Below are 57,671 nucleotides of genomic sequence, written 5' to 3'. Positions count from 1 at the left end.
GCTCATGACGATCCTTGTTGGCAGCAAGCCCTTCCTTGCAGTCATTAAGGTGGAAAAAACGGATGTTGTCCAATCCGATAAGTTCCTCAAAACGGGCAAAAACCTCGGCACAACTTTCAGCAGTGCGCAGATCGTACCCTGCAGCAAATGCGTGACAGGTATCGAAACAGACCCCCATGCGTTCTGTATAGCCCGAATCTTCCAGAATAGTTGCAAGTTCACCGAAACGGCTGCCCAGATTTGTCCCCTGCCCTGCGGTATTCTCAATCAGGATCCGGACTTCCTCGGTTTCTGATTCGGCAATGGCCTGATCAAGATTTGCGACATACCTTTCCAGAGCTTCAACTTTTCCGGACCCCAGATGCGAACCGGGATGGGTGACAATATACTCAATCCCGAGAGATTCGGTTCTTCTCAATTCCTGCGCGAAAGCCTTAATTGACTTCGCCACCCCTTCCGGCTTGGGAGAAGCCAGATTGATCAGATAGGAATCGTGAACACTGACCGGATAATTGCCCCACTCTTCTCTGAGTCTTTTAAAATTTTCCACTACTTTTTCTTCCAGCGGTTTAACTTTCCACTGCCGCTGGTTGCGGGTAAAAATCTGCAGGGCAGTTCCGCCGATACTCATAATTCTCTCGACAGCCTTGTCCACACCTCCGGTAATGGGCATATGGGCACCGATATACATATATTCACTTAATCCTTATTCGCTTTAAACTTTCCTTAATTCTTCGCTGCAGGCCAGACGCATCAATTCCCGGGCCAGCAGTTTGGCATCGATCATATTTTCAGATTCTTCTGAAACTAGACGGCGGTCAATTACTTTAAGGCTTCCATTTTTAATAGTACCGATATTCATATCAAAAGTGTAGCGACCGTAATCGGAATCAATAAGCAGTGCATCGAGAACACTTTCCTTGCTTATCAGAGCTCCATTGTCCATGCGAAGAACTTCTATCAGCCTTTCCACCTGGGTTTCCAGATCATGTCCCAGCAGCTCGGGATCAGTCCCCATGTTCGGGATGAAAAGCTTCGGACATGGATTATTGGAAATTGCATCACCTATCCCCTGAGGATAAACGGACGCCAGAATACTGGAATAAAAACTTCCCATGGGATAAACAATGAGATCGGCCTGCTGGACAAGCATTATTGCAAGTGAGGAAGCATGGACGGATCTCGGCCATGGATCATCTACTCCGGAGCATATCCACATTCCATCTACAGGCGAAGCAACAGGATCGCCCTCCTTGCCGGTGAAAAGATGCTGCCCGGCGATAATTTCTCCGTTCTGAAGTCTGACAGCCAAATGCCCGTTATCCACAGTTGATGCCCTGACAGTCCCTCCCGCTCTTATAAGACGTGAAAACTGGGCTATAGGAGGCGCGAGAACCCTCTGATGGGCCATAAATCCTGATGCGAGAATTATGTTTCCAAGGCTTGCTCCGCAAGGATCAAATCCTTCGTCAATCATATCCAGAAAAATGGAAAAACGCTCAGACAATATCCTGGTTACCACATGGGAAAGGCCATCCATGAGTTCATGTGAACCGTTGGCAAGATGGGCGAGTTCCGCCATAAGATTTGAACGGTCTCCTCCTGAGGGCAGGCGGGCATCAAGAAGCTTTACTATGTTGCTCCGCTCAGGACTGGAGGTATCCGCAAGGGCAATGAGGCGGTTCCTTACATCCCCCACCGCAGGCATATCAAAATAGTCACGCAGGTGAGCGGAGCTTCCCCCGGAATCAAAGGTCGTTATAATATACGCACACTCAGGGTTAAGCGAGGCAAGTCTGGCTGCCAACCCGTTCAGGGCGGTTCCACCGCTGAAAAAAACAATACGCGGATGCTTTACGCCCATACTATGCTCCCATTAATCCTGAACATTTATAAATTCAACTGACCTGCACTGATATCAGCAAACCTGCACCTGAATATACCCTGCGAAACAATATGCCTATTCACAACTGACCTTGCACCGGATGATACTTTGTATTATTTTTTCCACCGATTCGATCAATACTATTTAAAAATTGTTACAGAGCATAACTCAATCACCCTGATATGAAAAACATTTTTCTCAACATACATGGATTCGGTTCATCCGGCACAAACTCCAAGGCCGAAGCCTTGAAAAGCGTATTTCCCGAGCATGAACTGATCAGCCCGGACCTTCCTCCTGACCCGCAGCAGAGTCTTGCAATAATCGAAGAATTGGTACTGGAAAACAGGGAACGACCTCTGATTTTACAGGGTTCATCCATGGGCGGTCTTTATTCGCTGATCATGCATATCCGCCATAAAGTTCCTGCCCTGCTCATAAATCCGGCACTCACTCCCGGAGATCTTATCGCTGCAAGAGTAGGGGAACCCTATGAGTTTTCGAACGGAGAACGGATTATCATCAGCAGTGAAGATGCTGACAGGTTCTATGAAGTCCAGAAAGAGCTGGAAAAAGGAATCAGGGATGGCAAAGTTGAAAAGGGACGCACCATGGCATTAATTGGCGAACAGGATGAACTGCTCGATCAGGAGAGAATGAAAAGCATCCTGTGCAGTGCGGGTACAGAAATAATATCCTATGAAACAGACCACAGATTTACCGGTTACGATGAAGTTCTGAAAAATGATTCACAGGTAAGAGAGTTCCTGCTTCTCTTGAAAAAATGATTATACTCAGGACCTTTTCTTCTGCCCCAACGGCATAAGTTCATTCATCTCGCTTATGTAGCCGTTCTCAAGATTATTGACCTCCTGAATATAAGTTTTAAAGGTCAAATCCATTGAAGGGTCTGTGAACTTATGCAGGCTGTACGATGGTGTGGAGAAAAAACCACGTCTGGCTTTATGCTCTCCCCCCATTCCGGGATCATAGGTCCGGATTCCATTGGCAATAGCCCATTCAATGGGAGTGTAGTAGCAAAGCTCAAAATGAAGGAAGCGGACTTCCTCGAAACAGCCCCAGTACCTTCCCCACAGGTTATCACCGGAAAAGACATACATGGACAAAGCCAGCGGCTCAGGATCATCCCCACGGTATGCTGCTATAAAAAGCAGATTCTCACGCATATATGAGGTGAGCCCGTCAAAAAAAGCACGGTTGAGATACTTGCAGCTCCAGACGCCAAATTTATCATTCGTGGACTCATAACAGGTATACATTTTTTTGAACAAATCATCCGGTATCTCATACCCGGTAAATGTTTCAACTCTTATATTCTCCCTTCTCAGAGCCCTTCTTTCACGACGCACAGTTTTGCGTCTGTTGCTGTTCAGCGTTCCCAGCCAGTGATCAAAGTCGCGATATTCACTGTTGGTCCACACATATCCCTGATGTTTCCATACAGCATACCCATAGGCCTCCATTTCTGAAACCCACTCACTGTCGGCAAAGTTGAAAGCGCTGCTGCCGAGACCGTTAACAGAGCAGAACCGGTCCAGAGTGTTGCAGATCAGCCCGGTGACTTTACCTTTTGGAACGTCAGAATCAATTAGAAACCTGTACCCTGTAGCAGGGGTAAAAGGACTCATACCGACAACCTTGGGATAATAGGATATCCCCCCCTTCTGAGCGACCTCGAACCAGACCCGGTCAAAAATAAATTCACCTTCACTCTGATCTCGGACATAGAGAGGCGCCGCACCGACAAGGCGGCCTTCATTACGCACCAGAAGATGAGCAGGCAGCCATCCGGTATCAGGAGACGCACTTCCGCTTTCCTCCACCAGCCTAAGCCAGTCCCATTCAAGAAAAGGGAAACTGGCTGGCCGAGCCAACCTGTTCCATTCATCCCGCCCGACTTCAGTAATGGCGGGGGCCCATGAAATTTCAAATCCGTCCAGAATATCCGTCATTAAAAAACCTTACCCGGCAAACTTAAACACCCACTTCTTCAGCAAATGGTTTTGATACAGAAAAATAATCAGCGACCCACTCCATAAACACACCGGCTGTGTTGGAATATTCCTCACTGCTCCAGACCATGCAGATATCCATGCCGGGGAAATCATCCTGCAGGGGAACCAGAGCTATTCCTTTTCTGGATGTCCGGCTGTTTTCAGGAAGAAAAGTAACCCCCATGCCGGAAGCAATCAGAGCGGAAGCACCGGAAAGCCCGGACACCTCCTGACTTACAACCGGGAACAGACCTCGGGAACGAAAAGCATTCATAATGGCGTCATGAAGGTCAGGCTGTCCACTGCGAGGAAACATTATCAGATGCTCTCTGGCAATTTCCTCCAAGGATACATTATCCTTCGCTGTAAGGATATGATCTTCAGGAACAGCCAGAACATGATTCTTTGAAAAAAGTTTTACCGATGAAAGCCCATCCATAGCATGGCGGTAAATGGTTGAGAAACCGACATCAAGTTCACCGCTTCTTATTCTTTCAAGCTGGGTTGAAGTTCCGAACTGGCTGAACTGCATCCCCACACCGGGATAGCGATGGCTGAAAGACCGCACCGCTTCCGGAAGCAGGCTGTCCATAGCTGTTTCAGTGAACCCGGCCTTGATCTTTCCATACTCGCCCCTTGCCATACGTCCTACGGTGGAAGCGGCCTCCTCGGCCTGCTCAAGTATGGATACAGCCTGCCCGTAAAAGAACCTGCCTTCGCTGGTAAGTCTGACTTTACGGCTGTTCCTTTCCAGCAGCCGCGCCCCGACCTCTTCCTCAAGAGCCTTGATCTGTTGAGAAAAAGGGGGTTGGGCAATATGAACTCTCCGTGCGGCCCTGCCGAAATGCAACTCCTCAGCCACGGCAATAAAATATCTCAATTGTCTTAATTCCATGTTTTCAACCCGCCTTATACGGCTCCCTTCCTTTTATTCAACAATAAATCCCGCCTTATTACAATATCATTATGGCTGAACACCCCGGTACAGACCGGGAGCAGATAAAAGAAGTTTGCTTTTTTCCCTGACATGAGCCAGTTTTGCATTTCATATTTTATAAAGGAGATTTCAATGAACGATCTGGATAACCTTCTAAATAATATTCAGGAACAATGTGATGATGCGGCCCTTGATATGTTCGGTCCGGCAACTACCGCCAGATGGAAAAATCCCTGCTTTGCCGAAATCATGCAGCACCCCGACGCTGAAGGTGAAATGCATGGTGTATGCGGTGATATCATTAAAATTTTTCTCAGGATTACGGACGGGATCATCAGTAAAGCCTCTTTCTACACAAGCGGCTGCGGAGCAAGTATTGTCAGCGGAGACATGGCCTGTGAGCTTGCCCTGAACAAAACAGTTGATCAGGCATCTGAAATCGGAGGAGAAGATATACTAAAAGCTCTGGGTGGCTTGCCGGATGATAAAACCCATTGCGCACACCTTGCCTCATCTTCACTTCAGGAAGCCCTCGGAAACTGGCTTGAAAAAAACAGATAGTCACAATCGGGGCACTGTATATCAGGGCCCCGCACATGTTGCCTACAGGCAGTATTGCAAAATGGATTTGATCAGGGTTATTTTCTTGATCGGCTTGGCAAGATAATCAGTGCATCCGGCTTTAATACATTTTTCCCGGTCTTCCGCATAAGTGTTGGCTGTCAATGCCAGTATAGGAGTGGCTGGGTACCCTCTGTCTCTTTCATAGCTTCTGATTTCTCTGGCCGCCTCAAAGCCGTCCATTACAGGCATCTGGATATCCATAATCACCAGGTCAAACTTGTGTGTTCTGTAAGCTTCAACCGCCTCAATACCATCCTTTACATAGCTTATTCTGAACGGGGTATCCTTGAGGAAGAAATCAATAAGCATTCTGTTGCTGTCAGAATCTTCCGCTACAAGCAACCGCAACGGCAACAACTCGGCTGTCAGGACATCTGGCCGGATATCAGCATCATAGTTTGTATATATTTCAAGCATAGCCTGTCTCAGCCCGCCTCTTGTCGCAGGCCAGGGTACACTTCCTTTCACACCGAAAAGTGAATTTACTTCGGGTCTGTTGCTGCTGTCTCCGGGGGAGGACGAAAGGGTGCACAAATTAACTTTATCAAGTTTCATGCGCTCGCGGATAGTGTCTATCTCGCAGAGTCCATCCTCATCGCCCAGTTTATCGGACACAAAAACCAGCTCGGCATCATAAACCTGAGTCTCATCCTGAACACACAGAAATGATGAACTACCGGCATGTGCACAGTAGGCCCCCCAATTGGTGAGGCAATCACAGATGAAATTTCGCACTGTTGGACTGTCTTCAATTACGAGTAATTTTCTGCCTTCCACTGCAGCCCTTACCGAAGCGTCTTCAAGTGAGTACCCTTCACCCTTTCCAACGAGAATCTCAACCCTGAATTCAGCTCCCCCTGAAGGGAGGTTCCGGACTGAAATTTCCCCGTTCATGAGTTCCACAAGATTGCGTGTAATGGAAAGTCCAAGTCCCGTCCCACCATATTTACGGGTGGTAGAGGAATCAGCCTGTACGAAGTTTTCAAAAATCACATCAACTTTATCTTCAGAAATACCTATGCCTGTATCCCGGACAACCATAACCAGACTGACCTTGCCCTCAGGGCGGGGAATACTCGAAACATTGAGCAGGACCATCCCGGACTCAGTAAACTTAATGGCATTACTCAACAGATTGACAATTATCTGCTTGATTCTTGTAGGATCTCCGACATAACCGCCAGCCATCTCAGGATGCACCTGGCAGGAAAATGCCAACCCCTTTTTCCAGGCCGCCACGGACATAACTCCGGCCACCTCATCAACAAGCCTATCTATATCAAAAGAGGTACTTTCGAGGGTGAGTTTGCCGGACTCAATTTTTGAAAGATCAAGAATATCATTAATGAGATGAAGCAGAGCCTTTCCAGAATCCCTGAAAATAGTGACATAACTTTTCTGTTCAGATGTCAGCTTTGTTTCCGAAAGCATATCTGCCATGCCAAGGACCGAATTCATCGGAGTCCTTATCTCATGACTCATCTGAGCCAGAAACTCACTCTTTGTCCGGTTTGCAATCTCGGCGCGTGCCATTGCATCCTCAAGTTTCTTGAGAGTTACCGACATGCGTGCTGAGTTACGCTCCTGCACTTCTTTGGCTTTAAGAAGCTCAGAGGCATACCTCTGGAGATTTTCCTCATCCCTTTTACGGTCTGTGACATCGCGCACGACACTCAAAAGGGCATCGCTGCCCTTGTACTCAATCTTCCGGGAGCGGACTTCACAGTGAATTATTTTTCCCTCGATCGTGCTTAATGAACACTCAAAGCTTTCCAGAGTGTCTCCCGCAAACATTGAGTTAAGTATTCCGCGGAGAGTCTGCCTTTCATGAGGCATCACCAACTCATAGAAGGTCTTATTAAGAAACTGCTCCCTTTCGTATCCCAGACAGGAACTGACAGTGGAGTTTACCTCAAGAAAAGTGCCGTTGATATCAGTAATGCAGACAAGATCACCAACATTATCGAAAAAGAACTGATACTGCTCAAGCCCCTTGGATTTCTTCAGGCTTTCAAGCATTGATGAAAGAGAATTCTGCAAGGCATTGATTTCGTAAATACGACTTCCTTTGTTTACAATGCTCCCGCCCACTCCATTGGAAATATCTTCAGCTGAATCCATTATCGTTCTGAGTGGTCTGGTGAGCTTGTCACTGATAAAAAAAGCCACGATCACACTAAGCCCGATAACTGCGACAAACAGGGGCATTAACAACCAGAAAGTCCGATACAGCGAATTATTCAACCGCTGGTCGGAAACAAAATAAGATAAACCGGGGACCAGAGAACTTTTAAAGAGGACACCTTCTGTATTTTTTCCCAATACAGCCACCCTCATCTTATCTCCCACAGATTTTCCCTGAATGAGCCGCACCTTACTCCCTTCAAGGAGATCAAAGAACTTTCCTTCATCAAAAAGAATCATTCTGCTGCCGAGAGTATTACGGACCACCTGCCTCAGTCGTGTATTCGCTAGATTCACGACGCACGCCGCACTCCCCACAATTTCTGACCTGCTTCTGATCGGAATGGAGTAAATTGTTTTGATTTTACCACCTTCAGACGAGCAAAGTGAACAATTATAAGGAGCTTCATTCAAAGCATGACGGACCAGATCCTCGTTATAGGCTTTAGAGGAAGAAGAAAAGATCTTATCATCGTCCCTTCGCTGGATAAAATAGTCCACACCGGCAATAAGCTGGTCATACCCAGCCAGTTTTTCCGACAAAGGGTAGTCCACTCCAAGCATCATGGTGACCCTGATGGAGTTATCCCGGCCCAGTTCCTCAAGCCTTGCCATTGCCTGATGCAGAAAACTGTAGACCTCCAGACTGTATTCCTCCCCTTCAGCGCGCACCCGGTCATAGAATTCTGTTTTCAGACTTTCTATATAGCTGTAGGAGAACACACCGCCAAGAGCCAGCGCGGTAAAGATTACCATACCGCATATGCTTGCGGCTACGACGGTTGAAAGCCTGTACGAAAAATTCATAGTCATATCAGTATCAGTAACCTGATGGAAAGGGTTTACCTGTAAACCACATCAGCGGCCATCAACATGTCCTCTGGAATTTCAAGACCAAGTACCCTTGCCCGGTTCAGGTTGAATACAAGCGCATACCTTTTCGCATCCTCAAGCGGGATATCCCCGGCAGAGCCCCCTTTCAGTATCTTTACGACCATCATCCCGGCCTGCCGTCCCATTGAAATAAAATCCACTCCGGCCCCTCCCAGCATCCCCAATCTGGCAAATGAGTAGTTCAGAGGAATGCCAGGAGTCCTGCTGTTCTTAACGGTCCAGCCAATGACATCCTCGGTTCCATGGATATTACCTTGTTTGTCTTTAAGCTGCGTTGCTGCCGGATAAACAGCACCTATATCCGGGTTTTGATCAGCAGCCCGTATGATATCCATATATTCTTCCCAAGAATCTGTAACCTTGATATCAACATCAATCCCGGCCTTACTTTCAGCCAGCTCTGACTCGAACTGCTTGCGTATGGCCCTTCCAGTTGGGGAATTATCTGAAACAAAGAGCACCTTGTTCAGTCCCGGCACTATCATTTTCTGCACCCGGAAAGCATCCTCGACCAGTAATTTCTCATAAACCCCGGTAATGTTGTGCCCCGGTTTCTCTTTGGATTCCATCCAGTGTTTTAGACGGTTGTAGTCCTCCGGCTGGCCGTTCATGCCGGAATACACAACTCCGATATCTGTATCCAGCAATGAAAGTCCGACAGTCCTGAATGCGTTATCATCCAGAACAACAACCACATCAGGCTTGACCCTGTCTATTTCCGTAAGAGCCTTTCGGCCTTCCAGCTCAACCTGCTTCCTAGTTGTATTCTTTTTTTTGGTGTCCATGGCATAGGTATGCAGCGCAAGATTACCCCCCACCTTGAAACCATTTTCAGCAAGAACTTCTTCAACTCCTTTATGCTGGGGAAAACCACATATATTATTCCTACTGTAGCTATGTACAATAAATACTTTTTTCACGGATTCTTCATGAGAATCCGCACTGGCAGATCCTCCAGAAACAACCAGTAAAAAAAACAGAAGCACAAGCAAATTTTTCTTCATGGCCTCTCCAATGCACAAGGATTAAAAAAGAACACCTTACACCTTTTAACGCATTTTTATTTCTACATAACACGTTTTGGAAAGATCAAAAACCAGACTGATGCAACTGCAAAATTATTTCATCTATCACCTTTCTGCTGAATAACGAAACTCTGCAGAAACCGGTAAGTGATCTGATGAATCTATAGATCGGACAATTTTACACTTATCCAAATGCAGCTGGCTGGAATAAAATATAAAATCATATCTATGATTGCGCTCGGGAAAGGTAAAATATTTATGCAGATCTTCAATTGTAGCACCTTTGTTGGACAGCACTTCCTTTATTCCCGGAATTTGATCCCAAAGAATATTCATAAAAGGAGTCTTGGCCATATCCTGTTCCGGAACAGGCGTTCCTCTGATATAGGCCTGAAAATTGAAATCTCCACCAATAATGAACGGTCGATCGGGACTCTTCCTTTTTATCCAATCACAAAGAAACTCAGCCTGCGCTATGCGGGCCTCCCTGCTCCAGACACACAAATGGATATTATATACATCTATGACCCTTGTACCGACCTTGACCGAGACTCTTTGCATGCATGATTTCCACAACAATGGATAATAAAAAACATTCAGAAGGTAGCTATCAAAATTGGGTTTTGCCTTGGTAAGTGTAAATTCATTTGAGACAATAGGATATCGTGAAATTACAACTGTCGCCTTGGTTATTTTCTTTTCCTTACGCAAAGGAAAATACAAATCCCAATCAAGAACAGGAGCGGCAAACCTGTAGCCCAGCCGGTCCATCAGGTAATCCAACTGATTGTTATACCATGACCGTTTTGAATTTATATCCACTTCCTGCAGCAGCAGTATATCGGCATCCTGCTCCCTGACCATTGATATTATTTTGTCCAGATTCGCTTTGAAAAACAACTCTGGGTGTTCATCAGCAAGTGTATGCTGCATCGGTCCGGCGGCAAATCCCATATTGTAAGTTAAAACTTTAAGCTTTTCCGATGACGATTCAGCCTCTCTATCCACTCCTTGTGCCTCAAGTACATTCCCCTGTCTGACTTCACTGATTTCATAGTCCTGTTCACTGAACCATTTGAAAAAAAACCAGAGTACAGCTACAGTCATCAGTAGAAATAAAAAAGGTGTAAAAATCTTCAAAAAAGTATACATGACTTTCATATCACCCTCTCAAGTGAGTATTCAATCCTTATAAATAATCAGCCTTCCAAGCCAGTGTGCAATGACTAAATTCCTAAATTTAATACTTATATTAATGCTTATTTTGTTATCGACAGGTATTTTAGATGTCAGCAGGGCCCAAGCTGACTCCCGGATGCCCAAGCAGATAAAAATTCTTTTCGGCTACAGATTTCCTCCTTTTTATACTGTGACAACACGAAGAAACCCCTCTGCCAGCCTGACAGGTATATTTATTGATATCCTTGAAAAATTCCAAAAAAGCCACCCCCAATATTCTTTTGAATACAAATGCCTGCCCAGGGCAAGGATATCCAAAGTCATGCGCGAAGGCGGTGCAGATGCCTTTGCCCTAACATCACCGATATTTACAAACCATGAAATCAAATCCAGATTTATCGCATCCGCTCCTCTATGGGAGATGGGTGACCACCTTCTTGTCCGTAAAGACTCCACTATAAACTCAACAGACTTAAACCTTATCATAGGCAAGACGATTGCCGTTCTTCACGGAAATGGGTACGGCCCGCTGGACTATTTTTTTGATAAAGGACTAATTAAAAAGCATGCAGTGTACAGCACCACACAGGTTCTGGAACTTGTTTTGAAAGGGAGGGTAGACGCTGCCGTATGCAACAAAACAACTTTGCCCGCTCTTTTGGAGCGGGCAAAACTTAACATGAATGAATTCAGGATGATTGAGTCTCCACTGTACACTTTCAACCTGCACATGATGGTCAAAAGAACACAATCTGACTTCCTAAATGACTTTAACAAATTTCTGTCACAAGAAGAGCTACCTGAGATAACTCCAGACTACTGGTCTGAGGGAAAATAAAGTGGACAATTTTTCCCCTCAATCCTTACCAATCTGACTTCAACCGGCTTGTTCATTTTTCTGGGAACAAAACATCTGTAGACTTGAACCCCTGAATTTACCAGAAGAAAACCACTCATAAGCACAAGCCCGAAAGCCACGAACTTCCTCATTCACTATCCTCCGTAAGGATTATTTTTCACTTCCGGAAGATAGAGCAAAAAACGGGCCTGACAACGAAAAATCAGGGACACTTTAGGCGCATAACTTCGGTCTGGGTATTCTTGGCCCGCTTCAGTCTGCCACCACATGTGTATTCAACATAAAGATACTTCCCTCGTCCCGGATAGGGATCTCCACAAATGTTGCTTCCAACAATTATTCTGCAAAGCCCTTTCCCGTTGCAGCGCTTGACAAGCTCAGGCGCCGCATCACAAAAATATTGTTTATATCCAAGCTCATTTCCAAGTTCAAAACTCACGTTTCCGTATTTTGCACTTCGAATACGTATAGAATCCTCGGGGAAAACCTTCTCTTCAGGGGAAGGTTCAGAATCCTTATACTCTATGGATTCAATTTCTTCCTTTGAAACAGGAACTTCCAGAACCTGGCCGTTTTTCAATTTGATCTGCATTTCAGCATAAGCCGGAGCAGCTGATATGACCAATGAAACAATCACCAAAAGCGGAATCAATTTCGCGTTAGTAAAAATCATGTTACTCTCCTGAAAAAATAGTAGCTTAAGCATAATGCAAATACTCATTTATATCCAGTGAAAGGGAGTTCTGAATCCATGTACAAAATTTTATTGGCTGCCTTTAGTATCCTGCTGTTATCCAATTCATTGCTAGCACAGGATGAACAATATCTGCTGGATCTGAAACGGCCCAGATACAGAACCACAGAACAGCCCACAGTTACTACCGATCCTGCTCCCGACAGCAGATCTTCCTCCCATACAAAAAAAATAACTCAAAACAGCAGACTGTGCGGAGAATTCAAAGGCAAAGTGACAGTACATTACAAAGGACGTATGGTCAGCGCTGAAGCCGCTTTGACAGTAGCGGTTAATGAGCCTGAAGAAAAAAGTCATTATGATTACTACATCATTCCGGTAAACGGGACTTTTGCAGAACAAAGCTGGAAACTGGATGATTCGCTGGTACAACGCACAGTCACGGTTTCCGGCAACACTCTCTACGTTACAGATATAATTGAATATGACGAAGGCGGGGGAAATTCACAAATAAGGACGCTGGTTTTCTCTGCTGACTACTCGGCTCTCACATTCCTTAAAACTGAATTCGACGATGCCCCAAGAAACCCGGCTACAGGTCAGATAATCGGAAGATTTGAAAAGATGGAATAAAGGGTCCCTAAAAAGGTTTCCCCCCGGCCCTGATCAGGGAGAGGCCGGGGGGACAGCTGGGAAGAGGCTGGTACATTTTTCATCGCGAGATGAAGAAGTGTTGTTAGATATAAACTATCCCACTCCAGCCGAACGATCATTACGGTGGAGTGACAATTAGTTGATGATAATGTGTTTTTGAAAGCTGATTCCAAACTCACACCGATATCCTTGAAAATGTATTTATTTTGCCCCATACTCTCATCAAGAATAAAAAGTAATCAAAACGGAGAACAAATCTATATGTACATTCTTAAAAAAGGTCAGGAGAATAAATTTCAGGACTTGATTCCCCTTGGAGATACTGACTGGCCCGAGGAAGTTAAAAAAGAAATATGCGAATTTTTTGAGAATGCCGGAGTCGATGATCCCATGACCCAGAAGCTGGTCGAACCCGGACTGCAGGGATTCAGATTCAAGGACAAAAAAGGCGAAGTGGATTGGGATGACGTGATAGCCTATTTCAAATACGAAGCGCTGAGCGTGCTGATTATGCATGACGATAAATTCAAGGAGAAAGCTGAAAAGCTCTACACTGAATTTTTTGCCAACCACAAATTCAAAGTATGGAACCGGGATTAGTAACTAGTTTTTTAAACATAATCTCCGGAGAATATTCAATTTTCTCCGGAGATTGTTAAAATTGAAAACCGATTACTCGTCCGGCAGGGAGAAATTAACCCCGAGTCCTTCAAGAAAAACACTCAAAGCCGCCTCAGTCCCGTCCCATCCCGCAGCGCACTCAGGGCTCAGACTTATAGTCAGAGTTTCAATTACTCCTCTCTCTAATGCTTTTGCCAGAGAATCCCCCCACCCCAAAATGAATTCATCAGTAAAGAGACGTCCCATATTTCCGCATGCCATGCGGCTGAAAAAATAATCAAGATCCAGATTAAAAATCCATTTACCCGTCAATCCATCAATAGCGGCAGGAAATTCCCACGGCTCATAGGAAGAGTAGCTTATGGAAGCCGGAGCCGCACCTTTACCGTGGGTGGCAAAAGACCAGTCCTTTATACGCTGGCGGTATTTTTCAATAAAAAGTCCCAGATAATTATCCCAGCGGAAAAGAGGAGTTACCGCAAAGAAATCATTATCATAACCACAAGCCAGATACTCCTGTATATCCATGCATTCAAACTGCTCGTGAGGAAAATGAGAATAATCCTGCTGGGATAAAAGAGCATCAAAATGCCGGTCCACATGAAAAAGGCTGAGCTCTTTGTTAGTCTTTAAAGCATCAATCCAGCACCAGAGCGCTGCCCTGTGATTGTCCATTATGAAAATATTATCCTGTTGCCACAGAAAATTAAGTTTGATCGCAGTGGAATGATTCCGTCCCTGAAAATCGATCAGCCATTCTCCCATCACATACCTCCGGAGACTCTTGTGGAGTTAATCTCTTTTTGGGCAGACAGTTAGCAATCTATCGGTATCAGGTCCAGCACCATGAAAGGAAACCGCCCGGACGGGCGGCTTACCTTCAGGTGGGTGATGAGAGATAGTTGAGTGTGAATAGATGAGATGATACTGTTTTCAACCCGGCTACAGGGGAACGAGCCGGGAGAAATTCTAGAAATATATAAAGAGAAAGGAGGCTGCCAACCTAGTTCAGATTGTTTATATCAAGCGGAGATCCACACTCCGGACAGACCCTGATGGTCTTGCCGAAAGTTGACCCCATCACCCAGAAACGGGTAAACCAGTCCGAGGACTTTTTGCTGTGATACTGCACCATGACCCGGTTGCCGCACTTGCAAAATCTTTCCTGCATGATTGCCTCCTGTTCACTCTGCTTTATCTGAAGTAAAACGGGCTTCACCTTCCCGCTGCTTTCCTGCCATGTGACGAGTATAATTCACCACAACAAAACCACTTCGTCAAGCAAAAATAAACACAATACGCAAAAAAAGTTAACCTAACATTGCCACACATCTTAAATTACACACAAAAAAAGGTTCTCCCTTTTCAAGGAGAACCTTTACCCGAAAGTATACTCTTACAAAGCCATACAGAGCTTAAAACCAATTAATCGCATAAAAAGCACAGACTTAATATTTCTGGATATAAATGAAGTTCATACTATTATACAAATACCACTTTCCTGTAAGTGCTATGGACTTCATGAATAGATTACTGTGAAGTTAAAAAACGCCAAGCTTAATATCAGTAAACAAAACCGGACGATTTAAGTCACAATGTTGCGCTAATGATACTCACGCGATACCCAGACAACCTGTCCCAGTACCCTTACATTATCCAATTCATCTCCACCGAGATGTATAGGAGAGTAGTCTTTATTGTCACTATGCAGCACCATCTGCCCCGGACGTTTTTCAACCCTTTTAACCATTACGGTATCCTCCACTCCAACAGCATAAATACCACCGGCGAGGATATTTTGACGAGATTGGTCCAGCAGGACAACATCGCCTTCTTTTAATTCCGGTTCCATACTGTTCCCGTAGACTTCCATGAGAACCATATCACCGGGATTACCCTTGCTCTGAATCCAGTCCTTACGAAAAGCGTAATACCCCTCAACCTGCCCACCGGTCTCGAAAGACCCGCCACCGGCGGAAAGACGGGCCGCAACTTTGGGAATTCTGGAAAAATCTCCGGCAAATTCTTCGGCACTGACCTCGGGACGTGGTGAGCCAATTCCCGATTCAAGCCATGTAGAGTCCAGATTATAGCGCACCGACAACTCCAGAATCCAACGCGGCGGAACTGCACCTTTTTTCTTTACCAGAGAAACGGCAGCCCTGCCGACCCCGAGTTCTCTGGCCAATTGGGCCTGGGTTGAAATATCAGTCTCTTCCTTGAGCCGCCCAAAAAAAGATTCGAAATCCTTACTCTGCATCACGTCCTCTACTTAACAAAAATTTAACAACATAGTTCACTTACACTTAACTAAATCCATTTGATATCGCAACCATTTTGTAATCAGAGAGTGCTTTTAAAATGGCTATGTTTGTAGTAACGTATATCAATAGTTAAGAGATTTCACGCTGGAGCTTTCAATGAGTAATGATATTGCGGTTAAAAATCTGGCAGCCGAGTACGCAGAGTACTTTGACTTCGATTTCGGAGATGCGGGTGTTCAACTGACACTACTTGACGATGCCCCAGCTGAACTCAAGCAGATGATACAGGAGCTTTGCGGCAGAATCAGCCCAGAAACATTGGTTCAGGTTTATGAAGCCCTGAACTCAATAGCTGAAGCTGAAGACATCTATCAATGTGAAATAGATGAAAAAGTCTGCGCTCTCACCCTGTTCTGCAAAATAGCCAGGTTCATTGAAAAAGTAGCAGTCAGCTAAACAAACTTTTTATAATCCTCGCCACCTTCAACAAGAGAAAGGTCAGCATCCAGTAATTCCAGACTTACTGATTCAAGCCTCACGGTTATCCTCTGACCAAGACGGAAAGCCTTTCCGGTTCGCTCCCCTACAATCAACTGCCTGTCAGACCAGAAAGTGTAATAGTCGTCATCAAGCCTTGAAAGACGAAGCATTCCTTCAGCCATGACTTCCTGAAACTCTACCCAGATTCCAAAATCCGCCATTGAGGAAATAACACCGGTAAAATCCTCTCCGACCTTATCCTTCAGGAAAATAATTGTCAGGCGTTTGAGTATTTCGCGCTCGGCTTCCATGGCGACACGTTCTTTGCCACTGATGGAGCTGCCGATCCTGCCCAGCTGTTTCTGTCCCGGAATAGCCTGATGCTGATCACCCAGAGCAACCTTAAGCATACGGTGAACCACAAGGTCGGCGTAGCGCCTGATCGGCGAAGTGAAATGGCAGTAACATTTTGATGCAAGTCCGAAGTGCCCCTCATTTTCAGGTTCATACTTCGCCTGCTTCATCGAGCGGATCATCATCCTGCTGACCAGAAACTCCTGATCAGTGCCTTCTGATTCATTCAGAACTTCCTGCAGGGATTGAGGCGTCACTGTTTCTGGGATCTGTTTACTCACTCCCATTTTCCGCAGTACCTTGAAAAGTGCAGTAAGCTTATCCGGGTCCGGTCCGGGATGGACTCTGTAGAGGCACCCCATATTTTTCTCGGTAAGAAATTCTGCTACAGCCTCGTTGGCGGCAATCATGAACTCTTCAATAATCTGGTGAGCAAAATTGCGGCATCGGGGCCTGATATCTACAGTCTTTCCCTGCAGGTTGAACATTATTTCCGGTTCGGGAAGATCAAATTCAAGGCTTCCACGCCCTTTGCGGCGTTTATTTATTTTCAGGGCCAGTTCCTCCGCCAGCTTGAGCATCGGAACCAGATCACCCAGCTTCTCCCGCTCTTCATCCTCGTTAAGAAGAATCCCTTTATGGACCTGTTCATAGGTAAGTCGGGCATGGCTTTTGATTACCGCAGCGGAAAAGGAAGACTTCTGAGGCTCCCCGGCAGAATCGAATTCTATTGTCGCGGTCATTGCCAGACGCGGGACATCAGGATTAAGGCTGCAAAGGCCGTTACTGAGTTCCTCGGGAAACATAGGCTCCACGGACTTGGGAAAATAATACGAATTACCCCGTTGCAAAGCCTCCCGGTCAAGCGGGGATTCCATGGCAACATAATGACTGACATCCGCAATGGCCACCCTCAACCGATAGCCGTCACCATTTCGCTCAACATGGACAGCATCATCAAAATCCTTGGCAGTCTCGCCGTCGATAGTAACAAACGGAATTTCCCGCATGTCCTCGCGATCCGCGAAATCTTCCTCATCTGGCACATCAGGCAGGGCCTCGGCCTGTGCAACCACTTTGGCGGGAAAAGCAGTGGGGATTCCGTGATTGGCCTTTACAACAGCTTCCTGAACCAGAGCATCATCTTCCACTCCAAGGTATTTGAGGATACGTCCTTCCCAAAGATTCGGATTTATCTGCTCTCCGGGAGCCACCAGCAGGATATCTCCGCGCTCAATACGGGTGAAATCAAACTCTGTATCAATGGATTCTGCCGGATAAACTTCCTTTCCATTGTCATCCAGCACCGGATCAGCTTCAACTCCCATGTTAGGCTCAACCACAATTCCAAGATCAAGACGCGGGTCTGTAGGGTGGCAAAGCAGAGCACTGCCACCCATGGGTCTGACAACCCTTACCGGAAAGACCTGCCTGCCGCGTTCAAGCACGCTCACGACCCGGCCTTCCTGTCTTTTATTGCCACGGCTTTCACTGGTTATGGCAACAGTGACCCGGTCGCCATGCCATGCGTCCCGAAGGTTTTTGTGAAAAATGAAGATATCCTTGAGGTTTTTGTCATCAGGCAGCAAAAAGGCAGCTCCGGAGCGCTGAACCTGAAGCTTACCGGTTACCATGTTCATCTTGGAAAGCAGTCCGTATGAACTTCCTATTTTAATAATTTTTCCTTCACGAACCAGACCGCGCAGCAGATCTTTGACAAACTTGCGGTGACGCTTGGTCAGCCCAAGACGTTTTGCAACTTCAGCGGAAGAAAGAGGTTTCTTGCTGGCTTTAAAAATATTCATTGCCTCGTAAGGCTTTATCATACCGGGATTCTTACTGTGTTTCTTTTTTCCCACTTTTTAATTCCTGTTCGAATGTGATTTAAGTCGTTTTATGTATTATGACATCTGAGGCCGCATCAGGCGGTCTAATCAGCCCTCGCACTTTCTTTCAAAAGACTTATAAGATTTTTTATATCCCGAAATATAAGGCTCTGGCGATGTCGATCTTATCTATTCACTATTGTTACAACTCATCCCAAGTTATTTAAAAATGCCTGTTTCAACAATTCTTCATTCCACCACTTGTCAAACGGCAGGGCTTCCCTATCATCAAAAAATATTGCTTCGGTAAATTCCACTTCCAGATCAATAACATAAAAATCTTCACAACCAAGCCCGTTCAGCTTTACAGCATCTTTCGGGGTACAGATAATTCTTTCGGCCCCCAATACAACCGCCCTGCTGCGAATTTTATCAATATCATGCCCGGTGTAAGCATGATGATCCTTGAAAATCATAAAGTCTTCGGGCTCACGCCCCATATATTCCGTTGCATCGGCTAAAAGCATATCCGGCTTTCCGATTCCAGAAAAAAGAAGATATCCACCTCTTCCGAACCCCTTTCTGTCGCTCCCACCGAGCAACCTCAATCCCTTTGCTTCAAGAGAAAACTGAAATACCGGCCTGCCGAAAGCAACCAGCTTCTCTTTTATCAGTCCGCTCATGGATCTGAAAGCGTTTGGAGTGCTCTTCACAAAAAAGACATCGGCACGATTCAAAGCATCAACGCCCTCACGCCATGAACCACGGGGAATAACCTTATTCCAGCCCTCGGTAAAATCATCAGGAGTGAGCAGGACAAAATCCAGATCCCTCTGCACCGCCATATGCTGAAATCCGTCATCCAGCAAAACAAGATCCGGGCTAAAACGCTTCTGGGCCCATGCCCCCGAACGCTTTCTTACCGGGTCAACAACCACTTTCGCGGCCGGATTCCCTCTTGCAAGCATAAGCGGCTCGTCCCCAGCCTCAGCAACAGGGCTTTGCGGGCCTACCAGATATGGCAGTTCAGATGGCTTGGCACCATATCCGCGGGTCAAAAGCACCACGGAAAGTCCACACTTTTCAGCCCAGTGGAGCAGCCAGTCCGCCAAAGGAGTCTTACCGCTTCCCCCCGAACCGATATTCCCAACGGAAATGCATGGACATCCGGGCCGAAACTGTTCATAGCCCCCACGGACATATTTTCCTGCCCGGCAGGACATTACTTTTGCATAGCCCCGGGACAAAGGAGTCAGAACCGGGCTTAAAATTTTCTGCAATTCGGACAAAGAAGCCATCTGCATACTCTCGTTTAAGAAACAACTTTACTGCTTAACTATCTCAACTGCCTGCCGCCGTATCCCACTATAAAAAACGATAAATAAAGTGGAAATTACCAAGGGGATGAACAACAAAAAAGCACGTGCAAACCCTAAATGGTTTGCACGTGCCTGTAAATCAGCAATCTTACTGTGACTACTCGCGGTTACCCATCAGACGCAGCAGGAAGATGAACATGTTGATGAAGTCAAGATACAGTGTCAGTGCACCGAGAATAGTACCGCGTCTTACTGCGGTCGCATCATCAGCTGGGATGTACTCTCCCATATCCTTGAGCTTCTGGGAATCATAAGCAGTCAATCCCGCAAAAATGAACACGCCCAGAATGGAAATGGCGAAGGTCAGTGCGGAACTCTGCATAAAAAAGTTGACGACCATGGCAATAATAATACCGAACAGGCCCATCGTCATGAACGCGCCCATACCGGTCAGATCACGGCGTGTAGTCAGCCCGTAGAGGGACATGGCTCCGAACATTCCAGCGGTAACAAGAAAAGTCTGGAAAATGGACGCTGCAGTGTATGCGATCAGGATGGTGGACAGAGTCAATCCGTTCAGCGCACTGTAACCCATGAAGAGCCCGGTTGCAGCACTGGATGACAGTTTGTTGATACGCATGCTCAGGTAGAATACCAGACCGATTTCACCTATGAGAGCACCCCAGAAAAGCATGGTGGGCGCAATTGTTCCGGTCTCGGGATTAGGAGCCAGAACAAGGTTCAGAATAGCAGGAGTGGAGAGGGTTACCCAGGCCACTGCCGCAGTTGCGAGCAATCCAGCACTCATCCAACTGTAAATACCACGCATAAAAGCGTTAAGGACTTCCGGTCTCGCGCTTACGGATCCGGCTGCACCTAGTCTACTCATAATTCATTACCTCCGAGATTTTTTTCAGCTACAATCAACGGGCGCATCGCCCTGCATAATTTTAAATATACTTTCCCAGTATAGATAGACATCTTCCTTGAAGGTGGCAAGGGATTTAGGTCGATTTCGTGCGGGGTATTGTACCCCGCATTACTCCCTGATGTGCTTTTTAAGCACCGGTACAAAAGCGGTCATGACCAATCCTATGGCTCCGGTAGCCACACCGATTTTGAGGAAAAGGTCATCATAAATGTCCAGAGACTGAAGCGCGGTTATACCGTGCTGTGGCACACTCGCCATTGTTGCTATCTCACCGCCCAACACCATCGCCACGGACTGAAACATGAACCAAGCCCCCATCATGAATCCCATGGACCGCTCAGGGGTCAAACGGGCAACCATAGCCAGCCCGAGACCACTGACCAGAAGCTCACCTAGACTCTGAAATCCATAGCTCAGGACCAGCCAGTTGCCGGAAATATATCCATTTGAATCAGCCTGATATCTGGCAACAAGACCCAAAACCATGAATGCAGCGCAGCACATCAGCATGCCGAGAGCGAACTTTCCCGGCAGCGAAAAATCTTTACCCCTTGCATCAAGTTTTGCATAAATCATAGCAAGAAAAGGACTCAATGCCATCACCCAAAATGGATTCAGGGCCTGAAAAGATGCAGGCTCGACCGGAATACCGAAAATAGCGGGGTGAACATTTCTCGTTGCAAACAAATTGAGAGAAGTCGGCATCTGCTGATAAAGGGCAAAGAACACAATAGCTTCGGCCATCAGGACAAGACAGATTATAAGGTTTGCCCGCTCGCGATCTTCGGCCCGGACAATCTCCCGGACGTAGAGCACAGCAACAACCACAAGTGCGCCATAGAGAATTTCATGGGCAAGGGTCAGATGGGTCAGCAGTATTGCTGAAACTGTAGCAACCAGAGCAGTTCCGAGTAGAGTCAGCAGCAATTTGGTTATTGAAAGAGGTTTAAAATCTGCTTCAGATCCGACCGGTTCCAGAGTTGATCGGAAAACGATATAATTGACGATTGCGATCAGCATTCCGAAAAAACAGGCGGAAAAACCCGCATTCCAGCCATAATGTTCCTGAATGACCGGACACAGGGACATGGCCGCAAAGGAACCTATATTTATCGCCATGTAATAGAGTGTAAACGCTCCATCCATCCGGGAGTCGCCTTTTTCGTAAAGCTTGGAGACAAGGGCGGAAGGATTGGCTTTGAAAAGGCCATTACCCGCAATGATAATCCCGAGCGCCGGGTACAGAAACCTTTCACAGTCAAAACCTAACAACGCATACCCGGTGGCAAGAACAAACGCTCCCAGCAGCATGGTCCTGCGGTTGCCCAGAACTTTGTCCCCCACGTATCCTCCCGCGCATATAAAGGCATACACAAGCGCGGCAAACGCACTGAAAGTCTGGTCTGCAAGCTCATCGCTGAATCCCAGTTTCTTGACCATAAACAGTACCAGAAGGGCCTGCATTCCGTAATATCCGAACCGCTCCCACATCTCCACCGAAAACAGAAGATAGAACGGTTTTGGATGGCTGAAAGCTCTACTTGAACTCTGTGACATTACTTCTCCTTTTCTGCCTATTTGACACCCACACCCTCTTATACGATAGATAAGACAAAATATCGAGAAATTATAATAAGCTATGACGCACTGAGCTGGTATGATTTCTCCTTCACCGGAAGTATTCTTTTTATCACTTCTTTACTTGACTTCTGAAACGCACCCGCCAATTATTTACCCACTAAGCACAGGAGGAAAAATCATGCAGAAAGATATGCACTATTACGGGACATACGCCATGGCCCGCGCCGCAGGGATCAGAAAGGAAGTTGCACAGAATATAGCTACAGCCGCTCAATTTGTAGATGACAATGCAGCCAAAAGATCAGTTGAGTTCAAAGACGGAGGAGCTCTGCACTCCCGACCGACAGCACACCACGCGGTTCACATCAGAAATCTAGACCGGGAAGACCAGCGTTTTGTATGGGTTCCTTTTCACTTCCTGCCCGGATGTACAGGGGATGACACAGCCACTCCCGCGGACAAAATCAAGTTCACGGAAAGACTGGTCTGTAGGCGGGACAGCAGCACTGCCGAAGAGATGGTCAATAATCACCTTTCCCGGCATGAAGATAACTTTTCTGATGAATTAATCGGGATTGCCGCCCATGTTCTTGCTGATACATACTCCCATTATGGTTTCAGCGGAGCCAGTTCACGCTATAATAAAATCGTGAACGATAGCTTTGATCTTGAAGCAAAAATAGCGCTTCCTTCACAGACAAAAGACTATCTGAAAAAAAGGGAAAGGGAGTTCATAAGAAAATATGCTGATGAATCAGGATGGATTGAAAACATAAAATCATGGTTTGCGGAAACTCTGTCCGGCGCGCTGGGGCACGGTTCAGCATGCACTTATCCAGACCGTCCATATCTGACATGGCAATTCATATATGAAGATCCTGAGCGCAAAAGTGAAATAAGAGATAATCCGGCAACTTTTCTTGCTGCCTGCGAAAAACTACATCAAATGTTCAAAAGATACGCTGATTCAAGAACTGAGATCAGCAATGGAGATTTTATAGAATTCGATGAAATCAGAGATAAAGTGGAAGCGATACTTCGCTTCGGTTCCAATTCCGGTGATCCTGTTCCGACCCAAAAAGCACGGTCTCTGCAATGGGTAAACGCTGTTGAATCGGGCAGTCTTCTCAGTCGCAAAGAAAGCTTCCCCGCTTACAAGGGGATCGACTGGCTCAAGGAGAAATCATTAATGCATGGTGATGAGTCCTCACTTCCTGCGAAAGACACCTCTATCTACCAGTTTTTTCAGGCAGCATCCTACCACCGGCATTATGTTCTCCGGAAACTGCTTCCTGAAAAAGGTCTCATAGTCGCTTAAACAAGGGACTACCCTGAACAACCGGAGCATAAGCGGCTTTACAAAAGCAAAGCTCAAGTCCCCTTTTCATGGTTATTCCGGTCTCAGGACAAGTTACGACACAATTCTGACCACATCACATACATATAAATTAAAAGAGGCCTCCAGCATAATATGCGGGAGGCCCCAATTGAGACCGCTGTATTTCACAAGGCAAGTAAGATCAAACGTTTACAAACAAGACTGTTTTCTATCCGGTAAAATCAAACCACCAACGCCCCAGACTCAGGCAGATCAAAACCGCTCCTTCCCAGCGGGAAACCTTCCACCCGGTCCGGATAAAAAGCAGAACCAGCGCGACCATACCGACAAGGACAGTCAATCCGGGCATTGCTTCAGGAGTGACCTCCAGAGGGCGCAGCAGACAGGTAAGTCCGAGGACACCGGCAAAGTTGAAGAAATCACTTCCGATCAGGTTACCCAGAAGCATCTCGTTACGCCCTTTAAGGGATGCGGCAAGACATGTGACAAGCTCAGGCAGCGATGTTCCCGCAGCAACGATAGTCATGCCGATAACCCAATTAGAGACACCGAAATGACGGGCAATCTCGGATGCTGAATCAACCATGAATTCGCCACCCAGAGCAATACCGGCAAAACCGGCAAGCAACTGCAGCCATGTTTTGACTGTAACTTCGGTATCCTCGTGCTCTTCAACCTCCGGCATGATTCCGGCCATGACGTTGGCAGCGCGCTTGCTGTGGATAAGCAGATATCCAATATACCCGCCTAGGATTGCGAGCAGCATTATACCGGCACTTCTGTCCAACATGTTGAAGTGAGCCAACCCCAGAATAAGGGCCGTGGTCAACAGCAGCAGCGGAGTATCGCGCAAGGCCAGTGAACGGTTGGTAGGCAGGGGTTTAATCAGGGCCATAAGGCCGAGTATGAAACCGAGATTGAATATGTTGGAGCCCACGACATTTGAAAGAGAGATATCCGAAAGTCCTTTGAACGCCGCAGTGGCTGTAACCAGAAATTCCGGCGCGGAAGTACCGAATGCGACAATAGTCAACCCGATCACCAGATCGGAGACTTTGTATTTTTTAGCAACCTTGGATGCAGATTCAACAATCCAGTCCGCACCGAACCAAAGCAGAAAAATACTCAACACAAAAAAAACGATATTAGTTAACATGTCACCTCTTCCAATTTAACCCCGGAGTCAATGAATCCGGGAGAAAATGCGCAAAACGCTTTTTTGTCCAATTAGTAACCGTAAAACAGATTGAAAACAGTCCAATCCGCTGAATCCTTTTATATAGTGTTACAGTTATCAGATTCAGCATACCAGCTCTATTCTGATTCCGAAAAGACCTGACACACTGTCTGAAAATATCACTAGTCAAAGCTCTAAAAAAGCCCCTGCGCTCAAGAAATTTCACGCAGAGGCATTATTCTACATAGAATCAAAGGCTTCACCGCAATTATACTCTGAAGCTTTTTAGAAAATTGTCAGGCCATTAAAGAATATACGACTACTACGAATCCGCTGAACCTTTATTTTCCGCCCGCTTAATTTTCCATTCCTTTAGACCGTCAAGAGTGGGACGGACAAAACCGGCTTCACGCTCAGGCATGACCTTCACAATCATCTCGCCTTCAGGTCCGATCACGGAAACATGAACCTCTTCTCCCGACTTCACTGCCTTGGGAGAGAAAGAGGCGGTCATGGCTGCGGCTTCAAGTATTTCGTCCTTACCCCAGCCCTCACCACAAAAGCCACGTCCTATACTCAAAGGTCCGGGAAATCCCCGCACTTCAAACATATAGTCCTCGGCTTCAAATAAATCCTCGATCCGGTCGTTGTCATTGCGGTTTCTTCCAACCACCAGCATTTTATTGCCGTACCAGAACTGACGTCCGGTCGTAGCCAGATAAAAGGAATTAACATCAGCATGCTTCAACCTGCGTAGCAAAGGGTAAAATCGTGCGGCATTCTCCTGCTCAGTGAGTTTGCAACCACCAGCCGGAGTAGGGATTTCACTGAATCCGTATTCTTTGGCCATCTGCAGCTGTATCTTTCTACCTCGTCCAAAAATATTAGGCAGTTTTTCGCGGTCAACCAGTCCGGATTCCTCCATTGGAGTGACAGGCTGGGAATGCGCGCACAGCGGGCGCAGCAAAACATCCGCGGAATCAGAGCTGTTTTTGATGGCGTTCAACGCGGGAGGACGCTGGGACATGGGCCTCTGGCCGGTAATTTCACCGGATATGATGAACTTGGCACCATACTTATCCAGAAAGGTCTTGGCGTGACTGATCATCATAATTTTACAGTCCACGCAGGGATTGACCAGTTTGCCCATACCGTGCTCGGGAACATCAAGCATCATCTGGATGTATTTTTCACTGATGTCCACAGTCTCAATTTCAACACCGTAAATTTCTTCCCAATGTGATATCTTCTCAGGATTGCCGAAAAAGGGCGTGACAAAATGGAGCCCCAGGACCTTGAGTCCCTGATCCTGAATTACTTTACATGCCAATATACTATCAAGGCCCCCTGAAAAAAGGGCCAAAGCGTCATACTTCTTGTTCATGGGGCGGCTGTACCTTCATTTTCCATAAACCGCAACAAAATCCGGACGGCTTTCCCGCTTTAAAAATACACTGAAAACATATTTACACAAAATACAACTGACACTTTCAGGATATTTCAGGATTTTCACAGTGGACAGTTCTGAAAATGACACCATAAACTTCTGAATATACATAAGATAAGCATCAAACAGCATACCTTCTTTTGGAGAAAGTATAGGATTGCCTTATTTATAGGTGTTTGATATTGGGAACAGTTGCCTGCAGGCTTTAAAAACAAAATATCCAGTGATGTCTGCAGGCCCGAGGACGTTCACCGTATTCCCGCCGCAAGGCTCCTGCTCATGTGACAATAAACAGGAAATACAGAAACGATGAACCGTCCAACATAAATGGAGATAAAATGAGCAGAAAATCCGCAAATCCAGAAGAGCTCCGCAAAGCGGCCCTTAGTACTGCGCTGACCACCATTGAACGCAAATTCGGTAAAGGCTCCATCATGCGCCTTGATTCCGATGCAGCACAGCAAATTCCCGTAATTCCTACCGGTTCCATCAGCCTTGACATGGCTCTGGGTATCGGCGGAATCCCCAAAGGCCGCATCACGGAAGTCTACGGCCCGGAATCTTCAGGTAAAACAACACTGGCCCTGCACGTGATCGCTGAATGCCAGAAGCAGGGCGGAACCGCCGCCTTTGTTGACGCCGAGCATGCACTGGATGTGAAATATGCCAAAAGGCTGGGTGTAAACACCGATGAACTTCTCATCTCCCAGCCGGACTACGGTGAACAGGCTCTTGAAATCACCGATCTGCTTGTTCGTTCCGGTGCCGTTGATATTGTAATTATCGACTCCGTTGCAGCACTTATCCCGCAGGCGGAACTTGAAGGAAACATGGGTGAAACCCAGGTGGGCGGGCAGGCTAGACTCATGTCCCATGCCCTTAGGAAACTCACTGGAACCATCCATAAATCCAATGCGGTTGTGATCTTCATCAACCAGATTCGTATGAAGATAGGCATGACTGGGTATGGAAGTCCTGAAACAACTTCAGGCGGTAATGCACTGAAATTCTACTCCTCAGTCCGTCTGGACATCCGTAGAATCCAGACCTTAAAAGACAAGGACGAAGTTTTCGGCTCCAGAACAAGAGTCAAGATAATCAAGAATAAGGTAGCTCCGCCTTTCCGGGAAGCTCTGGTTGACATCCTTTATGGAACAGGCATGTCCCGCGAAGGAGAACTGCTTGATCTCGGCGTAGAGCACGGTATTGTAGACAAATCCGGCGCCTGGTATGCCTTCGGAGCTGAACGCCTTGGGCAGGGCAAAGAAAACGTACGCCAGTTTCTGATTGAAACCCCGGAACTGCGTCAACAGATTGAAGACAAGCTTCTGGTACACCTCGGAGTCAAGGAAGAGACTGAGGAGAAGGTTGACGTTGAGGCCGAGTCAGAGTAAAGCCTTTTGGCCCAGATTTAAGAATTAAAGGGTCTGTCCCAACGGACGGACCCTATATATATTTGCCTTTGGCGACCCTGCCGGGAGCCTTAAACTCTTTTGGGAAAAGGGTTTAAGGAACCCCAAAACTATTATCAGGGATTCGCCGCCTTGAACGGTAGAACTACACAGATGAAGATTTTTTAGTCCCTATTGCACAGTCTGATGTTGTACTACTTATTATATTTAATCGACAATGGAGACAGCTAATGAAGGCCAGTGAGATCAGAGAAAGATTCCTCAAGTATTTCGAAGGTAAAGGGCACACCATTGTGGAGAGCTCTTCCCTGATTCCTAAAGACGACCCAACCCTGCTTTTCACCAACGCGGGAATGGTTCAGTTTAAAAAGACCTTCCTTGGTCAGGAAAAAAGGGACTATGTTCGCGCAACAACTTCCCAGAAGTGCCTTCGCGTAGGCGGAAAGCACAACGACCTTGAAAACGTGGGTCGTACCGCACGCCACCATACCTTCTTTGAAATGCTCGGAAACTTCTCATTCGGCGACTACTTCAAAGAAGACGCCATCAAATTCTGCTGGGAATTCCTCACTGAAGAACTGAAGCTGCCCAAAGAGAAACTTTACGTTACTATTTACACAGATGATGATGAAGCGGATGAACTCTGGCAGAAAGCTGTAAACTTCCCCGCTGAACGCATCTACCGCCTCGGCGAGAAAGACAACTTCTGGTCCATGGGTGACACAGGTCCCTGCGGCCCCTGCTCCGAAGTGCATATTGACCAGGGCGAAGACATGAGCTGCGGCCCGGACTGCGGCATCGGTAAATGCGACTGTGACCGCTATCTTGAGATCTGGAACCTCGTATTCATGCAGTACGATCAGGACGAAGAAGGCAACCGTGTTCCCCTCCCCCGCCCCTCAATCGACACCGGGATGGGACTTGAGAGGATTGCCGCGGTATGTCAGGGCGTGCAGTCCAACTTCGAAACAGATCTTTTCCAGCCCATGATCAACGCCGTGGCCGAAAAAGCCGGAGTCAAATACAAGGAAGATGGAGAAATCGATACTGCTCTGCAAGTTATTGCGGACCACTCCCGCTCCATCGCATTCCTGATCACCGATCAGATCCTGCCCTCCAACGAAGGTCGCGGCTACGTTCTGCGCCGTCTGATCCGCAGGGCATTCCGTTTTGGACGCCTGATAGGTCTTACCGATCCTTTCCTGCACGAAACTACACGCATGGTTGTAGAGCAGATGAGCAGCCAGTTCCCTGAACTGGGAGACAACAAGGACTTCATGGCGCGCATGGTCAAGGAAGAGGAAGAACGCTTCAGCCAGACCCTTGATAAGGGCCTGATAATCCTTGAAGACGAGATGGAAGAGCTGAAAAAAGCGGGAAAGAATATAATTTCCGGCGAAACAGCCTTCAAACTTTACGACACTTACGGTTTTCCCCTTGATATCATCAATGATGTTGCAGAGAAGCAGGATTTCACCGTTGATGAACCAGGCTTCAACGCCGCCATGAAGGAACAGAAAGACCGGGCCAAAGCCGCCTGGAAAGGTTCCGGAGAAAAGAACTCAGGCGCAATATTCCGTCAGGTTCTCGAAGCCGGACTGAAAAACAGCTTCACCGGCTACAGCGAGCTGACTACAGAGTCCAGAATCATCAATCTCCTTTCCGAAGAAGGAGAACACCTTGAACGTATGACTCAGGGCAGCGGCGGATGGATCATTACCGCAGCAACTCCTTTCTACGGCGAGTCCGGCGGACAGATGGGAGATATCGGAGCGGTAGGCACTATGACCGGTAATGCCGAAGTTCTGGAAACCGTAAAGGCTTCACCGGAACTCACTGCAAGTAAAATTTTCGTAAGCGAAGGCGAACTGCTCATTGAACAGGAAGCCAAACTTGAGGTCGACCCAGCATCCAGAACAGCAACAGAGCGGAACCACACCGTTACCCACCTGCTCCATGCTGCACTCAGAAAAGTTCTGGGAGACCACGTAAAGCAGTCAGGGTCACTGGTTGGTCCGGACAGACTGCGCTTTGACTTCACTCACATTGCAGCCATGACTACAGATGAGATAGCCGAGGTTGAAAATGAGGTGAACCGTGCTATACTGACAGACACTACAGTGGCAGCCGAAGAAATGAGCAACGATGAAGCTGCTGAGAAAGGCGCGACAGCTCTGTTCGGAGAAAAGTACGGAGACACAGTCAGAGTTGTTGAAATTGAAGGCGAATCCATGGAACTTTGCGGTGGAACCCACCTCAAGGCTACCGGTGAAGCCGGTACATTTGTAATTCTCTCCGAATCCGGTGTTGCAGCGGGAATCCGCCGCATAGAAGCCGCGACCGGTTGGAATTCACTTAAATTTCTGCAGGAGCAACGCGAAGAATTATCCAAATCTTCCGCTATGCTCAAAGCTGCACCCGGGCAGGTGGCCGATAGAATCGCGGCACTTCAGGCCCAGGTAAAGGAACTGACCCGGGCCAATGACAAGCTTCAGTCAAAATTGGCTTCCGGTGCAGGAGCGGATCTCATGAGTTCCGCGGAAGAGATTGGCGGGGTCAACGTACTTGCAGCCAAGCTCGAAGTTACCAATGTCAAAGCCCTACGTGATCAGGCCGATGCCCTCAAATCCAAAATGGATTCCGGTATCTTCTGTCTGGCCGCAAAGGTTGATGACGCAAAAGTTTCCCTGATCGTCGCCGTGACCAAGGACTTGCACGATAGATTCAAGGCCGGTGATCTGATCAAACCCGTTGCGGCAGAGGTGGGCGGAGGCGGTGGTGGCCGTCCCGACATGGCTCAAGCCGGAGGTACCAACCCCGGTGGAATCGAAAAAGCATTCGCAACACTCAAGAAGATTGTTGCAGAATCCTAGGTCTGGAAAAGGTGGAAATTAGACTTGACATTCTAAGGTCACGGCATGTATAAGTCCCCTTCCCAGATTTCACGTAAGGAGCATTTCTAATGAAAACATATATTCCCAAGGAAGAAGACATCGCACGTGAATGGTACGTGGTCGATGCAGAAAATATGGTACTTGGACGCCTGGCAACCCAGATCGCCAACAAACTCAGAGGTAAGGACAAAGCAATGTTCACTCCTCATGTTGACGCTGGCGATTTCGTCGTCGTGCTTAACGCAGACAAAATCAAGGTTACCGGCGACAAGCTGAACAAGAAAAACTACTACAAGCACACCAACCACCCCGGTGGTCTGAAGTCCAGAACCCTCAAGGTTATGCTGGAGAAAAAGCCTGAAGTAGTTATCGAAACTGCTGTTAAAGGCATGCTGCCCAAGAACCGCCTTGGCAGACAGATGATCAAGAAGCTTAAAGTTTACGCTGGCACTGATCATCCCCATACTGCACAGCAGCCCAAGACCATGGAATTTTAATTAAGGGTGGAGCAATATTATGAGCACTGATTTCAACTACGCTACCGGCAGAAGAAAAAATGCTGTTGCACGCACCCGCATCTATCAGGGTAGCGGCGCAATCACCGTTAACGGCAAGCCTTACGAAGATTACTTTCCCCGTAAGACTCTGCAGATGATTGTACAGCAGCCCCTCAAACTCACCAAAACCCTCGGCAAGTTCGACATCAAAGTCAACGCTGACGGCGGCGGTGTAGCAGGACAGGCACAGGCAGTGAGACACGGTATTTCCCGCGCTCTCATTGAACTTGATCCTGAGCTTCGTCCTATCCTCAAACGTGCTGGTCTCCTGACCCGTGACGCTCGTAAGAAAGAGCGTAAAAAATACGGTCAGCCCGGCGCACGTGCAAAGTTCCAGTACTCCAAGCGTTAAGCTTACTGCGAACCAGATCGCATTCCAAAACAGGCGGTTCCGCATTCAGCGGTACCGCCTGTTTCTTTTTTCTTTCAATTAACTGCTGGCAATTCAAATAAAAAAAATATATTCCTAGTCCAACACAGGCACATTTAAAAAAGACAAAAGAAACTCAAATGGCACCCCGAAAAGAACAGCTTTACGATAAATTTTTCTTTGCGCGCCAACCCATACTCATGCCCGACCATACAGTCTGGGGTTATGAGCTTCTTTTCCGTGACAGCAGCGAAGCAACATCCGCCAGGATATCAGACGGCTATAAAGCTACACTCAATGTAGCTGCCGACCTGTGTGCTGCACCGGGGAAAGATGTCCCTGACAATGTTAAAATTGTTGTAAATTTCTCGCATAAATCCATCATAGAAAAAGTTCCCTATTCCCTTCCTGCAAACAAAACAGTAGTCCAGATCCCTGAGACAACTCCGCCCACCCCGAATCTTGTAAGCGCTCTCAAAGAGCTTTCGGAAGACGGATACTTCATTGCCATCGATGATTTTGAAGGCCGTCCACAGGGAGAATTTCTCATTGCGTTTGCTGACGCAATTATTGTGGACATTCTTTCCGCCAGCGAACAGATGCTTGAAAAGGCATGCAAGCTCTGCAAGGAGTGGAACACTAAACTGATCGCCAAGCGGGTTGAAAACATGGGCCAATTCACAATGGCTCAGAAGATGGGATTTAATTTTTTTCAGGGATTTTATTTCAAACGCCCTGAAAACATCAAAGGACGTAAGCTGCGCTCCGGAGAAACAGTCAAACTTAAACTTCTCAAGCTTATTGAATCTCCTAATCCTGATTTTGACGCTCTGGCGGAAGCCCTGCAGCATGATGTATCCATAAGCTATAGGCTTCTGACCCTTCTCAATTCTCCGACCTTCGGGTTTCACCAGAAAATCAGTTCAATCAAACAGGCCATAGTGCTTGCCGGCTGGAAAATGCTGCGCAACTGGCTGAGGGTGATACTTCTTACCGACCTTACACCCAAAGATAAAAGCCTGGAACTACCGCAGATGGCAATACAACGGGCCAGATTTCTCCACATGGTCACTTCCAATTCAAAAAAGGGACTGGACCCCGAAGCCATGTTTCTGCTTGGTCTTTTTTCTCTTCTGGGAACCATGTTCGACATGCCGATAAATAAATTGACCAAATATCTTCCCCTTGAAGACGAAATATGTGCAGCTCTTTGCGGCGAGGATAACTTGTACAACCGCTATCTTGAACTGGTCGCATTTTTTGAAAATGGAGAGTGGGATAATCTGGAACTGGTAATTGAAGAACTTGAGCTTAATCCGGTTACAGTCTCAAAGTGCTATTATGATGCAACAAGATGGGCTAACGGTTTTTTCCAACTTCCCAGAACCGCATGATCCCTCGCATGTTGCCAACTAAATCTGTCGAAAGCCCCTAGGCCCCTGTATTATTCACCAGAAACAGATAGGTCGAAATGAAAATTCTGATAGCAGGAGAACACTCTTTAATCACTGAAAGCATCTCCGAACTCAAGGGTGCCGGACATGTGATTGACGGCACAGGATCCCCTCATGAAGCTCTATTTACCTACGCCAGCAAGCTGCCGGATATGCTCATATTTGCTCCGGGGCCGGATGTTCATCATATTTTCAGCAGCATACGTGAGGTAAATCCAGAAGCAGATGCTCTTTTTCTCATCGACACTAAAAATCCGGATTCATTTGAAGACATAATTGAATTTCAGAACATATCTTTCCTTCCAGTTTCGTCATCCAAAAAAAAATTTCTGAGGCTCATTGAAGAATTTAGAAAACAGGTTGATTCAAGAAAAAAAAATAAAGCTGATGCTCAATTGTATGACCTTATCCTGCAAAGCCTTCCTTTTCCGGCATTGCTTCTCCATCAGCAGAGCCAGAATATCATTTTCGCAAACAAAGCTGCCCGGGACCAGCTGGGTGAAGTAGACCTTTGCAGCGAAATTCCCTTTATCCCCGCACTTTCGGATGAAGTCAGCGCCAACCTTTTCTCGGACATCGAAGCCTACAGGATTCACTCCCTCAAAGCTGTTCCGGCTTATGACAGATACTGGGACCTTACCATAGAACAGGTAGCTCCCTCTGTTTTCATGCTATTGGCAATTGACGCAACCGCTCAGCGCCAGCAGATGCAGTTCAGAGAAGAAATGGAACGTATCACCAGGCATGATCTTCGCTCACCAACAGCCACGATTGTAGGCATGGCGAGGATGCTGGAAACCGATGCCGGTTTGAATGCCGAATATCAGCCCGTAGCCGAAAGCCTCCGCAAAACCAGTGAACGGATGATTCGCCAGATTGACACTTCATTGACCCTGATCAGACTCGAAACAGGATCTCTAAAGGCGGATTCCTATCCATTCAACCTCTACACTGCTATCAGCGCGGCCGTGGGAGATCTCAGCCAGTTAATTCAGGATAAGAATCTTGAAATAAAAACCATTCACGACGGTGAACCCATTCAGGAAGAGTGCTCCATCGTCTGCTTCGGCGAAGCAGCCCTGATTATTACCATGTTTTCAAATTTATTGAAAAATGCAGCTGAGGCTGCTCCTGAAAATTCTCCCATAACAATCAGAATCTGCGAAGAAGACCAAAATATCCTCACTGAAATCCATAACTTCGGTGAAATCCCCGAATCAATCCGCAATAATTTTTTCGACCGTTATGCAACATACGGCAAAAAGAATGGAACCGGACTTGGAACCTACAGCGCAAGACTGATAGCCAGAGCCTCCGGCGGAGATATTACATTTACAACTTCGGCAGAAAAAGGCACAACCCTCATCACAACAATCCCGAAGCCTTAATTACAAACAGGACTGAACATAATGGCAGCCAAAAAGAAACCCCGTCCGCTGCTCGTCTATGCAGACAAGGACGGACAGATATACGACCACCCCGAACTTGAGATGATGTGTCGGCGCGGTGATGAACTTGCCCAGCCTAGACCTGAAGAATATATCCCCCTGCCTCCGGACAGCGAATTTTTCCTGCTGCCGGGACGCTACCCAATCGGTCTTAATTCCGAAACCGGGGAAGTGGAGGAAGTGGATGGTGTCGCTGTTGCAGCATTCGCCTGCCCCGGTCATACTCTCACCGGTCTGGCAGCATACTCTAATTCGGAAGACGCTCCCGTTCTACCTATGTTCGCATACGGAGCTGTAGGGTATGCCAACGGAAGATTCTGGATCACCGCCAAAGTAGTTGATGAAGACAAACGTCAGGTCTTTACTAAAATTCCGCGTAAAAAGATCGACTCCGGGGCCCAGCTCCTTATGAAGGAAATGCCTGAAAACCGACTTGTGAGACACCTTGCCGGATGCGCTCTGACCTACGGCTGCCCGGCAGCTAAAAACCTCGCTCTGGGAAGGTTTGAAGCCCCGCTGCCCACGGCGCGGACATGCAACGCCCGCTGTATCGGATGCATTTCCGAACAACCTGAAGATTCGGGATTTCCGTCCACACAGGAACGCATCAAGTTCACCCCCACCGCGGATGAAATAACCGATATCATGCACTACCACGCCAAGCGAGAACGCAAACCGATTTTTTCCTTCGGTCAGGGCTGCGAAGGTGAACCGCTCACAGAGCATGTTCTGCTTACCGAAGCCATCCGCAAATACCGCTCTGAAGGTGGAAAAGGGACTGTAAACATCAACACCAACGGTTCTATAACCGAGTCCATGGAACCCCTTGCCGAGGCAGGGCTAAACTCAATCAGAGTCAGCCTTAATTCACTACGGGAACCAGTTTACAATGCCTACTACCGCCCAAAGGGATACAAATTTGATGATGTGGTAGCCACTATTTATAAAGCAAAGGAACTTGGGCTGCATGTTTCCCTTAACTATCTCTACTTTCCCGGCATCAGCGACACTGAATTCGAAGTCAGTGCCATCACCGATGTAGCCAAGGAGTGCAAGCTCGATTTTATTCAGCTGCGCAACCTGAATATTGATCCGGACCTTTATATGGAGCTTATGGAGCCATATGAATTCGGTCCCGGAATGGGTTTCGTCAATTTCCGCAAACGGATAAAGAATGAATGCCCCTGGATCGGCTTCGGATATTTCAACCCTTATCTTGGTGACGGCTAAAAACCGGACTTCAGTAAAGCTCACTAATGCCCGGCTGGCGAACACCAGGAACAAAACCAGAATCTACAATTCAAGACCGCAATATCTGTTATGATACTGCGGTCTTTTTGCTTTTTATTCTCAGAGAGCAGGTGTATATTTTGCAAATGAAAATTCGTTCCGTGCTGATTTTTACTTTCATGGTTTTCTCGTTGTGCTCTTTATGCAGCGCCCCTGCCCGCGCCGCACAGGAAAGATTCAGCATGGACTGGCAATTTGCAGTTGACCTTCCTGAAGCAGATTCTGCAGGGTTGCTCAAAGGAAAAATTTCCCATCTTAAAAACACATCATTCAGATTCACGGGAGAATATTTAAGTAAAAAGAGCCCTGTCAAAACAGGGCCTGTCAGCCTCAGCACGGTGTTCACCCTCGGTGACGGAAAGTTATATTTCAATAACTTAGAGATCAGGATAAGCAGGCTTGAAATCAACATTCCGGATCTGGGAATTACAAACCCAAATATTACAATCAATGGGAAAGGGATTATTGATCTGGACTCCGAATCAGTCAGTATTGATGGACTCAATCTAATCATTGACGATTTTCCACAGATCAACGGCTCTCTTGAATACTCAGTCAATGAAAACGGCTTCCTTGCATTAAATATAAACAACCCGCTACCCTTGCTGCAAAAAATAGCCTCGGATTTTCTCGAAAATTTCAATAGATGGGACAAAGAAGGCAATTTCTCAGTGAACATTACTGCAAAGTCCCTCACCAATAATCCTGAGATATCAACGGAGCTGGTCTTCGACAAAGTAAGCGCGGCTTCACCGGACGGTTCTGTCTTACTGGACAGCATCAAAGGCTCACTGAATGCAACATTTCCCGCTGATTTATCCCGGGTAAAAGGTCGGGTAAGCATTGAAAAAGGAGAAAGCTTATACGATACCTTTTATATGGATTTCTCAGGCCACCCACTGAATATCCTGATAGAATCGACTCTCCCAGTGGAAAGCGAACACGTTGAAGGTTTTATCCAGATGGATTGGCGAAAAATCGGAAAACTGCATGCCGAAGGTAAAATTAAGAATGTTCTCACCATTCCCGAATTTAATCTCAATGCTGACTTGAATATTGATGACCTAAAGGCCCCTTTTAGGTTGTTCGCCGTCGATCCTTTCTCTCTTGATGGGGTTTCAGCCAATGGACAGACAGAAATTAACTGCAAAGTTAAATCTGTAACCGACGGGATGATTCTGACCGGAACAGCCACTGTTAACAAAGCCGATTTCAATTCCGACCTGCTGAGTCTCTCAAGTCTTAATTCCAGACTCCCCTTCGCAATAAAACTGAATAAGAACTTTCAGCCGGAGACGAGTCCCGGACTTCAAAATCCGGAACAGGGTTTTGTTGAAATGGAGGAACTCCGTTCAGGTCCGGTTGAAATCAAGCGACTCACTTTTCCGGTAACTATATCATCCAACGAGATAAGCTTCGGGAAAATACCTGCAATCGGGCTTCAAGGCGGACAGATAGAGCTTGATGACATGTCTATAAAGAATCCTTTCAGTGAAGAATTTGTCTTTCACGGCAAACTTAACGCAGAGGAAATAGACCTTCTGCCACTATCCCCAGCGGCATTACCGGTTGAAGGCAAGATGAACGGCGATCTGGAATTCTGGCTTCTTATGAACCATCTTTCAACCACTGGAAGCTTGCAGGGCCAGGTTTACGGCGGGCAAATGGTCATTTCTGAAATCTATGCCGAAAATCTTTTCGAAGATTCCCGGCAATACGGAGCGGACTTCAAAATTCGCCACCTTGATCTCGTCCCTTTGAGTAAAGCGCTTGATATAGGACTCATAACCGGGCACATGGACCTGGACCTGACCGACCTGGTCATAGCTTACAACCAGCCGGCAGGCTTCTATCTGCGGGCGGTCACGACACCTGATTCAGACTCTGACAGAAATATAAGCCTGAAGGCCGTTAACACACTCTCAGTTATCGGGACCGGCTCAGGACTGACTGGAGCAGGAGTGGGAGTCTTCTCTCAGTTTTTTAAGGAATTCGGTTACTCCGAACTGGGCCTTGAATGCAGACTGGATAATGATATCTTTAAAATTCGAGGCTTGATAAGAGAGGAAGGAATCGAGTACATAATAAAAAGACCTCCCCTCTTCGGAATAAATGTAGTCAATAGCAACCCTGAAAACCTGATCAGCTTCTCGGATATGCTGAAAAGACTTAAACGGGTTATTGGAAATTAATAATTACATAATATACAGGAGCTTAACATGTTGAAAAAAACAGCACAGGTAATAACCTTTTTATCCTTACTGTCTTTTGTGGCCTGCGTAACTGTAAACATCTACTTTCCGGCGGCAAAAGTTGAAAAAGCGGCTGAAGACATAGTCGAGGATGTTTACGGAACGGACACTGGCAACGGACAAAACAAAGATGACCAGTCATCCCTTGAAACATTTCTGGCTTTCTTAACCCCCGCTAACGCCCATGCCGGGCCCGTCACAGAATCAGATCTCGAAAGTCTGAACCAGTCAAATTCAGCAATCCGTGGCCTGAAGGCAAGTATTGCTAAAAACCATCAGGCTCTGCTCCCTTACTATAATTCCGGCAACGTCGGCATTAACAACGAAGGTTTTCTTGAAATTGTCAGCAAGGACGGACTTAATATCAAAGATACAGCCAAACTCCGCCGCCTTATTGCTCAGGACAACGACACCCGTGAACAGCTTTATACCGAAGTTGCGGCATCAATGAACATTCCCGGCAGTGAAATCGGCAAGGTAAAGAACATATTCGCCGAAGTATGGCAAAAGCGTGCCCCCTCAGGATGGTTCATTCAGGATGCAAGCGGAAAATGGAAAAAGAAATAACCCGGAGGTCGATACGTGCCCTTTGACAACACCTATGCAAAACTCCCGGGAAGATTTTTCCACAGAGTTAATCCCTCCGGATTCGAAAATCCGCAACTGATCCGGGTCAACCGGGAAATGGCAGAATATATGGATTTCAGTCTGCCTGAATCCGAGGCGGAAATGGCGGAGCTTTTTTCGGGCAACACACTTCCAGAGGGCTCGGAACCAATCGCGCAGGTTTACGCCGGACACCAGTTCGGACATTTTGTACCCCGCCTCGGAGATGGACGTGCTGTCCTGCTGGGTGAATTTGTAAATAAAAAAGGGCAGCGTTTCGACATTCAATTAAAAGGCTCAGGACAGACCAGATTCTCAAGAAACGGTGACGGACGGTCCCCACTGGGACCGGTCATACGGGAATACATAATCAGCGAGGCAATGTTCAGGCTCGGTATTCCCACTACCCGCTCTCTGGCAATGGTCAGCACCGGAGAAAAAGTCTTTCGGGAAGGAGAACTGCCCGGAGCCGTTCTCACCCGCATCGCATCCAGCCACATAAGGGTGGGAACATTTGAATACTTTGCCGCGAGGAACGATAGTGAAGCCATCAAGATTCTTGCCGACTACACTATTGAACGTCATTATCCCCAATTAAAACAGACTGGGAACCCTTATCTCGGTCTACTCAGGGAAGTATGCAGTGTTCAGGCAGAACTGGTGGCTAAATGGATGCGCATCGGGTTTATTCACGGCGTTATGAACACTGACAACACTACAGTTTCAGGCGAAACCATAGATTATGGTCCCTGTGCCTTCATGGACAGCTATGATCCGGCAACAGTGTTCAGTTCAATCGACCACTACGGAAGGTATGCTTACGGACGCCAACCCTCCATCATCCAATGGAATATGGCGGGATTTGCAGGCTGTCTGCTTCCACTGCTCCACGATGACGAAGAAAAAGCTAAAGAAACAGCTGAAAATGAAATCGAAAAATTCAGCGGTAATTTCAAGGAAAACTATTTCCTTGAAATGGGTCGTAAAATAGGGATCAATCAGGCTGACCAATCAGGTATCGCTCTGCTGAACAACCTGCTGGACATGATGAACAAAGAAAAAACTGACTTCACCCTTGCTTTTCGGAATCTAGGGAAAGTTATGGAAGGAAAACAGGAAGCTTTTATCTCATTGTTTTCGGACGGTGACAAAGCAGAAGCGTGGATTGCGGACTGGAAAAAACTTCTGAATAATAAAAACATTCCGCACACAGAAGCCCTTAAAATCATGAATCAGGCCAACCCGGCCTATATTCCACGCAATCATCAGGTCGAAAAAGCAATATCAGCAGCAGTGGAGAATAGTGATTTCAGTATCGCGGAAAGGCTTCTTGATGTTCTGAAACATCCTTACAAAGAACGGCCCGAGTTTCTGGAGTACACCAGTCCTCCGGAAGCAACCGAAAAAGTATACCAGACTTTCTGCGGGACCTGATATAAAACAGATCCATCCGGCTGAAAAAGGAGCACCTGAATTAATGCGGAACGCGGTTCTAAGCATTTACCAAATAAAAACCCCTGAAACCAAAGTTTCAGGGGTTTTCAAATTTACTATAAATCAAAATCAGAAATTGACTTTGACCTGCTCTGAATCACCATCGCGGGTGACAGTCTCACCGATTTTCCAGGCATTAAGATTCATACCGGACAGACGGTTGAGAACATCTTCTTCACGATCCTTCGCCACAACAAGAATGTAACCGATACCGGTGTTGAAGATCTGCAGCATTTCAGGCCAGCTCAGGTTGCCCTGCTCTTTAAGCCAGTTGAAAACGGGCAGAACATCCCAGGAACCGAAATTGATATTCGCTGTGACCTGCTTGGGCAGTATACGTGGCAGGTTGTCATAAAAACCACCGCCAGTAACGTGTACCATGCCCTTGATCTCAATATCGCGGGAAAGGTTGCGTACAGCGTCCACATAAATTCTTGTGGGGGTCAGCAAAGCTTCACCGATTTTTTCATCGGTTCCGGGCAGCAGATCATCCGCCTTGAGGCCGGACTCTTCGTAAAGTTTGCGGACCAGTGAATAACCATTGGAATGAATACCGGAGGACTCAAGGCCGATGATGGAATCCCCAATTGTGATGGATGATCCATCAACAATTTTGGTATTATCCACCATTCCCACACAGAAACCGGAAAGATCATACTCACCGTCTGAGTAGAAGCCGGGCATTTCAGCGGTCTCACCGCCGAGCAGCGCACAGCCTGAAATCTTGCAGCCTTCCACAACCCCGGCTAAAACTTCTTCCGCAACACCGGACTCCAGCTTGCCTGTAGCAAAGTAATCAAGGAAGAAAAGGGGCTTGGCTCCCTGTACCAAAATATCGTTTACGCTCATTGCTACAAGGTCGATACCGATGGTATCATGCTTGTTGATTGCAAAGGCGAGTTTGAGCTTCGTTCCCACGCCGTCAGCTCCGGCGACAAGAACAGGCTCTTCCATCTGGGTCAGGTCAAGCTTGAACAGCCCGCCGAAACCACCGATATCTGTGACCACGCCTTTGGTGAAGGTGGAACCCACCATCCCCTTGATGCGGCCTATAAAATCATTGGCCGCATCGATATCGACACCGGCGGCCTTGTAAGCATCAGAACGACTTGCCATATTTATTATCTCCTAACAGTCTCTAAGAACGGACTGTATATGCTGAATCCGTCAAGAGTTCAAGAAACATCCAAGCCCTTTCCGCGAAAACGCAATAAAAAGGACCGCTGTTTGCAACGGACCCCATAACAGTTTATAGTATGACACGGAGAAAAACCATGTACAAGAAAACTTTCATCACTCTGACTATTATTTTGTCTCTGTCTATGGCAGGGCAAGGGGTGTGCGGAACGAAATTCATCAACAAGGATACCGCCAAAGACCGTAAACCTATAAAATACGGGACTAGTGTTGATAAAAACGAAATTAAAATCAAATCAGACAAAAACTCCAACATCATGAGCACAAAGCCCAAAGATAAGGAGGAAAATCCTCAATATGACGGGCCGATATTTGTGACTCCTGAAATCAAAATTGAAAAGGATTAAACATGAATCATCCAGCCAGGCTCTGGAAATCTCTCAAAGAAAGTAAAGTCCAGTGTCGCCTGTGCAGTCATTTCTGCATTATTGAACCCTCAAACCACGGTAAGTGCGGAGTCCGGCAGAATATTGACGGAGAACTTTTCACCAAAACCTATGAAAGAGTAGCCGCCATCAATATCGATCCCGTGGAGAAAAAACCTCTCTACCACTTTCTGCCCGGAACCAAAACGTTCTCGCTTGGAACCCAGGGGTGTAACTTCGGCTGTACTTTCTGCCAGAATGCGTCCCTTTCACAGCATCCGAAAACAGGAAGGGAAATAACAGGACAGAAAGTCACCCCTGAAACACTGGTGGAAGCTGCAATCGCCCATGAATGTGATTCCATATCGTACACCTATTCGGAGCCAACTATTTTCTTCGAGCTGATGCAGGATACCGCCCGGCTGGCCAGATCCAGAGGACTCAAGAACATAATGGTATCGAACGGTTTCCAGAGTCCGGAATGCATTGATGAACTAACCGGGCTGATTGATGCCGCCAATATTGATCTCAAAGCATTCAACGATGATTTTTACAAAAACACATGTGACGGCAAACTAAAACCTGTGCTCGAGAATCTCAAACTGATGAAACAAAAAAAATGGTGGCTAGAAGTCACCACTCTGCTAATTCCCGGAAAAAACGACAACCCTGATGAACTTAAAGAACTGGCCGCCTTTATAGCGGATGAACTGGGTGAAGAAGTCCCGTGGCATATTTCCCGCTTCCATCCGGATTACAAAATGCAGGACTGCCCGGCTACATCCATGCAGGCATTAACCAGAGCCAGAAAGACAGGAACAGACGCGGGGCTTGAGTACGTTTATATCGGTAATGTACCGGGAAGCGAAAACTCGAACAGTTTCTGCCCTTCCTGCAAAGCAGAGCTTATCAAGCGTTTCGGATTCGACATGGAAAACACCGGGCTTGAAGACGGAATGTGCAAATATTGCGGCTGTGAAATGAACGGAGTTTTCAAGTGATTGAGTACTCTGATAACAACTCGAAATAAAATAAATTAATTTTATGCTTGCCAAGCAATAGCATTTCAAGTATTTCCCCTTTCTGCACGAAACAAGTCGGAGCATGGCGCAGTCTGGTAGCGCGCTTGCTTTGGGAGCAAGATGCCGGGGGTTCAAATCCTCCTGCTCCGACCACTGCGAATTCAAAGGCTTACAGCATTTATTGTTGTAAGCCTTTTTTCGTGGGGGACCGGGTGGGGGACCTTTTGAAAAAGGGTCTACACCGAAGAAAGGGGCGCAAGCCCGAATGATCAAATTTCCAACCGTTGATTCTCTTTTCGACTACCCACACAAAACGCGCACACGCAGCCGATAGTTTTCAAAATTTCTAAACCCGTATGCCCGCCTCTGGATAAGTTTCATCTTTCGATGAAATCCTTCAGTTGTTCCGTTGTTTTTACTGTAGCGAAACATCCGGGCCACCTCCTCTTTCGGGTCTACACCGAAGAAAGGGGCGCAAGCCCGAATGATCAAATTTCCAACCGTTGATTCTCTTTTCGACTACCCACACAAAACGCGCACACGCAGCCGATAGTTTTCAAAATTTCTAAACCCGTATGCCCGCCTCTGGATAAGTTTCATCTTTCGATGAAATCCTTCAGTTGTTCCGTTGTTTTTACTGTAGCGAAACATCCGGGCCACCTCCTCTTTCCAGTTGCTCAAAGTTTTACCCAACGTCCGAAGTGGAGCAAAAGGACTTTGCTGAAGTTGCTTTATTTTATCAAGCAATTCGAAAATGTATTTTTTACAGCTACGACCATTTTGCGCCCTGATCCGCAGAAGATCGTTTAGTTCATGGCAGAAATGGTAAAGGCTTTCTATTGCCGGTTGAGCCTTAAAATATTGAGACAAAAGATCTTTCCTTTTATCGGACAAACGGTCCTGCCGACACAGCATGGCCCGCATAATTCCACCACGCCCATAAGAAATATTTTCTTCATCAATCAGCTTGCAGGTCTTGGTAAAATGATGATTTACCAACCGGATTACGTGAAAGCGATCCGAAACAATCCGCGCATTCGGAAACCAGTTTTTAACCATATGCCGATAAGCAGAATTCATATCGATGCAAACTACTTTTACCTTACTACGTCCTTTAAGAGTCCTGAGAAAAGGGAGTAATTCAGCTGCACTGCGACCTCTGGCTATGTCAAAAATTTTGTTATTTGTAAGATCGCAAAACGTGGTTGAAAAACCGACTTTGCGAGTGAAGCGGTGCTCGTCAATTCCGAGATAACTCGGGCATTTCCAGTTGCTGCGCTGTCGAGCTTTCAGATCAATGACTTGATGGTAAAATCGCTCCACACTTGAAACGCCGATCCCGTTTTCGTTGGCGATGGTCTTGTTACACGAACCGTTGTTGTACTGCCGAAAAACTTCTCGTTTCAGGACTTCAGTTGATCGACTCCATTTTTTTACACCTTCCATACGGGTGTTGAAATATCGACCGCAATCCTTACAGTGATGCTTATGACATTTCACCCGAAGAATCGATGCTCGTCCATTGTGCGGGATGCTCTTGATGAACCGCGTAAACGTATCCTTGATGCGAAAAGAAGAACTTCGACATCGTGGACAAACGGGTTTGCCTGTCCACTCCACTTCAAGAATTATCGGAAAATATGACACTACATTTTTGATTGCAAAATCGGAAAGACCGATTAAAATCCGATCCATAAATTGACCTCTTTTCTTTGGTAGGAAATTTGATCAATTTATAGGGCATATCGAGTCGGTTCGGTATGCCTTTCTTTTATCGGATTATTCTATCGCCCCTGTCTTTGAGGTAGAGCCCCTCTTTCCAGTTGCTCAAAGTTTTACCCAACGTCCGAAGTGGAGCAAAAGGACTTTGCTGAAGTTGCTTTATTTTATCAAGCAATTCGAAAATGTATTTTTTACAGCTACGACCATTTTGCGCCCTGATCCGCAGAAGATCGTTTAGTTCATGGCAGAAATGGTAAAGGCTTTCTATTGCCGGTTGAGCCTTAAAATATTGAGACAAAAGATCTTTCCTTTTATCGGACAAACGGTCCTGCCGACACAGCATGGCCCGCATAATTCCACCACGCCCATAAGAAATATTTTCTTCATCAATCAGCTTGCAGGTCTTGGTAAAATGATGATTTACCAACCGGATTACGTGAAAGCGATCCGAAACAATCCGCGCATTCGGAAACCAGTTTTTAACCATATGCCGATAAGCAGAATTCATATCGATGCAAACTACTTTTACCTTACTACGTCCTTTAAGAGTCCTGAGAAAAGGGAGTAATTCAGCTGCACTGCGACCTCTGGCTATGTCAAAAATTTTGTTATTTGTAAGATCGCAAAACGTGGTTGAAAAACCGACTTTGCGAGTGAAGCGGTGCTCGTCAATTCCGAGATAACTCGGGCATTTCCAGTTGCTGCGCTGTCGAGCTTTCAGATCAATGACTTGATGGTAAAATCGCTCCACACTTGAAACGCCGATCCCGTTTTCGTTGGCGATGGTCTTGTTACACGAACCGTTGTTGTACTGCCGAAAAACTTCTCGTTTCAGGACTTCAGTTGATCGACTCCATTTTTTTACACCTTCCATACGGGTGTTGAAATATCGACCGCAATCCTTACAGTGATGCTTATGACATTTCACCCGAAGAATCGATGCTCGTCCATTGTGCGGGATGCTCTTGATGAACCGCGTAAACGTATCCTTGATGCGAAAAGAAGAACTTCGACATCGTGGACAAACGGGTTTGCCTGTCCACTCCACTTCAAGAATTATCGGAAAATATGACACTACATTTTTGATTGCAAAATCGGAAAGACCGATTAAAATCCGATCCATAAATTGACCTCTTTTCTTTGGTAGGAAATTTGATCAATTTATAGGGCATATCGAGTCGGTTCGGTATGCCTTTCTTTTATCGGATTATTCTATCGCCCCTGTCTTTGAGGTAGAGCCTCTCTTTTCGACTACCCACACAAAACGCGCACACGCAGCCGATAGTTTTCAAAATTTCTAAACCCGTATGCCCGCCTCTGGATAAGTTTCATCTTTCGATGAAATCCTTCAGTTGTTCCGTTGCTTTTACTGTAGCGAAACATCCGGGCCACCTCCTCTTTCCAGTTGCTCAAAGTTTTACCCAACGTCCGAAGTGGAGCAAAAGGACTTTGCTGAAGTTGCTTTATTTTATCAAGCAATTCGGAAATGTATTTTTTACAGCTACGACCATTTTGCGCCCTGATCCGCAGAAGATCGTTTAGTTCATGGCAGAAATGGTAAAGGCTTTCTATTGCCGGTTGAGCCTTAAAATATTGAGACAAAAGATCTTTCCTTTTATCGGGCAAACGGTCCTGCCGACACAGCATGGCCCGCATAATTCCACCACGCCCATAAGAAATATTTTCTTCATCAATCAGCTTGCAGGTCTTGGTAAAATGATGATTTACCAACCGGATTACGTGAAAGCGATCCGAAACAATCCGCGCATTCGGAAACCAGTTTTTAACCATATGCCGATAAGCAGAATTCATATCGATGCAAACTACTTTTACCTTACTACGTCCTTTAAGAGTCCTGAGAAAAGGGAGTAATTCAGCTGCACTGCGACCTCTGGCTATGTCAAAAATTTTGTTATTTTTAAGATCGCAAAACGTGGTTGAAAAACCGACTTTGCGAGTGAAGCGGTGCTCGTCAATTCCGAGATAACTCGGGCATTTCCAGTTGCTGCGCTGTCGAGCTTTCAGATCAATGACTTGATGGTAAAATCGCTCCACACTTGAAACGCCGATCCCGTTTTCGTTGGCGATGGTCTTGTTACACGAACCGTTGTTGTACTGCCGAAAAACTTCTCGTTTCAGGACTTCAGTTGATCGACTCCATTTTTTTACACCTTCCATACGGGTGTTGAAATATCGACCGCAATCCTTACAGTGATGCTTATGACATTTCACCCGAAGAATCGATGCTCGTCCATTGTGCGGGATGCTCTTGATGAACCGCGTAAACGTATCCTTGATGCGAAAAGAAGAACTTCGACATCGTGGACAAACGGGTTTGCCTGTCCACTCCACTTCAAGAATTATCGGAAAATATGATACTACATTTTTGATTGCAAAATCGGAAAGACCGATTAAAATCCGATCCATAAATTGACCTCTTTTCTTTGGTAGGAAATTTGATCAATTTATAGGGCATATCGAGTCGGTTCGGTATGCCTTTCTTTTATCGGATTATTCTATCGCCCCTGTCTTTGAGGTAGAGCCTTGAAAAACGGCCGGTGAAACCGACTGGATTCTCCCGCTGGTGATTATTGTGATCAAAATCATTTTACCAGTATTTTTAGTGAGATGAGCTTGTGGCTGTTTCCGCTAGTGTGTGGAGGGCCCGACGACTTGTTCGAATTAGCAAGATGCCTACCCTTAACAAGACACCGACATCCATTGCCAGCCGCAAGACAAATGAAAGAGCCGACCTCCTACGAGATCGACCCAGAGATTTCCTACGAGTGAAGTCAAGAGTCGACATAATCGGACAAGATATGCTGCAAATGATCCCATTGCTTACTCCTGCGCAAATACCCAGGATGATATGAACGGTAAGATTTTTCTGGGAGATAACGGCTTTTAACCATGGCCAATGATCTCTCAGAAACACCTTTAACAAAGGGACTAAAGCTAGCATCATCCAGATGAGCTTTTATCGCTCCATCATAATTTGGGCCTGTGAAGAAAATGACAATGTCAGGATCAATAATTGAAATTTCATCCTTTAGAACATTGAAATGCAACAATTCAAGCTGCTGTAATTCCTTAGGGGGAGCTGAGTTATTCGAGTCATACTTCCAAATATTAGTCCACTGAAAGGCAACTTCAGAACAATTCGGATTTAAACTTTCCCGCAAATGGTGAGCAGCCTGCCAAAAAGGACTAGTACAAAACCTCGTATTACAACTCAGCCTGAAATCACTATAGCACCGCTGAAGTCTATCTATATCGACAAAACCTTCGTCAAAAGCATCCCAACCATTGGTCTGCTGCCCTATAATCAAAATTTTGTGATTTACGGAGGAAAATTCTTCTTCCCAACAGTCCGTGAGTAGTGGCCCACTATCTACCAACTTTGAGTTAGATATAGAAGCCAAGCCGTCCATTTTGCTAAGATACAAATCTTTAAGTTTTTTCTTAACGCTCATTTGTCCTCCTCTATTAAATAATGCTAAGTTTAAATTTATTTCCAATAGTTACAGAAATATTCATTTATCTGGCGCAGTAAAAAACAAACAAATATTATCCGCAAAACCATCCTTACTAGGGAACGATTCAGGTTTATACATTTTCTTAGCCTGAGATTTTCGGGCAGTTTTTCCCAAACCTATTTCGCAATTAAATTCAGGCTCTCGCAAATAGATATACTCGATATAACAACTTCTTTCAGCGTGTAAATCGAGTATAGAATAAGATTTTTGAGATATCTCAAAGACTCCTCGAAAAGTTGCACCTTTGCTCTTCATCAAAAGGTTCGTCGACAGAATCAAGTACTTTTCGCGATCACTACCGAGACTAAACCGGGATTTTAGATTGTAATACTTTCCCTTCAAATAATTTATGATCTTCATAAACACCCTCCTTACATTTTTTTGCCGTTGAACCTAAAGCCTTTTGCCCCCCGATTTTTGTTGAAAAAAAATAAATTATTTACAAAATACACTGTAAGGCCATAAAATATATGAATATAAGCTTTAATATCAACAACAATAACTACATGCAAACACGACAAACTATACACAAACGACATCCATCGTCCGCCGCATAAAAGAAAAGGACCGACCTCTTACGAGATCGGTCCAATGTTTTCGAAATGACCCCCTCCTTGCCAATAATACCAATAAATATTATTTATAAGTATATCCAAACAAGGGAGGCCACCATGCAAAAAAATACCAGCGTAACACTCGGCGAACATTTTGATTCTTTTATCGCTGATCAGGTAAAATCCGGTCGCTTCAATTCCGCAAGCGAGATAATTCGTGCAGGACTGAGACTCCTTGAAGAAAGAGAAGCAAAATTGAAAGCCCTGCAACTGGCCCTGCGCGAGGGAGAGGATAGCGGAATTTCCGACTATTCCCTTGAAAATATTATGAAAGAATTGGATAGCTAGATGAATTTCAAGCTGACCAATAAAGCTTATGCTGACTTGAAAAACATTGCGCGATACACTCAAAAAACATGGGGGGCCGCACAGCGCAATGACTATCTGACCCAAATGGATTCGACCTTCCATATACTTGCAGAGAATTATAGACTTGGTGTGAATTGTGATCATATCCGAAATGGCTACCGTAAATATCCGGTAGGGAAACATCTAATTTTTTATCACATTGCGAAGAACACAGTCATAATCAGCAGGATTTTGCATCAAAGCATGGATGTGGAACGACAACTTTAATTGAAGTACACGGGGAACCATTCACCCCAAAAACACCCAAAAATCTCAAAAAGAATGTCCCCAATTCTAAAAATTATTCAATTAATTCAAAGTCTGCAACATTCGCAGACGGCTTTGGGAGCAAGATGCCGGGGGTTCAAATCCTCCTGCTCCGACCAGTAAATTCAAAGGCTTACAACATTCATTGTTGTAAGCCTTTTTTCGTGGGGGACCGGGTGGGGGGGGTACCCCTCCCGCATATTAGTTCCAACGCCAAGTACAAATCTCCGATAGGAAGACATCCCTTCTTCCTCCGACTCGTAAATTAAATTCCTTACATGATGCATCACGTAAGGGAATGAATTATGGTGAACCGTGCATATGGTATCCAATTAGCTGCAATCGCAGAATTTATAAATACGATTCTCTATCACCCTCCGATTGCCTTTCTCCCCTGAAACTGACCACAAACTATTGTGTCAGTTTGGACATATATTGCGTTAACTATACATGGAATCCTTCTACAACTTACCATTGCTATAGAGGTTGTTTATCCAGCCTGAGGAAATGAATGCATATGCTGAGTGACCTGATACGCTTTTGGTATTTCTATGGCTCAAAATGATTGAGTAACGAAAGAAGGCAGATGCACGGATTGTTTTTAAGATCGGCGAAAGAATGAAGGCAGAACAAGCTAAAGTTATCCCACTTGGTATACGGAGTGAGAGATGGATATGACAATTGGTGATCTGATAAAATTTAATGAATTCCTTGATTCAACAATAGAGCCAAAGAATTTAGATGAGGAATTTATCAATCTAAGACAAACCGAACTGGAAGGGATATCAAAAAATTCCGATATTAAACATCGCCCACTTATTGCCTTAAGCTATGCAAAATTAATGGAATTGACCGTTTTTCTGGCTGGAAGATATGCTGATAATTGCCAAATTCAGGAATTCGGGGATCTGTCGGTTAACCCCAGACACATTGACGTATGCATCCTAAATACCGAATTAATTAAAGAAGATTATGGTATTACTGGTAGTATTCCTCTCTGGTTCAAGAAACAAGTAAAGGAATGCACTGGCAGCCAGTACTCTGAGGATCTGGGGAGAATGGTTGTTGCCCCGTCTTTGCTTTCTCAATTAGTTGAAAAAGGTTTACTGCTTAGAATAGTTAAAAAAGAAAGACACCGGAGATTAAGCGATCAGTTCCGGGGCTTCATTCAAAATGATGCTCAGTCTGTTTTTTCAAATTATGCTGATAAGTTTGAACCCACAACTCACAATCCGTTGAAAGAGCTTGGATATGGAGGCGTAAGGACCGTGTGTCTGGATGTTGCGGCCTGGCTTTCCGACAGCACAGTCTTGAATATAGTCAAAGATACTTTAAGAAACGATCTTATGAATTTGTTATGCAGAGTAATGTCAGACGATTACCTTAAATCAGTTGAGAAAAAATTCGAAAGGGCCCATAACTCTCTGGACTATGTAAATATGGGAAGGAAGAAGTTTGCCAATTTTCCTTATGACGAGGATATCCCGATAACAGAATGGGCTGATATCAATCGCGCTTTGTGCCATTTCACACTTGATGGTTATGTTATGGTTCAGTCGGAATTAGAAAGGAGCTTTTCTGATCCATTCTACAAAAGCCCTTTTCTGAATAGATTCCTGCCCCAGCCAGAGAATAAAACACGGATTGTAAAAATATCACAAAATTGCCGGTCGCAAGTGGCATAATACAGAACTATTCAAATTCCCCGCTTTATAAAAATTAAAAGGACCATTCAGCTATATGCCAAATGGTCCTTTAACTTTTGGAAGGTCAACTCTCTGGTCAACCGCTGGCTAACCAAAGTGCTTTTGATCTAGGTAGATCATGCAGATTGCAGATTCGGACTGCTAACCTTCGAGCACTCCCTAGTGCTTATGTTCAGGGTAATAGACTTCCAACGCTTTGACACTTGCTTCCAGCTCCTTAACTACTGCTATATCGGCATTTTGCTTGGCTTTCATGGCGTTGACAATCACTGCATGGTGACGTTTGAGACGTTCCACATAATCCTTTTGAGACGCTTTGACCCGCTGAGTAAGAAAGTAATCCGAGTTGGTGGAAATAATGCGCTGAGCATGACTTTCCTTATTCATCACCCAGCGTGTGAACTGCTGCCGGGACTGAACGTCAGTCTCATCTGCCAAGTCCACTAGCATAGTTACGGCTTTTCTCACTGTTTCCACATCTTCAAGCATTGATTTGACGCGGGCATTGTCATCATAGATACCGCAAGGAACCTGGCAGTGGGCTGCCGAGAGAGTCGGCAATAAAATCAAAAATGCCAGAATGGATATACCGCTAATAGTTTTACGCAACATGGTGATTCTCCTTGTTAAAGATTAGGAATTTGATAATCCATACCATATATTCATTTACGAAGAAAAAGATTTCTGACGCATATATCAAACCAACTAAAAGGGCCTTACGTTGATACAACGCAAGGCCTCTTTTCAACAGTCTCCACTGAATCTCTTGATAAAATTTCTGTCTATATAGTCCTTTATCCAGAAAGCGGACGGACCGCTGATACTTATACCACTTTTGTGAAGTATGCCTTTCCCGTCCCAGCAGAGCTTTCCACCAATACATGTGTCGGGCAAAGATTAGCTCCTGGATTGGCTGCCTGAGGATCAAGTTAATCTTTTACCTTATTTTTAGAGCAAGGAAACAAGGAAGTCAGATATAAGAAACTTATTGCCGCTGTATCTTGTCGCAGAAAAGCTCACATGTTAAAAAGGTACGAATAATTAGAAGTGGGCAAAAGATGTCGTCCACTTTCATATGATACTGGAGGATTAGATGGACAAATTTCGTATTGAAAAAGATAGCCTCGGGGATGTCAAAGTCCCATCCGACAAGCTTTGGGGAGCGCAAACCCAAAGGAGTATTAAGTATTTCAGCATTAGCAGCGAGTTGATTCCGCGCGAAATGATAAACGCATATTCCTACCTCAAAAAAGGTTCCGCCCTTGCCAACCATGCTGATGGACTACTCCCCGAAGACTTGAAAGACCTTATTTGCAAGGTCTGTGACGAAATCCTTGCCGGAATACATGACGACATGTTCCCCCTTCATGTGTGGATGACCGGCAGCGGTACACAATTCAATATGAATGTGAACGAAGTAATAGCCAACCGCTGTTCACAGATAGAGGGATATCCCTTGGGATCAAAAGTTCCTGTTCATCCCAACGACCATGTGAACATGTCTCAGTCTACTAATGACAACTTTCCCAGTGCTATGTGCATAGCCGCTGCTATCGGCATAAATCAAGACCTCCTCCCTGCACTTGAAGAGCTGCACGGTGCCCTTGAACAAAAAGTCGAAGATTGGAAGGATATCATAAAAATAGGCCGCACTCACATGCAGGATGCCACTCCAATTACGCTTGGGCAGGAATTTTCAGGATATGCTGGTATGCTTAAAGATAACGCCGAACGCGTCAGACAGGCTACTTCGGGTGTTTATCGCCTTGCTCTGGGCGGCACGGCTGTAGGGACCGGTATAAACGCAGCCCCGGGATTCGATGTTGCTGCCGCCGAGAATATTGCAAAACTCACCGGTCTGCCCTTCATTACCGCACCTAACAAATTCGTTGTTCAGGGGGCACACGATGATTTGGTTCAGCTTTCAGGAGCAATGCGCACCCTGGCTGCTTCTTTATACAAAATAGCTAATGATATACGAATTCTGTCATGCGGTCCAAGAGCGGGCTTTTACGAATTGATAATTCCTTCCAACGAGCCGGGTTCATCCATCATGCCCGGGAAAGTCAATCCTACTCAATGCGAGGCACTGGCCATGGCCGCAGTTCAAGCCATGTCAAACGATGTAGCTGTCGGCATGGGCGGTGCCAGTGGCTATCTTGAAATGAATGTATACAAGCCACTGATCATTCACAATATTTGCCAAACAATTCGTATCTTGTCGGGGGCTATGCGCAACTTCAAGAGATTTTTGGTGGACGGCATGAAACCGAATAAAAAAGTGATCCAGCAATATGTAGAACGCTCTCTCATGTTGGTTACAGCCCTCTCTCCTGTGGTCGGTTATGATAAGGCATCGCAGATAGCACACCATGCCATGGAGAATGACCTGTCGTTAAAACAAGCAGCACTGGAACTTAATTTCATCAGTGAAGAAGAATTCGACCGAGTCGTAGTGCCGAGCAAAATGACTCACCCTCACGAGATCGATAGATAGAGTATAAGGCACATGGCAGTACAGTTCACTTAGTCGTAAATAAGCCCGGATCATATGATCCGGGCTTATTTACGACTAACTTGCTCCCTGATTTAAACAGAAGAATATACACATTTTTTGCCATATCATCGGTATGGTATACTTCTTCTGTACAGTTACAGAGCTATTTTCAATTCCACCCCAAACTGGTCTAAGCACCCTTTAAGGATTCGGATCAGTCTCCTTGGACGGGCTGATCCGAATCAACTTGCCATCGGATTCATCGGTAAGCACATAGAGATATCCGTCCGGCCCCTGGCGAACGTCACGCACCCTTTGACCGATACGGATGATTTCCTCACCTTGTACACGCCCGGCATCATTAAGAATGATACGCCGCACGCTTTGATCCCGAAGTCCTCCGGCAAACAGGTCGCCCTTCCAGTCCGGAAAAAGATCTCCAGTGTAGAGGGCAAGACCCGACGGAGCAATGCCATTCATCCAGACTAGCTCCGGATCAATTTTCCCGGGCAAAGTGGTATAGGGAGAGATTTCGAGAGAGCCAAGATACTCCTTGCTGAAGGTTACCTTCGGCCAGCCATAGTTACCGCCTGGCTGAATGCGATTTAATTCATCCCCGCCTAACGCTCCATGTTCGCTGGCCCATATCATTTTCCGAATCGAGTCATAGACTAAACCTTGAATATTTCGATGTCCCATGCTGTAGACTTCAGGAAGGGCTGCATCAGCAGGAAAGGCTCCCTCCACGGGACGACCCTCGGCATCAAATCTAAGCACCTTACCCAAATGACTCTTGCCGTCCTGAGCCAGATTTCGACTCAAAGTGCCGCCCACCATCACAGGCGGATTGCCGCCATCTCCAATGCTCATAAGGAAAGTACCATCCGGCAGCCAAACCAACCGTGAACCGAAATGCTGACTGCCAACCTTATTCTGCGAGACTCGAAACAATTCCTTCACATCGACAAATCGCTTACCGTCAAGTCGTGCCCGCATCAAAGTTGTACGATTGGAAAGTCTGGTACCGGTGGCTGCGGTAAAATATACAAAACCGTTTTCCGAAAAATCTGGATGAAGAGAAATATCTAGCAGCCCGCCCTGCCCGCTACTCAATACCTCAGGCACGCCAGTGACTTCTCTAGTACGGATGCTCCCATCAGCATTAAGATGACGGACCGCCCCCTCTCGCTGAGTAACCAGCATAGATCCGTCAGGCAGCCACACCATGCCCCAAGGATGATCCAGACCGTCAGCTATGATATTTTTGTGGAACAACTTTGCAGACGAAACAGCCTCGGGCGACATAAATGGACTAGCATAAACAGGATTACAAAGAAGGAAAGTCAAAAACATAACAAGCAATATACGCATAATTTCCACCTGTTTAGTAAAAAATGAAACTCGAAACATTCTCACCCGACCGCCATTTTATAAAAACTGCAGCCCTTTGAACACTCATCATGCACATTAACTAAAGATTCGTAAAAGCCATTAATGCTTGTGCTCAGGATAGTATTCTTCCAAGGCCTTAATACTCGCCTTTAGCTTCTTTACGGTCGCCATATCTGCATGTTGCTTGGCTTTCATGGCGTTAACAATCACCGCATGGGACCTGACAATGAGCTGCTGCCAGAGCCGGCAATAGAATCAAAAATGCCAGAATAGATATACCGCTAATGGTTTTACGCAACATGGAGATTCTCCTTGTTATATATTTGGAATTTGACAATCCATACCATATATTCATTTACGAAGACAAAGATTTCTGACGCACAAATCAAACCAATTAAAAAGGCCTTACGTTGATACAACGTAAGGCCTCTTTTTAACAGTCTCCACTGAATCTCTTGATAAATTTTCTGTCTATATAGTCCTTGATCCAGAAAGCGGGCGGGCCGCTGAAACTTAAACCGTTTTTGTGCAATATGCCTTTCCCGCCCCCGGCATTGAAGATAAGTAAATAGGAACCGTCCGGTTCGAATGCGCTCAGACTCTTGCCTTCAAGCTGCGCCCGTACATTATGGACTAGCACGGGATTCTGACGAACCGCATAGACGCCAACTTTATCAAGTGGACACGGCTCAAACCAGATACAATCACCTCCACCGAAAACTTCCGGATGGGAAACGCTTTGCAGATAGCGGTTAACCTTAAGGCCGCCATCATCTCCGGTTGCGATACCCGAGGTGGCGAAGACTTTTGAAGGTTTCACACCCAAAGCCAAAAAAATAATGTCCTGATCATAGCGCTGTCCATTTTGCAACACGATACAGCCACTTGCCACACGTTCCACATAACTGCCCTGAATAACATCGATACCACGTTTGTTCAGACTTTTGAGCGCAAGTATGCGCACCCTGTCCGGCTGATTACGCAGAAAAGCACTACCCGTAAAAATCCGGACCTCAGCACCGAAACAGGCCTGCCCTCTGGACGCTACCCAGGCATTGCAAGCTACTTCGAAAGCCGCGGGCCCGCCTCCGCATACACCGATGCGCACCGGACGTTCCGAGGCAATCTCCTGAATTCTGATGCGGGCTTGTAAAAGATTTTGTATGGGTTTTACGGGATAAATATCTGTGCTGTCTTCGTCCACAAGACCGCTGGGAACAAAGCTGCCGAGATTGCAGGAAAGTACATCGTAAGGGACTTCCTGACCATCTTCAAGAATGACAAGGCGCTTGTGCGGATCTATGCGCGAAACCCTGCCGGAAACGAAAACCCCGCCTCTGCTTTCCACCATGGACTTCACAGGAAAACTGATTTCATCTGAACGGTAATCGCCACCGAGCATTCCCGGCCCCATTCCCGAATAATAGTGCCTGTCATCCGGACTGATCACTGTAACATGGTGACCATCCGCAACGATATCCGGAATAGCCTCCATGAGTTGCATGTGCGCGTGGCCCGCTCCGGCAAGGACAAGTTCTCCCATTATTTCTCCCGATAGAATTAGTTTTGATTATACGTCAGGACCTTCACTTTTTATATGTAGAGTAAGCGGCAACATAGTGTCTATAAATGCATCGGGGAATGACAAAAGAAATATTTTTAAAGTGGGAGGAGCTCAAAATTACGTAGAAAAGCCCCACTCCCCCGAACTCATCCACCAACCTCATGACCTACACCTCCTTCCTCGCTCACTTCATATACGCGAACCTTGTTGCTACGCGGAAACTCCTGCTTCAGAAGCTTCTTTAACAACTTTTTCAGCCCCTTGAAGTCTGTCGAAAATGTATCTTTTGTAAAACCGTCCTGACGTACTGAAAACAAATCATCCGTCTTGCGCAGGATAACAACTGAGCGGTCCCGTTTATAAGTCCGCAGATCAAGCCCCTTACCGACCGGGAGTTTCCTCAGTTTGCGCAGAATCGTTTCTATAGCTGAAGCCTTATCAATCATCTTAGAACATTAAGAGGCGGGAGATGCACTGTCAATTCAAGGTCGTTGACTGTTATCCAGCACCAATAACACTCAAGCTATATTTTAATATATAAAATAATTATTTATAAGCCATGACGTATTAAACTGATCAACCTTTTAAAGAATCGAGTTTACTGGACGTTTATTATGTCTTATTATTATATTTAACATCGGAGTAAATACATTAGAGCCAGTCATGAAAAAAAACATTATCCTTATTCTGATAGCAATCGTATGCGTTGCGGCGGTTTTATGGGGTTCTTTTACTCCCCAACAGAAACCGGCAAGGATTGGAATCCTGTTGTTCACTGATCTTAATATCCCAACTCTGAAAGGGTTCAAGGACGGCCTGAGTGACCTTGACTACATAGAAGGAGAAAACATCAAATACATATTTCATGGTTCGGCACCGACCAAAAAAGATCTCGAAAAATACATGACCAGAATCCTTGATGACGCTCCTGATCTTATCTTCTCTTCACCTACGCCTTCAACTCTGGTCGCAAAAAAGATGACTTCTGCCAGCAAAATACCAGTTGTCTTTGCACCTGTTAACGACCCTGTTTCCGCCGGCATAGTGAAAACCACCAAATCTCCTGAAGCCAACATCACGGGAGTACGTCTGTCTGCCAGCGATGGTCTCAGGCTGGCTTCCCTAACCGAGGTTGTGCCGGGTATCCGAAAAGTATTCATACCATACAGCCCGGAAGATGAGAGTTCCCGGGCAAGCTTGCGGATGCTGGAAAAAGCTGCCGCCAAACTTGGAATCATTCTGGTGAAAAAACCGTTTTATACAAATACTGATATACTCAAAGATCGTGAATATGTACCGCATGGCATAGACGCAATTCTCCTGCCACGTGAAGGCCTGGTCATGTCCAGGATTCACTCATTTGTGGAAATTTGTC

The 57,671-nt window shown here is 46.0% G+C and carries 52 protein-coding genes, 1 tRNA gene and 1 pseudogene (2 of these 54 cut by a window edge); 25 read left to right on the top strand and 29 right to left on the bottom strand.

From position 1 onward, the window contains the following. Nucleotides 1-691 carry the 5' portion of a deoxyribonuclease IV gene (locus tag ACZ5PW_RS06375; RefSeq protein WP_464559050.1) on the bottom strand. Its footprint begins 161 nt before the window's first position, so only the first 691 of its 852 coding nucleotides appear in the window; the start codon lies at nt 689-691; the stop codon falls past the left edge of the window. Between the two features lie 24 nt (nt 692-715). Then, a complete protein-coding gene (locus ACZ5PW_RS06370; RefSeq protein ID WP_464559048.1) occupies nt 716-1,864 on the bottom strand; it encodes a GAK system CofD-like protein in 1,149 nt (382 codons plus the stop codon). A gap of 203 nt (nt 1,865-2,067) precedes the next feature. On the opposite strand from ACZ5PW_RS06370, the gene ACZ5PW_RS06365 reads away from it, so the two are divergent. Then, a complete protein-coding gene (locus ACZ5PW_RS06365; protein ID WP_464559046.1) occupies nt 2,068-2,673 on the top strand; it encodes a YqiA/YcfP family alpha/beta fold hydrolase in 606 nt (201 codons plus the stop codon). A gap of 6 nt (nt 2,674-2,679) precedes the next feature. On the opposite strand, the gene ACZ5PW_RS06360 is transcribed toward ACZ5PW_RS06365, so the two are convergent. Further along, nucleotides 2,680-3,858 (bottom strand): GNAT family N-acetyltransferase, encoded by a 1,179-nt coding sequence (locus ACZ5PW_RS06360; RefSeq protein ID WP_464559044.1) that lies wholly within the window; start codon nt 3,856-3,858, stop codon nt 2,680-2,682. A gap of 22 nt (nt 3,859-3,880) precedes the next feature. Next, entirely contained in the window at nt 3,881-4,795 is a 915-nt protein-coding gene (locus ACZ5PW_RS06355) for a LysR family transcriptional regulator (RefSeq protein WP_464559042.1), read from the bottom strand. A gap of 174 nt (nt 4,796-4,969) precedes the next feature. Between ACZ5PW_RS06355 and ACZ5PW_RS06350 the strand changes: the two genes are divergently transcribed. Beyond that, complete coding sequence (locus ACZ5PW_RS06350) at nt 4,970-5,398, top strand: iron-sulfur cluster assembly scaffold protein (protein WP_464559040.1); 429 nt, start codon at nt 4,970-4,972, stop codon at nt 5,396-5,398. A gap of 42 nt (nt 5,399-5,440) precedes the next feature. Here the strand turns inward: ACZ5PW_RS06350 and ACZ5PW_RS06345 are convergent, their stop codons facing one another. The 3 genes from ACZ5PW_RS06345 to ACZ5PW_RS06335 form a co-directional block, all read right to left on the bottom strand. Beyond that, on the bottom strand, nt 5,441-8,452 hold the full coding sequence (locus tag ACZ5PW_RS06345; protein WP_464559038.1) for a response regulator: 3,012 nt from the start codon (nt 8,450-8,452) through the stop codon (nt 5,441-5,443). 35 nt (nt 8,453-8,487) lie between these two features. Further along, a complete protein-coding gene (locus tag ACZ5PW_RS06340) occupies nt 8,488-9,543 on the bottom strand; it encodes an ABC transporter substrate-binding protein (protein ID WP_464559036.1) in 1,056 nt (351 codons plus the stop codon). A gap of 126 nt (nt 9,544-9,669) precedes the next feature. Then, on the bottom strand, nt 9,670-10,725 hold the full coding sequence (locus ACZ5PW_RS06335) for an endonuclease/exonuclease/phosphatase family protein (RefSeq protein ID WP_464559034.1): 1,056 nt from the start codon (nt 10,723-10,725) through the stop codon (nt 9,670-9,672). Between the two features lie 154 nt (nt 10,726-10,879). Here ACZ5PW_RS06335 and ACZ5PW_RS06330 point away from each other — a divergent pair, with 154 nt between their 5' ends. After that, nucleotides 10,880-11,581 carry a substrate-binding periplasmic protein gene (locus ACZ5PW_RS06330; RefSeq protein ID WP_464559032.1) on the top strand — a complete coding sequence of 234 codons (702 nt, stop codon included), beginning with the start codon at nt 10,880-10,882 and terminating at the stop codon, nt 11,579-11,581. 223 nt (nt 11,582-11,804) lie between these two features. On the opposite strand, the gene ACZ5PW_RS06325 is transcribed toward ACZ5PW_RS06330, so the two are convergent. Continuing rightward, nucleotides 11,805-12,275, bottom strand: a complete 471-nt coding sequence (locus ACZ5PW_RS06325; protein ID WP_464559030.1) for a hypothetical protein — start codon at nt 12,273-12,275, stop codon at nt 11,805-11,807. A 78-nt stretch (nt 12,276-12,353) separates the two neighbouring features. Between ACZ5PW_RS06325 and ACZ5PW_RS06320 the strand changes: the two genes are divergently transcribed. Beyond that, complete coding sequence (locus ACZ5PW_RS06320) at nt 12,354-12,929, top strand: hypothetical protein (protein WP_464559028.1); 576 nt, start codon at nt 12,354-12,356, stop codon at nt 12,927-12,929. A 282-nt stretch (nt 12,930-13,211) separates the two neighbouring features. After that, a complete protein-coding gene (locus ACZ5PW_RS06315) occupies nt 13,212-13,550 on the top strand; it encodes a hypothetical protein (RefSeq protein ID WP_464559026.1) in 339 nt (112 codons plus the stop codon). A 72-nt stretch (nt 13,551-13,622) separates the two neighbouring features. On the opposite strand, the gene ACZ5PW_RS06310 is transcribed toward ACZ5PW_RS06315, so the two are convergent. The 3 genes from ACZ5PW_RS06310 to ACZ5PW_RS06300 form a co-directional block, all read right to left on the bottom strand. Continuing rightward, the gene (locus ACZ5PW_RS06310) at nt 13,623-14,336 is read right to left on the bottom strand and encodes a peptide arginase family protein (RefSeq protein ID WP_464559024.1); all 714 of its coding nucleotides are present in this window, start codon (nt 14,334-14,336) and stop codon (nt 13,623-13,625) included. 238 nt (nt 14,337-14,574) lie between these two features. Then, nucleotides 14,575-14,742, bottom strand: a complete 168-nt coding sequence (locus tag ACZ5PW_RS06305; RefSeq protein ID WP_464559022.1) for a hypothetical protein — start codon at nt 14,740-14,742, stop codon at nt 14,575-14,577. 432 nt (nt 14,743-15,174) lie between these two features. Continuing rightward, on the bottom strand, nt 15,175-15,831 hold the full coding sequence (locus ACZ5PW_RS06300; RefSeq protein ID WP_464559020.1) for a LexA family transcriptional regulator: 657 nt from the start codon (nt 15,829-15,831) through the stop codon (nt 15,175-15,177). A gap of 160 nt (nt 15,832-15,991) precedes the next feature. Here ACZ5PW_RS06300 and ACZ5PW_RS06295 point away from each other — a divergent pair, with 160 nt between their 5' ends. Next, nucleotides 15,992-16,291 carry a hypothetical protein gene (locus tag ACZ5PW_RS06295; protein ID WP_464559018.1) on the top strand — a complete coding sequence of 100 codons (300 nt, stop codon included), beginning with the start codon at nt 15,992-15,994 and terminating at the stop codon, nt 16,289-16,291. Here the strand turns inward: ACZ5PW_RS06295 and rnr are convergent. The 4 genes from rnr to ACZ5PW_RS06275 all read right to left on the bottom strand — a co-directional run bounded on the left by rnr (nt 16,288) and on the right by ACZ5PW_RS06275 (nt 22,302). Beyond that, the gene (rnr, locus tag ACZ5PW_RS06290; protein WP_464559016.1) at nt 16,288-18,528 is read right to left on the bottom strand and encodes a ribonuclease R; all 2,241 of its coding nucleotides are present in this window, start codon (nt 18,526-18,528) and stop codon (nt 16,288-16,290) included. The genes ACZ5PW_RS06295 and rnr overlap by 4 nt on opposite strands. Before the next feature lie 176 nt (nt 18,529-18,704). Further along, entirely contained in the window at nt 18,705-19,793 is a 1,089-nt protein-coding gene (lpxK, locus tag ACZ5PW_RS06285; RefSeq protein WP_464559014.1) for a tetraacyldisaccharide 4'-kinase, read from the bottom strand. A gap of 178 nt (nt 19,794-19,971) precedes the next feature. Next, nucleotides 19,972-20,703 (bottom strand): Bax inhibitor-1/YccA family protein, encoded by a 732-nt coding sequence (locus tag ACZ5PW_RS06280; protein WP_464559012.1) that lies wholly within the window; start codon nt 20,701-20,703, stop codon nt 19,972-19,974. A 150-nt stretch (nt 20,704-20,853) separates the two neighbouring features. Further along, the gene (locus tag ACZ5PW_RS06275; RefSeq protein ID WP_464559010.1) at nt 20,854-22,302 is read right to left on the bottom strand and encodes an oligopeptide:H+ symporter; all 1,449 of its coding nucleotides are present in this window, start codon (nt 22,300-22,302) and stop codon (nt 20,854-20,856) included. Nucleotides 22,303-22,504: 202 nt separating this feature from the next. Here ACZ5PW_RS06275 and ACZ5PW_RS06270 point away from each other — a divergent pair, with 202 nt between their 5' ends. Next, a complete protein-coding gene (locus ACZ5PW_RS06270; RefSeq protein WP_464559008.1) occupies nt 22,505-23,644 on the top strand; it encodes a DUF6765 family protein in 1,140 nt (379 codons plus the stop codon). Between the two features lie 229 nt (nt 23,645-23,873). Here ACZ5PW_RS06270 and ACZ5PW_RS06265 read toward each other — a convergent pair whose 3' ends face one another. Both ACZ5PW_RS06265 and ACZ5PW_RS06260 read right to left on the bottom strand, forming a co-directional pair. Next, on the bottom strand, nt 23,874-24,821 hold the full coding sequence (locus ACZ5PW_RS06265; protein WP_464559006.1) for a calcium/sodium antiporter: 948 nt from the start codon (nt 24,819-24,821) through the stop codon (nt 23,874-23,876). A gap of 343 nt (nt 24,822-25,164) precedes the next feature. Then, the gene (locus ACZ5PW_RS06260) at nt 25,165-26,226 is read right to left on the bottom strand and encodes a tRNA(5-methylaminomethyl-2-thiouridylate) methyltransferase (protein ID WP_464559004.1); all 1,062 of its coding nucleotides are present in this window, start codon (nt 26,224-26,226) and stop codon (nt 25,165-25,167) included. A 401-nt stretch (nt 26,227-26,627) separates the two neighbouring features. Between ACZ5PW_RS06260 and recA the strand changes: the two genes are divergently transcribed. The 10 genes from recA to ACZ5PW_RS06210 all read left to right on the top strand — a co-directional run bounded on the left by recA (nt 26,628) and on the right by ACZ5PW_RS06210 (nt 40,006). Beyond that, nucleotides 26,628-27,683, top strand: a complete 1,056-nt coding sequence (gene recA, locus ACZ5PW_RS06255; protein ID WP_464559002.1) for a recombinase RecA — start codon at nt 26,628-26,630, stop codon at nt 27,681-27,683. A gap of 248 nt (nt 27,684-27,931) precedes the next feature. Further along, nucleotides 27,932-30,574: an alanine--tRNA ligase gene (alaS, locus tag ACZ5PW_RS06250; RefSeq protein WP_464559000.1), complete on the top strand. Its 2,643-nt coding sequence runs from the start codon at nt 27,932-27,934 to the stop codon at nt 30,572-30,574. 89 nt (nt 30,575-30,663) lie between these two features. Further along, nucleotides 30,664-31,092 (top strand): 50S ribosomal protein L13, encoded by a 429-nt coding sequence (rplM, locus tag ACZ5PW_RS06245; RefSeq protein ID WP_464558998.1) that lies wholly within the window; start codon nt 30,664-30,666, stop codon nt 31,090-31,092. 19 nt (nt 31,093-31,111) lie between these two features. Continuing rightward, entirely contained in the window at nt 31,112-31,504 is a 393-nt protein-coding gene (rpsI, locus tag ACZ5PW_RS06240) for a 30S ribosomal protein S9 (RefSeq protein WP_464558996.1), read from the top strand. A 158-nt stretch (nt 31,505-31,662) separates the two neighbouring features. Next, the gene (locus ACZ5PW_RS06235) at nt 31,663-32,916 is read left to right on the top strand and encodes an EAL and HDOD domain-containing protein (protein WP_464558994.1); all 1,254 of its coding nucleotides are present in this window, start codon (nt 31,663-31,665) and stop codon (nt 32,914-32,916) included. 77 nt (nt 32,917-32,993) lie between these two features. Next, the gene (locus ACZ5PW_RS06230; protein ID WP_464558992.1) at nt 32,994-34,364 is read left to right on the top strand and encodes a sensor histidine kinase; all 1,371 of its coding nucleotides are present in this window, start codon (nt 32,994-32,996) and stop codon (nt 34,362-34,364) included. A gap of 21 nt (nt 34,365-34,385) precedes the next feature. Beyond that, the gene (locus tag ACZ5PW_RS06225) at nt 34,386-35,654 is read left to right on the top strand and encodes a radical SAM family protein (RefSeq protein ID WP_464558990.1); all 1,269 of its coding nucleotides are present in this window, start codon (nt 34,386-34,388) and stop codon (nt 35,652-35,654) included. A gap of 146 nt (nt 35,655-35,800) precedes the next feature. Continuing rightward, a complete protein-coding gene (locus ACZ5PW_RS06220) occupies nt 35,801-37,906 on the top strand; it encodes a hypothetical protein (RefSeq protein ID WP_464558988.1) in 2,106 nt (701 codons plus the stop codon). Nucleotides 37,907-37,933: 27 nt separating this feature from the next. Beyond that, the gene (locus tag ACZ5PW_RS06215) at nt 37,934-38,533 is read left to right on the top strand and encodes a DUF1318 domain-containing protein (protein ID WP_464558986.1); all 600 of its coding nucleotides are present in this window, start codon (nt 37,934-37,936) and stop codon (nt 38,531-38,533) included. A 15-nt stretch (nt 38,534-38,548) separates the two neighbouring features. Beyond that, entirely contained in the window at nt 38,549-40,006 is a 1,458-nt protein-coding gene (locus ACZ5PW_RS06210; RefSeq protein ID WP_464558984.1) for a protein adenylyltransferase SelO, read from the top strand. Between the two features lie 129 nt (nt 40,007-40,135). Here the strand turns inward: ACZ5PW_RS06210 and purM are convergent, their stop codons facing one another. Next, nucleotides 40,136-41,182, bottom strand: a complete 1,047-nt coding sequence (purM, locus tag ACZ5PW_RS06205) for a phosphoribosylformylglycinamidine cyclo-ligase (protein WP_464558982.1) — start codon at nt 41,180-41,182, stop codon at nt 40,136-40,138. Nucleotides 41,183-41,340: 158 nt separating this feature from the next. On the opposite strand from purM, the gene ACZ5PW_RS06200 reads away from it, so the two are divergent. From ACZ5PW_RS06200 to ACZ5PW_RS06190, 3 genes are all read left to right on the top strand, one after another. Beyond that, nucleotides 41,341-41,610 carry a hypothetical protein gene (locus tag ACZ5PW_RS06200; RefSeq protein WP_464558980.1) on the top strand — a complete coding sequence of 90 codons (270 nt, stop codon included), beginning with the start codon at nt 41,341-41,343 and terminating at the stop codon, nt 41,608-41,610. Nucleotides 41,611-41,612: 2 nt separating this feature from the next. Beyond that, entirely contained in the window at nt 41,613-42,629 is a 1,017-nt protein-coding gene (gene amrS, locus ACZ5PW_RS06195) for an AmmeMemoRadiSam system radical SAM enzyme (protein WP_464558978.1), read from the top strand. A 97-nt stretch (nt 42,630-42,726) separates the two neighbouring features. Further along, nucleotides 42,727-42,803 (top strand) — tRNA-Pro (locus ACZ5PW_RS06190). A gap of 147 nt (nt 42,804-42,950) precedes the next feature. Here the strand turns inward: ACZ5PW_RS06190 and ACZ5PW_RS06185 are convergent. The 6 genes and pseudogenes from ACZ5PW_RS06185 to ACZ5PW_RS06160 all read right to left on the bottom strand — a co-directional run. Then, a pseudogene (locus ACZ5PW_RS06185) lies at nt 42,951-43,100 on the bottom strand (transposase); the annotation flags it as partial. A gap of 69 nt (nt 43,101-43,169) precedes the next feature. Next, complete coding sequence (locus ACZ5PW_RS06180; RefSeq protein WP_464555690.1) at nt 43,170-44,345, bottom strand: ISL3 family transposase; 1,176 nt, start codon at nt 44,343-44,345, stop codon at nt 43,170-43,172. A 76-nt stretch (nt 44,346-44,421) separates the two neighbouring features. Next, complete coding sequence (locus ACZ5PW_RS06175; RefSeq protein WP_464558976.1) at nt 44,422-45,495, bottom strand: ISL3 family transposase; 1,074 nt, start codon at nt 45,493-45,495, stop codon at nt 44,422-44,424. Between the two features lie 128 nt (nt 45,496-45,623). Next, nucleotides 45,624-46,799 (bottom strand): ISL3 family transposase, encoded by a 1,176-nt coding sequence (locus ACZ5PW_RS06170; RefSeq protein WP_464558974.1) that lies wholly within the window; start codon nt 46,797-46,799, stop codon nt 45,624-45,626. Between the two features lie 365 nt (nt 46,800-47,164). Beyond that, nucleotides 47,165-47,845, bottom strand: coding sequence for a hypothetical protein (locus ACZ5PW_RS06165; protein WP_464558972.1), 681 nt, complete (start codon nt 47,843-47,845; stop codon nt 47,165-47,167). Between the two features lie 60 nt (nt 47,846-47,905). Beyond that, on the bottom strand, nt 47,906-48,268 hold the full coding sequence (locus tag ACZ5PW_RS06160; RefSeq protein ID WP_464558970.1) for a hypothetical protein: 363 nt from the start codon (nt 48,266-48,268) through the stop codon (nt 47,906-47,908). Between the two features lie 311 nt (nt 48,269-48,579). On the opposite strand from ACZ5PW_RS06160, the gene ACZ5PW_RS06155 reads away from it, so the two are divergent. The 3 genes from ACZ5PW_RS06155 to ACZ5PW_RS06145 all read left to right on the top strand — a co-directional run bounded on the left by ACZ5PW_RS06155 (nt 48,580) and on the right by ACZ5PW_RS06145 (nt 50,822). Beyond that, nucleotides 48,580-48,810, top strand: coding sequence for a type II toxin-antitoxin system ParD family antitoxin (locus tag ACZ5PW_RS06155; protein WP_464558968.1), 231 nt, complete (start codon nt 48,580-48,582; stop codon nt 48,808-48,810). Next, nucleotides 48,811-49,098 carry a type II toxin-antitoxin system RelE/ParE family toxin gene (locus ACZ5PW_RS06150; RefSeq protein ID WP_464558966.1) on the top strand — a complete coding sequence of 96 codons (288 nt, stop codon included), beginning with the start codon at nt 48,811-48,813 and terminating at the stop codon, nt 49,096-49,098. 707 nt (nt 49,099-49,805) lie between these two features. After that, nucleotides 49,806-50,822: a hypothetical protein gene (locus tag ACZ5PW_RS06145; protein ID WP_464558964.1), complete on the top strand. Its 1,017-nt coding sequence runs from the start codon at nt 49,806-49,808 to the stop codon at nt 50,820-50,822. Between the two features lie 180 nt (nt 50,823-51,002). Here ACZ5PW_RS06145 and ACZ5PW_RS06140 read toward each other — a convergent pair whose 3' ends face one another. Then, entirely contained in the window at nt 51,003-51,455 is a 453-nt protein-coding gene (locus tag ACZ5PW_RS06140; RefSeq protein WP_464558962.1) for a superoxide dismutase, Ni, read from the bottom strand. 481 nt (nt 51,456-51,936) lie between these two features. Between ACZ5PW_RS06140 and fumC the strand changes: the two genes are divergently transcribed. Beyond that, nucleotides 51,937-53,340, top strand: a complete 1,404-nt coding sequence (gene fumC / locus ACZ5PW_RS06135) for a class II fumarate hydratase (RefSeq protein ID WP_464558960.1) — start codon at nt 51,937-51,939, stop codon at nt 53,338-53,340. Nucleotides 53,341-53,541: 201 nt separating this feature from the next. Here the strand turns inward: fumC and ACZ5PW_RS06130 are convergent, their stop codons facing one another. The 4 genes from ACZ5PW_RS06130 to ACZ5PW_RS06115 form a co-directional block, all read right to left on the bottom strand. Next, nucleotides 53,542-54,711 (bottom strand): PQQ-dependent sugar dehydrogenase, encoded by a 1,170-nt coding sequence (locus tag ACZ5PW_RS06130; RefSeq protein ID WP_464558958.1) that lies wholly within the window; start codon nt 54,709-54,711, stop codon nt 53,542-53,544. A gap of 120 nt (nt 54,712-54,831) precedes the next feature. After that, complete coding sequence (locus tag ACZ5PW_RS06125; protein WP_464558956.1) at nt 54,832-54,927, bottom strand: hypothetical protein; 96 nt, start codon at nt 54,925-54,927, stop codon at nt 54,832-54,834. Between the two features lie 238 nt (nt 54,928-55,165). Beyond that, nucleotides 55,166-56,275 carry an NAD(P)/FAD-dependent oxidoreductase gene (locus ACZ5PW_RS06120; RefSeq protein WP_464558954.1) on the bottom strand — a complete coding sequence of 370 codons (1,110 nt, stop codon included), beginning with the start codon at nt 56,273-56,275 and terminating at the stop codon, nt 55,166-55,168. 167 nt (nt 56,276-56,442) lie between these two features. After that, the gene (locus tag ACZ5PW_RS06115) at nt 56,443-56,742 is read right to left on the bottom strand and encodes a hypothetical protein (RefSeq protein WP_464558952.1); all 300 of its coding nucleotides are present in this window, start codon (nt 56,740-56,742) and stop codon (nt 56,443-56,445) included. A gap of 217 nt (nt 56,743-56,959) precedes the next feature. On the opposite strand from ACZ5PW_RS06115, the gene ACZ5PW_RS06110 reads away from it, so the two are divergent. Further along, nucleotides 56,960-57,671, top strand: the 5' portion of a protein-coding gene (locus ACZ5PW_RS06110) for an ABC transporter substrate-binding protein (RefSeq protein ID WP_464558950.1). The gene runs 260 nt beyond the window's last position; 712 of the gene's 972 nt are visible here — the first part of the coding sequence; it begins with the start codon at nt 56,960-56,962; its stop codon lies off the right edge, out of view.

The sequence above is a fragment of the Maridesulfovibrio salinus genome, assembly GCF_055394525.1.
This window is presented reverse-complemented; position numbering and strand designations above follow the sequence as displayed.

Bases quoted from the DNA above. Each gene is read 5' to 3' on its own strand.
- ACZ5PW_RS06370 (WP_464559048.1), bottom strand. From the start codon at position 1,864: ATGGGCGTAAAGCATCCGCGTATTGTTTTTTTCAGCGGTGGAACCGCC.
- ACZ5PW_RS06365 (WP_464559046.1), top strand. From the start codon at position 2,068: ATGAAAAACATTTTTCTCAACATACATGGATTCGGTTCATCCGGCACA.
- ACZ5PW_RS06360 (WP_464559044.1), bottom strand. From the start codon at position 3,858: ATGACGGATATTCTGGACGGATTTGAAATTTCATGGGCCCCCGCCATT.
- ACZ5PW_RS06355 (WP_464559042.1), bottom strand. From the start codon at position 4,795: ATGGAATTAAGACAATTGAGATATTTTATTGCCGTGGCTGAGGAGTTG.
- ACZ5PW_RS06350 (WP_464559040.1), top strand. From the start codon at position 4,970: ATGAACGATCTGGATAACCTTCTAAATAATATTCAGGAACAATGTGAT.
- ACZ5PW_RS06345 (WP_464559038.1), bottom strand. From the start codon at position 8,452: ATGAATTTTTCGTACAGGCTTTCAACCGTCGTAGCCGCAAGCATATGC.
- ACZ5PW_RS06340 (WP_464559036.1), bottom strand. From the start codon at position 9,543: ATGAAGAAAAATTTGCTTGTGCTTCTGTTTTTTTTACTGGTTGTTTCT.
- ACZ5PW_RS06335 (WP_464559034.1), bottom strand. From the start codon at position 10,725: ATGAAAGTCATGTATACTTTTTTGAAGATTTTTACACCTTTTTTATTT.
- ACZ5PW_RS06330 (WP_464559032.1), top strand. From the start codon at position 10,880: ATGCCCAAGCAGATAAAAATTCTTTTCGGCTACAGATTTCCTCCTTTT.
- ACZ5PW_RS06325 (WP_464559030.1), bottom strand. From the start codon at position 12,275: ATGATTTTTACTAACGCGAAATTGATTCCGCTTTTGGTGATTGTTTCA.
- ACZ5PW_RS06320 (WP_464559028.1), top strand. From the start codon at position 12,354: ATGTACAAAATTTTATTGGCTGCCTTTAGTATCCTGCTGTTATCCAAT.
- ACZ5PW_RS06315 (WP_464559026.1), top strand. From the start codon at position 13,212: ATGTACATTCTTAAAAAAGGTCAGGAGAATAAATTTCAGGACTTGATT.
- ACZ5PW_RS06310 (WP_464559024.1), bottom strand. From the start codon at position 14,336: ATGGGAGAATGGCTGATCGATTTTCAGGGACGGAATCATTCCACTGCG.
- ACZ5PW_RS06305 (WP_464559022.1), bottom strand. From the start codon at position 14,742: ATGCAGGAAAGATTTTGCAAGTGCGGCAACCGGGTCATGGTGCAGTAT.
- ACZ5PW_RS06300 (WP_464559020.1), bottom strand. From the start codon at position 15,831: ATGCAGAGTAAGGATTTCGAATCTTTTTTTGGGCGGCTCAAGGAAGAG.
- ACZ5PW_RS06295 (WP_464559018.1), top strand. From the start codon at position 15,992: ATGAGTAATGATATTGCGGTTAAAAATCTGGCAGCCGAGTACGCAGAG.
- lpxK (WP_464559014.1), bottom strand. From the start codon at position 19,793: ATGGCTTCTTTGTCCGAATTGCAGAAAATTTTAAGCCCGGTTCTGACT.
- ACZ5PW_RS06280 (WP_464559012.1), bottom strand. From the start codon at position 20,703: ATGAGTAGACTAGGTGCAGCCGGATCCGTAAGCGCGAGACCGGAAGTC.
- ACZ5PW_RS06275 (WP_464559010.1), bottom strand. From the start codon at position 22,302: ATGTCACAGAGTTCAAGTAGAGCTTTCAGCCATCCAAAACCGTTCTAT.
- ACZ5PW_RS06270 (WP_464559008.1), top strand. From the start codon at position 22,505: ATGCAGAAAGATATGCACTATTACGGGACATACGCCATGGCCCGCGCC.
- ACZ5PW_RS06265 (WP_464559006.1), bottom strand. From the start codon at position 24,821: ATGTTAACTAATATCGTTTTTTTTGTGTTGAGTATTTTTCTGCTTTGG.
- ACZ5PW_RS06260 (WP_464559004.1), bottom strand. From the start codon at position 26,226: ATGAACAAGAAGTATGACGCTTTGGCCCTTTTTTCAGGGGGCCTTGAT.
- recA (WP_464559002.1), top strand. From the start codon at position 26,628: ATGAGCAGAAAATCCGCAAATCCAGAAGAGCTCCGCAAAGCGGCCCTT.
- alaS (WP_464559000.1), top strand. From the start codon at position 27,932: ATGAAGGCCAGTGAGATCAGAGAAAGATTCCTCAAGTATTTCGAAGGT.
- rplM (WP_464558998.1), top strand. From the start codon at position 30,664: ATGAAAACATATATTCCCAAGGAAGAAGACATCGCACGTGAATGGTAC.
- rpsI (WP_464558996.1), top strand. From the start codon at position 31,112: ATGAGCACTGATTTCAACTACGCTACCGGCAGAAGAAAAAATGCTGTT.
- ACZ5PW_RS06235 (WP_464558994.1), top strand. From the start codon at position 31,663: ATGGCACCCCGAAAAGAACAGCTTTACGATAAATTTTTCTTTGCGCGC.
- ACZ5PW_RS06230 (WP_464558992.1), top strand. From the start codon at position 32,994: ATGAAAATTCTGATAGCAGGAGAACACTCTTTAATCACTGAAAGCATC.
- ACZ5PW_RS06225 (WP_464558990.1), top strand. From the start codon at position 34,386: ATGGCAGCCAAAAAGAAACCCCGTCCGCTGCTCGTCTATGCAGACAAG.
- ACZ5PW_RS06220 (WP_464558988.1), top strand. From the start codon at position 35,801: ATGAAAATTCGTTCCGTGCTGATTTTTACTTTCATGGTTTTCTCGTTG.
- ACZ5PW_RS06215 (WP_464558986.1), top strand. From the start codon at position 37,934: ATGTTGAAAAAAACAGCACAGGTAATAACCTTTTTATCCTTACTGTCT.
- purM (WP_464558982.1), bottom strand. From the start codon at position 41,182: ATGGCAAGTCGTTCTGATGCTTACAAGGCCGCCGGTGTCGATATCGAT.
- ACZ5PW_RS06200 (WP_464558980.1), top strand. From the start codon at position 41,341: ATGTACAAGAAAACTTTCATCACTCTGACTATTATTTTGTCTCTGTCT.
- amrS (WP_464558978.1), top strand. From the start codon at position 41,613: ATGAATCATCCAGCCAGGCTCTGGAAATCTCTCAAAGAAAGTAAAGTC.
- ACZ5PW_RS06180 (WP_464555690.1), bottom strand. From the start codon at position 44,345: ATGGATCGGATTTTAATCGGTCTTTCCGATTTTGCAATCAAAAATGTA.
- ACZ5PW_RS06175 (WP_464558976.1), bottom strand. From the start codon at position 45,495: ATGGATCGGATTTTAATCGGTCTTTCCGATTTTGCAATCAAAAATGTA.
- ACZ5PW_RS06170 (WP_464558974.1), bottom strand. From the start codon at position 46,799: ATGGATCGGATTTTAATCGGTCTTTCCGATTTTGCAATCAAAAATGTA.
- ACZ5PW_RS06165 (WP_464558972.1), bottom strand. From the start codon at position 47,845: ATGAGCGTTAAGAAAAAACTTAAAGATTTGTATCTTAGCAAAATGGAC.
- ACZ5PW_RS06160 (WP_464558970.1), bottom strand. From the start codon at position 48,268: ATGAAGATCATAAATTATTTGAAGGGAAAGTATTACAATCTAAAATCC.
- ACZ5PW_RS06155 (WP_464558968.1), top strand. From the start codon at position 48,580: ATGCAAAAAAATACCAGCGTAACACTCGGCGAACATTTTGATTCTTTT.
- ACZ5PW_RS06150 (WP_464558966.1), top strand. From the start codon at position 48,811: ATGAATTTCAAGCTGACCAATAAAGCTTATGCTGACTTGAAAAACATT.
- ACZ5PW_RS06145 (WP_464558964.1), top strand. From the start codon at position 49,806: ATGGATATGACAATTGGTGATCTGATAAAATTTAATGAATTCCTTGAT.
- ACZ5PW_RS06140 (WP_464558962.1), bottom strand. From the start codon at position 51,455: ATGTTGCGTAAAACTATTAGCGGTATATCCATTCTGGCATTTTTGATT.
- fumC (WP_464558960.1), top strand. From the start codon at position 51,937: ATGGACAAATTTCGTATTGAAAAAGATAGCCTCGGGGATGTCAAAGTC.
- ACZ5PW_RS06130 (WP_464558958.1), bottom strand. From the start codon at position 54,711: ATGCGTATATTGCTTGTTATGTTTTTGACTTTCCTTCTTTGTAATCCT.
- ACZ5PW_RS06125 (WP_464558956.1), bottom strand. From the start codon at position 54,927: ATGAAAGCCAAGCAACATGCAGATATGGCGACCGTAAAGAAGCTAAAG.
- ACZ5PW_RS06120 (WP_464558954.1), bottom strand. From the start codon at position 56,275: ATGGGAGAACTTGTCCTTGCCGGAGCGGGCCACGCGCACATGCAACTC.
- ACZ5PW_RS06115 (WP_464558952.1), bottom strand. From the start codon at position 56,742: ATGATTGATAAGGCTTCAGCTATAGAAACGATTCTGCGCAAACTGAGG.